This is a genomic window from Azospirillum sp. RU38E (assembly GCF_900188385.1).
Classification (GTDB): Bacteria; Pseudomonadota; Alphaproteobacteria; order Azospirillales; family Azospirillaceae; genus Niveispirillum.
The window spans coordinates 972585-1028990 of sequence record NZ_FZOI01000001.1 but is presented as its reverse complement, the minus strand read 5'-3'; the positions used below and the strand labels follow the sequence as shown (position 1 = coordinate 1028990).

The following is a 56406-nucleotide window of genomic DNA, read 5'->3' as shown; positions in this document are numbered from 1 at the left end:
GGAGACGGAACCAGGCGCGCGGTCCTTATAAGGGGTTTCCACCTCGCCCAGCGGCATGGACATTTCCAGCGCGTGCACCACCAGTTCCGTTTCAATCTCAAACCCACCGGCCAGCACCGGGAAGCTTTTCACGAAACGGCGGGAGAAGACGCGGTAGCCCGACAGCAGGTCGTCGGTACGCTTGCCGAACACCATGGTGACCAGGGTGGTCAGCATGATGTTGCCGAACCGGTGACCAGCCCGGTACGTCTCCCAATCTGTGACGCGGGCGCCGTTCACCATATCCAGCTTTTCATCCAGCAGCTTGGAGACCAGGGCCGGGGCAGAGGGCGCGTGATAGGTATCATCGCCATCCACCATCACATACACATCCGCCTCAATATCGGCGAACATGCGGCGCACGACATTGCCCTTGCCCTGCAACGGCTCCCGCCGGACCACGGCACCGGCCGCCCGCGCAATCTCCGACGTGCGGTCCTTGGAATTATTGTCATAGACGTAGATGGTCGCCGTCGGCAGGGCCGCCTTGAAATCGCGGATCACCGCCGCGATGGAGGCTTCCTCATTATAGCAGGGCACCAGCACGGCAATGCGCGGCGCGGTCTGGACATTTTCAAGGATGGACATGGAAGCAGCAGCCCGAAGCGAGGTTGGAACGCATTGATAACACGGCCAATGGGGAAAAGATGCAGCGGAAACTGGCCCCTTTTATGACGGTTGCGCAGAGGTATCCTGGCGCACCACCCGGCACAGCATCATCGGTTCATCCAGGTTGGAGGTGACCAGCTGGCAATGATCCATATCCGCAGCCAAGCCATAGCGGGGCAGGATATCTTTGGCCGTCCACACTTCCCAATGCGCGACCAGCCAATAGAAATCGCCCTGATGCTGGGTGATGCGTTCCCGCATCACTTGGTTCAGCTTGATATCGCCATGGTCGGGATGGATGAAATAGCTGTGCAGGCGCAGGAAGGGCACCTGCTTGGGAAAGCCGGTGATCAGGAAACTGGTGGGGGCGTAGCCGGTTTGCAGGATGATGGTGTGATCCGGGTTCGGCAGTGTCGGCGCCTTCACCTCCACAAACCGGTCGGCAAACGGCACCCGCGCCCAGGTGCCGGGCTTGCCGGTCACCGAGACCAGCACCAGCAACGCCAGCATGATGCCGCCGCGTACCTTCACCGGCAGCGGCCAGAGCGCCACGGCAGCCAGCATCACGATGGGGGCCAGCATTTCCAGCGGGATCAGATAACGGTAAATGGCGAACAGTTTCAGCCAGACCAGATAGGTGATGGCCGAGCCGACAATCACGTAAAGGGCGGCCCGCCGGTCCACCAGTGCCGCCACCTTGCGCCCGCGCAGGGCCAGCATGATGATGGGCGTGGCCAGCAGCACGATATAGGCCAGCGGCACCCGCAGATCGCGGAAAATGATCTCCCCCACCTTCTTCGGGTCCATCACCCAGGTGAAGGGGAAAAGCAGGCTGGCAACCAGGCCATGGGGGATGAACTTGTCATCCCGATACGCCTCCGGCACGCCCCAGGGGGAGCGGAAAACATCGTTGAAATAGGGGAAGAGCGGGTTCTGGTAATAGGTCCAGAGATGCCACATCCAATGGCCGGAGAACAGCGCCATGCCGGCAATCACCCCGATGCCGAAGAAGAAGGACAGAAACAGCCGCCGCCACAGCCCGCCGGCGATGAACAGGAAGGCAAAGCAGGCCCCCACGGCAAAGGGCAGCGTCGGCTGTTTCAGCCCCACGGCACTGCCCACCAGCAACCCGGCCAGCCCCACCACGCTGTAAGCAGCAACCGGTCGGCCCTGCCACACCGTATCGGCCCTGGCCACCACCAGCCAGGCAGCCCCCAGCACGAACAGGCTGATCACATTGTCATAGAAGGTGGCACCCAGCAGGCCCAACTGCCCAGCCCCGCAGAAGCCGACCACGGCCAGCAGCAGCGCCGCCAGGGCGCGCAGCCGCGCGCCGGCCGCCAGCGGGGCCAGCAGCGCAAAAGCCAGCCCGAACAGCGGCAGGATGTTCAGCCCCTGCACGAAGGACAGCACGAAGGAGACACCGCGCGCCGGCAGCACCTGTGCCAGCAGATATACGGGCAAATCCAGCGTGGGATTATAGAAGCTGGCCACCTGCCCTGGTGCCACATCCATGGTCAGTTCACGGCCATTCAGGAAGGCATAGGCATTATACCAATGGTAATTGCGCAAATCCCAATTTCCGTCCTGCCCCAGGGACAGCGACCATAAACCAACCAGCACCGGAAACAGCGCCAGAACCAGGGTGGAGATCAGACGCCAGCGGCGGGCATCGGCATCAAGGGCGTGGGGCGACATGGGGGCAGATCACCAGGGATGCAGGGCCGAAAGGGCCGGGGTTATTGCCTTCTGATAGGCGGGGTGTGGGGCAAGATCAAGGCGGGCCTGTACAGCCATAACACAATCGGGTACAGCCCGATCCCATGACGACGATCAAAGCCCTGCTCTACCCCTTCGCCACCGGTATGCTTGCCCTGCCGGCCCAGGCCCTGATGCTGCGTGCCCGCGCTGATGCGGCGCTGGAGGCGGGGTGGCAAACCCGGCTGGCCTGCGTTACCGGTTTCAAGCCGGACCATGACGCGCTGGCCAATGCCGGGTTCCGGGTAACGCAAACCGTGCCCGACGGCCCCTATGATGCCGCCCTCTGCCCGCTGACCAAGCACAAGGCCGACAGCCTGGCCGCCATTGCAGAGGCCTGGGCGGCGCTGCCCGTGGGCGGGCTGCTGCTGGCGGCCGGTGATAATGATACGGGTGCGGCCAGCCTGCAGAAAGATGTGGCCAAGGCGCTGGGGCCAGTGGAATCGGCCTCCAAATTCCATGCCCGCATCTTCTGGACCCGCAAGCAGGCAGGGGCGATGCCGGACATGCTGCAATCCTGGCTGGCCGGCGGGCGCACAAGGCTGGTGAATGAGACCGGCTTTCATGCCGGGCCGGGGATGCATGGCTGGAACAAGATCGACCGGGGTTCCAAGCTTCTGGCCGACCATCTGCCGGGGGAGGTGCGCGGCCGCGTCGCCGACCTGGGGGCCGGCTGGGGCTATCTGTCTTCCAAGCTGCTGAAGACCGGTCGCCACCTGAAGGGGCTGGACCTGTTCGAGGCGGATGCCGCGGCATTGGAAGCGGCAAAGCTGAATGTGGAACCGCTGGCCGGCGAAACGCCGCTGCGTTTCCATTGGGCCGACGTGACCCAGGGCCTGCCCCGCCAGCGCTATCACAGCGTCATCATGAATCCGCCCTTCCACAGCGGCAAGGCCACCGACGTGGAACTGGGGGCGGCTTTCATCGAGAAGGCAGCCTACTGCCTGGAAAAGGGCGGATTGCTGCTGATGGTGGCCAATCGCCAGCTTCCCTATGAAGCGGTGATCGACGCCCATTTCAAGGAACGCCGGCTGGTGGCGGAGGCCGATGGCTTCAAGCTGATTGAGGCGCGGGCGTAACGAGAGGCCGCAGGGCCGAATGGTGGCGCGTTGCCATCCGCTTTATGATCGCTTAGATTAATTACGGCCTGATACGTATCAACATAAGTGGGGCCAGCACGACAGCTTGCCCCACTTCATGAGAGGTATCGCCCATGAGCGACCCGACCTTGTACGACCGCGACTTCTACGCCTGGGCCAACGAACAGGCGGCTTTGCTGCGTGCCGGGAAGCTGGACGTGGCGGACATCGCCCACATCGCCGAGGAAATCGAGAGCATGGGCAAGACCGAGAAGCGCGAACTGATCAGCCGCCTTGTCGTTCTACTGCTGCATCTCCTGAAATGGCAGTACCAGCCGGAGCGGCGCGGTGCCAGTTGGGAAGCGACCATCCGCAACCAGCGGCTGGATATTGAAGAGCACCTTGCGGACAATCCCAGCCTGAAAGCCAAGCTTCCGGAAGCCATCCAGGCGGCTTACGAACGGGCCCGCAACAGCGCAACGGCGGAAACCGGCCTTGCCCGTTCGACCTTCCCAACCGCTTGCCCCTGGGGTTTTGACGCGATCATCAATGCTGAATTCTGGCCGGGGAATGGGCAACACTGAACGCGGCCTGACAGCTGCCATCATCAAAAATGAAGTGCCCCCCTCATCCTGATTCGTCCACCCCATCCCCCTGCCCCACGCATTCCCGCCCCTGACGGGACGGCCATTTACCTCTGCCCCCGGATCGCCATATAAAGCCGCATCATGATGATCGACTTTCTCAAGATGCACGGGCTGGGCAATGACTTTGTCATTGTGGATGGCCGCACCCGACCGATCCGCTTTTCGGCAGCGCAGGCGCGCGCCATTGGCGACCGGCGAAAAGGGATCGGTTACGACCAGTTGATCGTCATTGAACCGCCTGTCGATCCGGCCGCCGATATCTTCATGCGCATCCTGAACCCCGATGGCAGCGAGGCTGGGGCCTGTGGCAATGCCACGCGCTGCGTCGCCTCCCTGGTGGCGGGCGATCTGGGGCGGGACCACCTGACCATCCAGACCATTTCCGGCCTGCTGGCCTGCCGCATCCGCGCCGATGGGCTGGTGACGGTGGATATGGGGCCGGCCCGACTGGACTGGCAGGCGATCCCGCTGGCCCATGCCACCGATACCGCCCATGTCGATTTGGCCGAAGGGCCGCTGGCCGATCCGGTCTGCGTCAATATGGGCAACCCCCATGCGGTGTTCTTCGTGGATGATGCGGACGCGGTGGACCTGCCGCGCTTCGGCCCGGTGCTGGAAACCCATCCCATCTTCCCCAACCGCGCCAATATTGAGGTGGCACATGTCACCGGCCCGGCAGCGGTGCGGATGCGGGTATGGGAACGCGGGGCCGGCATCACCCAGGCTTGCGGGTCGGGTGCCTGCGCCGTTGGCGTGGCCGCCATCCGGCGCGGGCTGGTCCAGGGTCGCCGTGTGACGGTGACGTTGGATGGCGGCGCATTGATCATTGAATGGCTGGAAAATGGCCATGTACTGATGACCGGCCCGGTGGCGACATCCTTCCGGGGCACCTTGGGGCCGGAATTGCTGGGCGTGCCGGCATGAGCGTGGAAACCAACCTGCCCGATGCCGCCGACCTGCATGACCATGCGCATGAAGGTGGCGAAGGCGGCCCGGCGGAAGTGACCGGCGGGGCCGGGGAACCCACGCTGGTCACCTTCGGCTGCCGGCTGAACGCCTATGAATCAGAGGTGATGCGCACCCATGCGCGTCAAGCCGGGCTGGCGGATGTGGTGATCGTCAATACCTGTGCTGTCACGGCAGAGGCGGAGCGTCAGGCCCGCCAGACCATCCGCCGGATGCGCCGCGAGCGGCCCGAGGCGAAGATCATTGTCACCGGCTGTGCCGCCCAGGTGAACCCGGAAAAGTTCGCCGCCATGGGCGAGGTGGATCATGTGCTGGGCAATGATGCCAAGCTGACCGCCACCCCCTGGGCCGATTTCGGCACCGGCACGGCGGAACGGGTCGCCGTCAACGATATCATGAGCGTGACGGAGACGGCAGGCCATCTGATCCAGGGGATGGAGGGCCGCGCCCGCGCCTTCGTTCAGGTACAGAATGGCTGCGACCATCGCTGCACCTTCTGCATCATCCCCTTTGGCCGGGGCAATTCCCGCTCTGTGCCGATGGGGGAGATTGTCGCCCAGGTCCGCGCCCTGGTGGCGACGGGCTATAATGAGGTGGTGCTGACCGGGGTGGATATCACCTCTTTCGGGGCCGATCTGCCGGGCAAGCCGACCCTGGGCCAGATGACCCGCCGCCTGCTGGCCGCCGTGCCGGAACTGCCGCGCCTGCGCCTGTCTTCCCTGGATGCGGTGGAGATGGATGAGGATCTGTGGCGGCTGATCGCCGAAGAACCCCGCCTGATGCCGCATCTGCATTTGTCCCTGCAGGCCGGCGACGACATGATCTTGAAGCGGATGAAGCGCCGCCATCTGCGCGATGATGCCATCGCCTTTGCCGAAAAGGCGCGCTCCCTGCGTCCCGACATTGTTTTCGGTGCCGACATCATCGCCGGTTTCCCGACGGAGACGGAAGAGATGTTCCAGAACAGCCTGCGCATTGTTGAAGAATGCGGGCTGACTTGGCTGCACGTCTTTCCCTACAGCCCACGCCCTGGCACGCCCGCCGCCAAGATGCCCCAGGTGCCTGGCCCCATCCGCAAGGAACGCGCGGCCCGGCTGCGCGCTGCGGGGGAGGCACAGGTGGCCCGCTATCTGGCCTCTCAGCTGGGTCGTTCCGTCAGCGTATTGGTTGAAAAGCCTGGCCTGGGCCGGAATGAGGGCTTTGCCGAAGTGCAAGTTCCCGATCATTATGAAGCCGGAACGATCCTGCGCGCCCATATTACCGGCATTGCCGGCCATCAACTTACCGCCACGGTCCTTGACTGATGCTGAACTGGTTCAAGAAGAAAACCCCGCAGCCCGCACCTGAAAATGATCTGCGGCGGCGCGGCCCTGTCACCGAAACGGAAACGGTGGTGGCACCGGTGCCGGCGGCGACGGTGCCCGATGAACCGGTGAAGGAAGCGGCGGCGGAAACGCCGGCCCCCATTCCGGTACCCCCGCCGCTGGTCGAGCAGAAGGCGGTTGAGCCAGCGCCTGTTCCCCCCCCTGTCCCACCGGTGCCGGCACCTGAACCGGCCCCGGTGGAAGTGGCGCAGGAAGAACCGGCGGCGAGCCTGCCTCCGGTCCCTGTCGCCCCGCCCCCGCCGGCTGTATCGCCGGTGGATGAGCCGCTGCCGGAGCTGGAGGACAAGCCGGAACGGAAAAGCTGGTTCTCCCGGCTGAAGGATGGCCTGTCCAAATCCACCGCCCGCCTGACCGACGGCATCACCGGCATCTTCACCAAGAAGAAGCTGGATGATGAGGCGCTGGAGGAGCTGGAGGAACTGCTGATCCGGGCCGATCTGGGGCCGGTCACGGCGGCACGGCTGGCCAATGGCCTTGCCAAGACCCGCTTCGGCAAGGAAGTCTCGGCCGAAGAGGTGAAGGATTATCTGGCCGGAGAGGTGCAGAAGATCGTGGAGCCGGTGGCCAAGCCGCTGGTGATCGATGCCACCAAGAAGCCGCATGTCATCCTGCTGGTTGGCGTCAATGGCACCGGCAAGACGACGACCATCGGCAAGCTGGCCCGCCAGTTCCGGGCGGAGGGCAAGAATGTCTGGCTGGCCGCCGGCGACACGTTCCGCGCCGCCGCCGTCTCCCAGCTGCAAATCTGGGGTGATCGCACCGGCTGCCCGGTCATCTCCAAGCCGACCGGCGCTGATGCGGCCGGTCTGGCCTATGAGGCACTGGAGCGGGCGACCGCTGCCGGGGCCGATGTGCTGCTGATCGACACGGCCGGCCGTTTGCAGAACAAGGCCGGCCTGATGGAAGAGCTGCGCAAGATCGTTCGTGTGATCAAGAAGCTGCAGCCCGACGCGCCCCACACCACCCTGCTGACGCTGGATGCCACCACCGGCCAGAATGCGCACAGCCAGGTGGAGGTGTTCAAAGACATGGTCTCCATCAATGGCCTGATCCTGACCAAGCTGGATGGCTCCGCGCGCGGTGGCGTGCTGGTGGCGCTGGCGGAAAAGTTCAATCTGCCGGTTCATGCCATCGGTGTGGGCGAAGGCGTGTACGATCTGCGCCCGTTCGAGGCCCGTGCCTTTGCCCGCGCCCTGGTCGGGCTGGAAGGCTGAACCCAATCTGAACGCCCCATTCAGGGCCAGTTCAGGGATAAGGGATTATTGCTGATGGTGTGAGGGCGGAACCCCGCCCTCCCCTTTCAGGAATATCCCCATGAATTACGGCAAATTCTCCGCCGTGTTCCTGCTGTTGGGCGCGGTCGCCGTTGGTGGCTATGCCCTGCTTGCGCAGGCCGGCGCCATCCCCCGCCCTGCCGGTGCCGGCGACGCCCCGTCCCCCCAGCATCATGAGTCCGATCATGATGAAAAAGGGGAGGATTGACGCCATGAGCACGCTTGATATCCCCCACAGCGCCGCCCCCATTCCGGTCTGGGACCGGCTGATCCGGGCACTGCACTGGACCCTGGCGGGCGCCTTCCTCATCAGTTGGCTGACAGCGGAAGAGATAATGCTGCCCCATATGGCGGCGGGCTTCACCATCCTGGCCATCATCGCCATCCGGGCTTTCTGGGGGCTGACCGGCCCGGCCCACGCTCGGTTTGCCGGATTCGTTCCCTCACCGGGTACGCTTTTCGCCTATCTGGGCGATCTGCTGCGGGGACGTGCTGCCCGTTATGTCGGCCATAATCCGGCCGGCGGTGCCATGATCGTGGCCCTGTTGGTGGGTCTGCTGTTCACCACCGCCAGCGGTGTGGCCTTGAAATTCGGGGTGCCCGGCCTGCCCCTGACCCATCATCAGGTGGAAGAACTGCATGAGGCGGCGGCGACGGGTACCCTGATCCTGGTTTGCCTGCATGTGGCCGGCGTCCTGCTGTCCAGCCTGCTGCACCGGGAAAATCTGGTGCGCTCCATGGTGACCGGCCTCAAGCGTCCGTGATGATACCGGTAGGGCCGCCTTGGCGGCCCCACCCAAACAGCACCATGCGCCTGTGTCACCCGCGCCACCCGCTTCCGCTTTCGTCAAGTCTTCACAAAATGCCCTCTTCCCAAAGCACCCCGAACGGGCGCATAAAAAAGTGCAAACTCATAGGAGCTTGCACAGTGAACTCACCCAAAAATTTTGTAACTGACCATTCGGTGGAAAGCTTCACCGACGCCGAGGCCGCTTACGCCCGTGTCCGGGCGCTTTATGATGAGGCGGTGGCGTATCTGCGCGGGCGTTTTTCCGCCTTTGCGCATGGGGAAGATCTGGGCGGCCGTGTCCGCGCCTGCTACCCGTTCATTCAGCTGCGTATGGACAGCGAACCCCGCGTCGATAGCCGCCTGTCCTATGGATTCGTGCATGGCATGGGCACATTCCGCACCACCATCACGCGGCCGGACCTGTTCGACCATTATCTGCAACATCAATTTTCCCTGCTGCTGAAGAATCACGGCGTGCCCTTGGAAGTGGGCATCAGCGATACGCCGATCCCCATCCAGTTCGCCTATCCGGAGGGGATGCATGTCGAAGGCGATCTGACGCCGGAGCGGCTTTACCAGCTGCGCGATTATTTCGACCTGCCCGATCTGGTCTATATGGATGACAGTATTGTCAACGGCACCCATGTTACCCCGCCCGGCGCGCCGCGCCCCTTGGCGCTGTTCACCGCGCCGCGCGTGGATTACAGCCTGCATCGGCTGAAACATTACACGGCCACCAAGCCGGACCATTTCCAGAATTACGTGCTGTTCACCAACTACCAGTTCTATATCGATGAATTCGTGCGGCGCGGGCTGGAGATCATGGAGCCGTCGGACGATCCGGCGACCCAGCATTACCGCAGCCAGTATGAAGCGTTTGTGGAACCGGGCGACCATGTGACCTGGAACCAGCACCTGTTCCCCGGCAAGGAATGTGACGGCACCAAGGTGGCCCGCCTGCCGCAGATGCCGGCCTACCATCTGAAGCGCAAGGATGGGAACGGCATCACCATCGTCAATATCGGCGTCGGCCCCTCCAACGCCAAGACGATCAGCGACCATATCGCCGTGCTGCGCCCGCATGTCTGGCTGATGCTGGGCCATTGTGCCGGCCTGCGCGATACCCAGCGCCTGGGTGATTATGCGCTGGCCCATGGTTATGTGCGTGAAGACAAGGTGCTGGATGCCGATCTGCCCACCTGGGTGCCGATTCCGGCCCTGGCAGAAGTGCAGGTGGCCCTGGAAGGGGCGGTGGAGAAGGTGACCGGCCTGAAGGGCTGGGAGCTGAAATCCATCATGCGCACCGGCACCGTCGCCACCATCGACAACCGCAACTGGGAACTGCGCGACCATAGCGAACCGGTACAGCGCTTCAGCCAGTCCCGCGCCATCGCGCTGGACATGGAATCGGCCACCGTGGCCGCCAATGGCTTCCGCTTCCGCGTGCCCTACGGCACGTTGCTCTGCGTGTCGGACAAGCCGCTGCATGGGGAATTGAAGCTGCCCGGCATGGCCAACCATTTCTACCGCGCCCGTGTGGATCAGCATCTGGCCATCGGGATGCTGGCAATGGAAATCATGCGGGATTACGGGCTGGCCCGCCTGCATAGCCGCAAGCTGCGCAGCTTCGCCGAGGCGGCCTTCCAGTAAACGCCAAGGGAGCGGAAGCGCCCGCCCGGCGTCTGAGGGAGATTAATATCGATGAGGAAGGGGCCTGTTCCGGCGGGAGGAACAGGCCCCTCTCTTCCAAATGGCCCCTGGCAGGGGCCGCAGGATGGTGGATGCGGGAACCGGGCCGGATGGCAGTCCAGCGCTGATTTTATCCCGCCCGTGCCACCCTGTTGGATTTCTTGACCTGATACATGGCGGCGTCTGCCCGGCGAATGACCTCTTCTTCCCGGTCATTGGCGCCATAGGCTTCCACCCCGAAACTGGCCCGCAGGGGCAGATCCAGCATCTGCCAGCGACAGGTCAGCGCATTGAAGCGGCGCGACAGGGCTTTGGCCCGCTCGGCCCCCTGGCCCGCCTCCACATCCGTCAACAGTACGGCGAATTCATCGCCGCCGAACCGGGCCACCACATCATGGGCCCGCACATTATCGGCCAGCGCCCGCGCCACCTGGCGCAGATAATGATCGCCGCAGAGATGGCCATGCACATCATTGATGGCCTTGAACCCGTCAAGATCGACAATTGCCAGCACCCCGCCTTTGCCGCTGCGGCGCGCGCTGGCCAGTTCGCGGCGGAACGCATCAACAAAGCCGCGCCGGTTCGGCAGCCCCGTCAGCTCATCCGTCATGGCCAAGGCTTCCAGATGCTCAATCCGTTCCTTCTGCTCGGCAATCCGGGCTTCGGCCGCCCGCAGCCGCAGCATGGCATCCTGAAGCAGCTTGCCATAGGCCGCATCATCCGGGGGCAGGCGCCGGGGGGCCGGGAAAGGCAGCCCGCGTTCAACACCAACCGCCAAGCCAAGGGCGGAGGCCGCAAGCGGAACGGCAAGGTTGGTATCAAGCAGGGTCATCGGTTAGCTCCATTGCACGGAGACGCTGGTTGCCCATACAGCAGCAACCGACATGCCAACCGGGACTTCATGTCAGATCAGCGACTTATGGCCATGGGCGCCGGAGGCACTTCCCGCCCCCCGGCAAATTCTGCCCCTGCTGACGGGCCGATATCGGCAGAAGCTGCCGCCCCGCCCCCTTTGGGCCATCCCCCTGAAAGTCCATTGCAGCGCCTTGCTGCAAAGCGCAAGATGGGGGCCCCTATCCGTTCCAAGGGTTGACCTGCAACGTGTCCGCTCCCGTCGCCGCCCCCCGTTCCGCCCATCGCCGCCCCGTTGCCCTGCTGCTGTCGCTGCTGATGTTGGGCGGGGCGGTTGCCCCTGCCGGGGCCGGCACTGCCAACATCGCCCCGCACAAGGCCACCTATAAGCTGAGCCTGGATCATGCCCGCCTACAAAGCGGCATTTCGGATGTCAGCGGGCAGATGAGCTTCGCCTTCAACGATGCCTGTGATGGCTGGACCATCAACCAGCGTTTCCAGGTGAAATTCGCCTATAGTGAGGGGGAGGAGACCGAACTGGTCACCAACTACGCCACCTGGGAGGCCAAGGACGGTTCGGCCTATCGCTTCAATGTGCGCAAGCTGGTGAATGGGGAGGTGGATGAGGAGCTGTCTGGCGGCGCCAATCTGGACAAGGCCAAGGGCGGCAGCGCGCGCTATGACAAGCCGGAGGCCAAGACGGTGGCGCTGAAGCCCGGCACCATGTTCCCCTCGGCCCACACATTGCGGGTTCTGGCGCAGGTCGGCACCGATGACAACCTGTTCTCCGTCCCCATTTTCGATGGGGCGGAGGCGGAAGGTGCCAGCGAGGTGAACACGGTCCTGGGCAAGCTGCGCCCTCCTGCCCCGGCGCAGATCAAGGTGAAGGACAAGGATTTGCTGGCCGCCAAGGCCTGGCAGGTCTCCCTGGCCTTCTTCCCCACCGCACCGGGGGAGCCGCTGCCGGAATATGAAACCAGCATGGAGCTGCTGGAAAACGGCGTCATGCGTTCCATGCTGGTGGATTACGGCGACTTCCGGGTGCGGATGGAGCTGGAGAATCTGGAGAAGGTCTCAAGCCCCGCCTGCTGATGCATAATGCAATGCCATCAGCAAAGAAATACGCGGCCAAGCACCGTTGCACTATGCAAATAGCGACATGGAAATCAGCTCACGGATGCTGATTTCCATGTTTTTCAGGGCGATACCACCACATCCCAATAATGGCACGAAATTTGCCCTTTACCTGAGACCGGTTTAGAAACCGGATAAGGCCGAAAAGGCCACCAGGAACCGAGGTAGTGCCATGACCCGTTTTTTTGCCAAGAAGGCCATCGCCTTCATCGCCCTCCTGTTGCCTGTTCTCGTCGGCCTTACCGGCACGGCGTCTGCCCACAGCCTGAAGCTGCGTGGCAAGATGGAAACGGTGTGCGAGTTGAAGATCAACGATCTGGCGCGCGGCCTGAACCTTGGTAAAGGGGAATCCTCTGTCACCGTCGGTACGGTGAATGAGCAGTGCAATCAGTTCGGCTTTGTCGTCGGTATCAGCTCGGCCAATCGCGGTGCGCTGGTAGATCAGCGTGGCAACCGCATCCCTTATCAGGTGCAATATGATGGGTCCGGCCTGCTGTCGTTGAGCGGGGAATGGATGTGGCTGCGTTTCTGGCCCAGCGTTGGGGACAATAACAAGGATTTGCAGGTCACGGTGCCCGCCCGCCCGCAGGCCACCGCCGGTGATTACAGCGACACCATCATGATCACCATCGCCGCCCTTTAAGAAGAAAGGCCGCCGGATCGCCCCGGCGGCCTTTGCTTTACCCGTGACACGGAACCCGGATCAGGCCGCCGCCGTCGTCACCTGCTTGTTCTGCTCGCGCGTCTTCAGCAAGCGGATTTCGGGGAAATCCTCCTGCGCGCGGTTCAACTGCCAGCCATTGCGAGCCAGATAGACCAGGGCGCCATCATGGTCTTCCGCCATATCGGCCCGGCGGCTGTCAATGAAGGCTTTCAGCTTCACCGGATCGTCGCATTCCACCCAGCGGGCGGCATCATAACCCGCCGTCTCAAACCGGGCCTTCATGCCATATTCGGCCTCGATGCGTGAGGCCAACACCTCGAACTGCAACTGACCGACGACGCCGACCACCCAGTCGGCACCGACGATGGGCTTGAACACCTGCGAGGCACCCTCCTCGGCGAAATGTTCCAGCGCCTTGCGCAGATGCTTCACCTTCATCGGGTCATCCAGGCGCACGCGCTGCAACAGTTCCGGCGCGAAGCTGGGAACGCCGGTGAAGCGCAAATCCTCGCCTTCCGTCAGCGTGTCACCGATGCGCAGCGTACCATGGTTGGGAATGCCGATAATATCGCCGGGGAAGGCATCTTCCGCCAGTTCCCGGTCACGCGCCAGGAACAGCACGGCATTATTGACCGCCAGCAACTTGCCCGACCGCATATGTTTCAGCTTGGTACCGCGCTTGAAATGGCCGGAACAGAGGCGGAAAAACGCGATACGGTCGCGGTGGTTGGGGTCCATATTGGCCTGGACCTTGAACACAAAGCCCGTGACCTTGCCCTCATCCGGCTCGACTTCACGGCCATCTGCCTTTTGCGGGCGCGGCGGCGGGGCATATTCGGCCAGCCCCAGCAGCAATTCGCGCACGCCGAAATTATTGATGGCGGAACCGAAGAAGACCGGCGTCTGGTGGCCTTCGCGGTAGGTTTCCATGTTGAAGGGCGGGCAGAGTTCCCGCACCATCATCACATCCTCGCGCAGCTTGGCCGCCTGATCGGCGGGGATCAACTGGTCGATCTTGGGATCATCAATGCCGTTGCATTCAATGCCGTCGGTCGCCACATCGCCAGAACGGCGATCCATCAGGATCAGCCGGTCGCGGATCAGATCATAACAGCCCCGGAAATCGGAGCCGGAACCGATGGGCCAGGAGGCCGGCGTGACCTCAAGCTGCAGGTCACGCTCCACCTCATCCATCAGCTCGAACGGGTCGCGCGCCTCGCGGTCCATCTTGTTGACGAAGGTGATGATGGGCACGTCGCGCATCCGGCACACCTCGAACAGCTTGCGCGTCTGTGCCTCGATGCCCTTGGCGGCGTCGATCACCATGACGGCGCTGTCCACGGCGGTCAGCGTGCGATAGGTATCTTCGGAGAAATCCTCGTGGCCCGGCGTGTCCACCAGGTTGAAGGTACGACCGGCATAATCGAAATTCATCACCGATGCGGTGACGGAGATGCCGCGCTCCCGCTCCACCTTCATCCAGTCCGACCGGGCGCGCCGCTGCTCCCCGCGCGCCTTCACGGCACCCGCCATCTGGATGGCGCCACCGAACAGCAGCAGCTTTTCCGTCAACGTCGTCTTACCCGCGTCGGGGTGCGCGATGATGGCAAAGGTGCGGCGCTTGGCGACTTCTTCTTCAAGGATATTGGCGGGCATGGACGATACTCTGCTGCTTGGAATGCGGCGTGCCGGGTGACTTAACGGAACCCTGGCCGGGCAGGCAATGAAAAACCCCTCCCCCGCTGGCAAGCGGGAGAGGGGGAGAATTTACAACAGATCAGCCCTGACGGAACGGGCGGCGCGTGGCAGCACCGGCACCGGCTTCGCGGGCCTCACCACGGCGTTCGCCGCGGAATTCCCGCCGGCCTTCGCCACCAGCATTACCACCCTGGTCGCGGAAATCGGCACGGCCTTCACCACCATGGCCGTGCGGACGGCCCTTGCTGGCATGGGGCTTGTAGGGGTTGGTCTTGTGCGGGTGCGGACCACGGGCCGGACGCTCACCAGCCACCTCACCGCCCACCGGGGCGGCATCGGGGGACCAGCCACGGCGTTCACCGCCATGATGCGGACGGTCGCCATGCTGTTCGTGCTGGCGGGGCTGATGGCCTTCGCCGGCCGGACGCTCGGCACGCTCGCCACCGGCGGCGAAACGGTCCTCACGGCGTTCACGGCGCTCGCCGTTCCAGCCACCCTGACCGCCCTGTTCGCCTTCACGGCGCGGGCCACCACGATAGCCGCCGCCCTGGCCATAGCCACCGCGATTGCCACCGAAGGACTTGCCGCCGCCATAGCCGCCCTTGCCGAACGGCTTGCCGCCGGCACCAGCGGGACGGAACTTGCGCTCCTGCTCCGGCATCGGCTCCAGGCCCGGCAGGGTGGTCTGCACATGCGGCTGACCGGTGTACTGTTCAATCGCACGGACCAGATTGCGGTCCTGGCGGGTGAACAGGCTGTAGGAAATGCCGGTGGCGCCAGCGCGGCCGGTACGGCCGATGCGGTGGACATAATCCTCCGCCACGCGCGGCAGGTCGAAATTGATGACGTGGCTGATGTCGGAAATGTCAATGCCGCGGGCAGCCACATCGGTGGCGACCAGAACATTGATGCGGCCATCGCGCATCCACTGCACCACGCGGTTACGCTCGCGCTGCTGCATGTCGCCATGCAGCGGCATGGCGCGGTGGCCCTTGTCGGAAAGCTGATCGGCCATCACATCGCAATCGGCCTTGGTGGCCATGAACACGATGCCCTTGCCGAAAGCCTCATCCTCCAGCAGGCGGGCCAGCAGCTTGTGCTTATGGTCCAACCCGTCGGCGCGTAGCCAATGCTGGGTGATGGAAATGTTGGTGACGGTCTTGCCGGCCACGTCCACGCGGACGGGATTCTTGGTCAGGCTGCTGGCCAGCTTTTCCGCCGTGCGGTCCAGCGTGGCGGTGAACAGCATGGTCTGGCGGGCTTCCGGGCAGGCGCCGGCAATCTGTTCCACCGCATCGCGGAAGCCCATGTCCAGCATCCGGTCAGCTTCGTCCAGCACCAGCATTTCAACGCAGCTAAGATCGACCTTGCCATTTTCCAGATGGTCGATCAGGCGGCCCGGCGTGGCGACGATCAGGTCGGCGCGGCGGCGCAGCATTTCAATCTGGGCGCGATAGGGCATACCGCCCAGCACCGAACCGGTTTGGATACGGCCGAACTTGGACAGGATGCGCACCTGATCCAGCACCTGGGTGGCCAGTTCGCGGGTCGGCGTCAGCACCAGGACGCGCGGGCCCCAGGAACCGGCATCACGCGGGGTGGCGGCGATACGGGCCAGCGCCGGCAGCACGAAGGCCGCGGTCTTGCCGGTACCGGTATTGGCCGACGCCACAACGTCGCGGCCTTCCAGGGCTGCCGGAATGGCCTGGGCCTGAATGGGGGTAGGATTGACATAACCCAGTTCTTCCACGGCCTGCAGCAGGGTGGACGGAAGGGCGAGTTCGGCAAAGGTAATGGTCACGGTCAAAGCGATATCTTCTCAAGCAGACGACCCAAGGCTTCGCCCACCGCCGCAATCAAGCGGCGGGGCACGGGCAAAGCGCAAAGGCTGCGGGGTGCCGGACTTTGCGGCACCAACGCGATTGCGCATGAGCGGCTTGACTTGTTCGGAGAGCGAAGGGGGCAGCCATCCACCGGGGACAGGCACCTTGATACGACCCGACTCAATCTCGGGGCGTTCAATAGGGCGGCACATAGGTCCGCCGGGGCCCCTCAGCCACTCGGTGATGGCGGATAGATAGGGGCATTGCCGCCGCAACGCCAGACAATTCCACCACAGGGCTGGGCAGCGCCCGGCGCAGGGCGTGGCCCGTCAGATATGCTGATAAATCTCTTCCAGGGAAATTTCTGCGCCCAGGCTGGCCAGCGGCAGGACTGCATCGCCGATGAAGTTACGCTGCAACCAGCCCTCTGGCACCCGGCTGACCAGTTGCACCCGGCGTTCGTCGGACCAGACCAGCAGCACCTCACGCACCGTTTCGATGAACTGGTAATCATGCAGCTTGCGGCCCCGATCATGGTCCATCGTGCTGTCCGACAAAACCTCCACCACCAGACAGGGCGGCGTGCCGTCCCCCACCTTACCGCCACAGATCACCACGATATCAGCCTGATAATAATTGCGTTGGGACCGATGGGGCGGGCGGATGCCGGCTTCCACCGCAACACGGCAGCCCGGCGGCAAAACCTGGCGCAAGGCCGCCGCCAGATTGCCGACAATGACGGAATGCGCCTCCGATGGTGGGGCCATCGCCACGGGGTGACCATCGATCAGTTCATGGCGCGTATCGGTGCCATCCCCCCAGGTCAGGAAGGTTTCGACATCCATCAGCGCCTGCACCGCATCGCCTGCCATGGCGAACCCTTTCCCGACCAGGGGCTTGATCTATTCAGGATGATGGCCCCGTCCGTGCCGCTGATCAAGCCCGTGGCGGATTGAAGGGAAACAGGGTTGCACTATACTCCCCGGCGTTTCGCCTGATGGGCGAAGGAAACGGAGGTTCCATGCACCAGACCGACGCCGAAGCCCAGTGCCTGCTGGGTGCTGTCAACGCCCCCCTGACCCGCCGGATGTTTGCCGTGACCAGCCTTGCCACCGGGTTCGCCCTGTCCACCCTGCCCGTCTCCGCCCAGACCATCACCACGCCCGCCGACGGGCTGCTGGCCGGTGAGGTGAAAATCCCCGTGGGCGACGGCGAACTGCCCGCCTATCGCGCCCAGCCGGCGGGCAAGGGCCCGTTCCCCGTGGTGCTGGTGGTGCAGGAAATTTTCGGGGTGCATGAACATATCAAGGATGTCTGCCGCCGCTTCGCCCGCGAAGGCTATCTGGCCATCGCGCCGGAGCTTTATGCCCGCCAGGGCAATCCCGCCGGGATCAGCGACATTCAGGCCCTGATCAAGGATATCGTCAACAAGGTGCCCGATGCGCAGGTGATGGCCGACCTGGACAGCACCGTCACCTGGGCCAAGGCCAATGGCGGCGATACGGCCCGGCTGGGGGTAACCGGTTTCTGCTGGGGCGGGCGCATCACCTGGCTTTATGCCACCCACAATCCGGCCGTGAAGGCCGGTGTTGCCTGGTATGGCCGGCTGGTCACGCCGGGGACGGCGCTGCAGCCCATGGTGCCGGTGGATCTGGTGCAGAAGCTGAATGCCCCGGTGCTGGGGCTTTATGGCGGCAAGGATAGCGGCATCCCGCTGGAGGATGTGGAACGGATGCGCACCGCCCTGAAGGCGGCGGGCAAGACCAGCAGCGACATCCATGTCTATCCCGAAGCACCGCACGGCTTTTATGCCGATTACCGGCCGAGCTATCGCCCGGAAGAGGCGGCGGACGCCTGGAAGCGCTGCATCGGCTGGTTCAAGGCCAACAAGGTCGGGTAATCATGCCACCCTTTCTGGCGGCCATCGCCCTGGTGCTGTTCTGCCAGTTGCTGGGGGAGGCGCTGGCGCGGGCCAGCACCCTGCCCCTGCCCGGCCCGGTGCTGGGGGCGGTGCTGTTGTTCGCGCTGATCGTCTGGCGCGGCGGGCCGGGGGAGGCGTTGCGCAGCTTCGCCGACGGCCTGCTGCGCCATCTCTCCTTATTATTCGTGCCGGCGGGGGTGGGGCTGATCCAGCATCTGGACCGGTTGGCGGCGGAATGGCTGGCGGTGGGTGTGGCGCTGGTCGGCTCCACCATCCTGACCCTGCTGGTCACCGGGGGGGTCTTCACGTTGGTGGCACGCTGGCAGGAAAGGCGGCGGGGGAAAATAAGCTTATGAATCTCTGGGTCTATCTGGCGACCACGCCGCTTTTCTGGCTGACGGCAACGATTCTGGCCTTTCTGATCGCTGGCTGGGTGCATGAAAAGGCCGGGCGGCCGCCCTGGGCCAACCCGGTGGCGCTGTCTATCCTGTTGCTGATGGGGGTGTTGTTCGCCACCAACACCCCCTACCCCATCTATTTTGCCGGCGCCCAGTTCGTGCATTTCATGCTGGGGCCGGCAACGGTCTGTCTGGCCGTGCCGTTCTGGACACACCGGCATGATGTACGCGCCATGGCCCTGCCGCTGCTGGCCGCCATCCTGTCCGGTGTGGTCACGGCGATCAGCAGTGCGGTGGGGCTTGCTTGGTGGCTGGGGGCGGATCGGCTGACCGTCGCCTCCATCGTGCCGAAATCGGTGACGGCACCGGTGGCCATGGGCATTGCCGAACAGATCGGCGGCCTGCCCTCGCTGACCGCCGCCCTGGTGCTGGGTACCGGCATCCTGGGGGCCATGATCGGCCCCGGCGTGCTGCGGCTGGCGGGCCTGCGCGACCCACGCGCCATGGGCACGGCCATGGGCTGCGCCGCGCACGGCATCGCCACGGCTGCCGCCTTCCAGATCGATCCCAAGGCTGGAACCTATGGCGGCATCGCCATGGCCTTGTCCGGCCTGTTGACCGCCGTGCTGGTATCGCTGGCGGTGTTGGTGATGGGTTAAATCACGCTTGTTGCGCCAGGCAGATCAGCCCCGGCACCGGCTGGCCCCGGTCAATGCGGGTGCTGTGATGGCACAGGGTCAGAATGCTGAAGCCCGCCTGCGCCAGGGCCTGCCGCACATGTGCCTCCGCATGGGCGAAGCGGCGGCCTTCATGCAGCAGGAAGCCATCCGGCTGGTCCACCCGTTCACAGGTAAAGGCAAACAGCCCGCCCGGCCGCAGAACAGTGGCTGCCGCCGCCATCACCGGCCGCAGATCGCCCAGATAAACCAGCACGTCGGCCGCCAGCAGCAGATCGGCGCTGGCGGGGCGCTGCGTCAGGCTTTCCACCAGTTCACCCACCCATAATTCATGATAGATGTCCCGCGCACGGGCCTTCTCCACCATGCGGGGGGAGAGGTCGAACCCCGCCAGACGGCGCGCCATGTCGCGCACGGCCAGCCCCGCCAGCCCGGTGCCGCAGCCGGCATCCAGCACGTCGCGCCCGCCGGCAATACCCTGTTCGTCCAGCACCGCCCGCAACGCCGCCGGCGCGTCATAATGCAGGCGGCCGACCAGTTCGCGGTCAAACCGGTCGGCATAGGTATCGAACAGGGCGCGCACGAAGGTGGCCGGCAGGTCGGCCGGGGCATCGGCCGCCTCCAACTGGTCCAGCAGCCCCTGGGCACCCGCCGAATCGCCGGGGTCCAGTTCCAGCGCCCGGCGCAGGCTGGTGGCCGCCTTGGCCGGTTCGGCCAGCGCCAGCCAGCCGCGCGCCTGGGCCACGGCAGCAAAGGGAAGGGCCGGGTCGGCCGGGTGGGCCTGGGCCAGGGCGACGGCCAGGGCCTCCACCGCTGGCAAGGGCTCACCGGCTGTCGTCAGAATATCGGCAATGTCGCCTAGCGACTCCAGATCATGCGGGGCCAGGAAGATGGCCTCGCGCGCATGGGAAACCGCAGCCTCAATCTTCCCCGCCTCCAGGCACAGGCGGGCCATGTGGCGATGGGCGGTCGGGTCGTCTCCCCGCTGGGCCAGTATTTCCGCGCAAAATCGCTGCGCCTCCTCCCGCCTTGCCGGCAACTGCATCAGGGATGACAGGCGGGCCCGCCGCCACGGCCCATGGCCGGGGTCATCGGCCAGCGCGCGGGTGAACAGGGCGACGGCCTGTTCATGCTCCCCCGCTTCAGCCCTTAATTCGGCCAGCAGGCCGGCGATCTCCCCCCCTGCCCCCTGTTCTGTTGCCTGATACAGGATGGCGATGGCGCCGCCGCGATCTCCCTGGTCCAGCAGTTCGAAGGCGCGCGCGAGGGTGTCTGTCATGATCGTCTTGTGGGCAGGAAGGGCGGATGACGCTGCTATATCACGCCGCTTTTCCGGCGAGAGCCGGCGGCCCACGCTGGGCAGACCCGGCCCTTTTGCTGAAAAAGGAGTCTTTCTGTGCTTTTGCCGCACCAGTTAGAGTTTTTTCTGGTTGACCCAATGCGCGGCATCTGGGATTGATATGCGGCCGGCGCATGGAGCCGGTGTTCGATATAGGGAGCGGTCACCGCATTTCGTAACGGTGGCCTGATTGCGGCGCCCGCGCACAAGCGGGCAGATGGCGGAAAGAACCGGATTGGCCGGACCTGACGCCACCAACGGACTGGAGCCTGGGATGACCGATACGACGATGCGTGAGCACCGCAAGGCCAAGCCCAGCCGATTTGCGTCCGGTCGCCTCATCTCCCGCATCGCCGCTGGCGCCTTTGCCTTTATCGGTCTCGGTCTCGTCGCCGGGCAGGCCCAGGCCGGCTGCACCGATAATATCCTGGCTGCTGAAAAAGAATTCAACATCCCCAAGGGCATGTTGCTGGCCGTCTCCCTGGTGGAGAGCGGTGGCGGCGGTACGCCCAGCCCCTATATCATGAACGTGCGCGGTCGTGCCGTGTTCCCAGGGAATGAGACGGAAGCCGCCCGTTACCTGCGTGACAGCAAGGGCAACCTGCGCGACGGCGTTTTCGCCGGCTGTATGCAGCTCTCCCTGGCCCATCACAAGCAGGCCTTCCGCCCGGTCGAAAAGATCGTCAATCCGGAAGCCAATGTCCGCTACGCTGCCAAATATCTGGTGCAGTTGCGTCAGGAACTGGGGAGCTGGGCTGGCGCTGTCGCCCGTTACAATGGCTCTGCCGGCTTCAAGGCCGCTGCCTACCAGTGCAAGGTTCAGCGCCAGTTGGTGAGCCTTGGTGCAGATCAGAGCGCTTCACTGATTGATGCCCGCAATTGCGGTGCCGCCGACGCCCCGTCCATCGCCCCGCGTACCCGCCGCGCCTTTGAACAGCACAGCGATACGCCGGTTGGCTGATCGGCTGTTCTGTATCTGAGCCATGGAAAAGGCCCGGCAGTGGCATCGCTGCCGGGCCTTGTTGTTTTTGCCCCTCACAGCAGGCGGGGTTGCGTCGCTTTACCGGCACCCGGCAGCAGTTCCGGCACGGCTTCGGCCAGCATGTCGCCGGCGGCCTCATCCAGCAGTGCATCCAGGGCGCTGCCATAGACCTGTTCGCGCCCGATCTCCAGCAACACCGGCACCGCCAGGGGGGAGATGCGATCCAGCCGACGGTGCTGGATGCGGCCCTTGACCCTGCCCAGCATGTCGGACAGGCGGCGCACATCGGTCAACCCGGCCGCCGCATCGGCACGGGTGGCACGCAGCAGCACATGGCCCGGCTCGTGTTTTCGCAGCACATCATAGATCAGATCGGCGCTGAAGATGACCTGCCGCCCCGTCTTCTCCAATCCCGGATGCCGGCGTTCGATCAAGCCGGCAATGATGGCGACGTTGCGGAACAACCGTTTCAGCATGGAGGATTCCTCCATCCAGGCTTCCAGATCGTCGCCCATCATGTCCTGATCAAACAGGAAATCCAGGTCGGTGGCCGGCTTCAGCGCCCAGGTGGCCAGCACATAATCGGTCGCCACGAAGCCCAGCGGGTGCAGCCCCGCCCGCTCCATCCGCCGTGTCAGCAACATGCCCAGCGTCTGGTGGGCATTGCGCCCTTCAAAGCAATAGGCAACCAGGAATTCCTTGCCGGCACGCGGAAAACTCTCCACCAACAGGCCCGAGCGGTCCGGCAGGGTGGAACGATATTGCTGCAGCCGCAGCCATTCCTGCACCGTGTCCGGCAGACGGTCCCAATGGCGCGGGTTTTCCAGCAGCCCGCGCACCCTTTCGGCCAGATGGGTGGAAAGCGGCAGCCGCCCGCCGGCATAGGCGGGCACCTTGGGCGTGCCCTCCCCGCCCTTGGCGACAATCACCTCCGTCTCCCGCACACCAACGAATTTCAGCAATTGGCCGGCAAAGACGAAACTGTCGCCCGGCACCAGTCCATTGACGAAATATTCCTCCACCCGGCCCAGTACCGCCCCGCGGTTCAGCCGGACATTCAGCATGATCTCTTCAACAATGGTGCCAACATTCAGCCGGTATTGCCGGCTCACCTGCGGGTTGGCGGCCCGCCACAACCCATCCTCATCCCGCGTCAGCCGTTTGAAGCGATCATAAGCCCCCAGCGCGTAACCGCCGGATGCGACGAAATCAAACACATCATCAAATTCATCGCGTGACAGGTCGGCATAGGGGGCGGCCCGCACCACTTCGACATAAAGCGCGTCGACGCTGAAGGGGGCGGAACAGGCGGTGCCGGTAATGTGCTGCGCCAGCACATCCAGGGCGCCCGGCCGCGTCGGGTCACCATCCAGGGTGCCGTCGGCAATGGCCTCCACCGCCGCCTCGCATTCCAGCACCTCGAACCGGTTGCCGGGCACCAGCAGCGCCTTGGAGGGTTCATCCAGCCGGTGGTTGGCGCGGCCGATGCGTTGCAGCAGGCGCGACACGCCCTTGGGCGCCCCCACCTGTACCACCAGATCGATCCCCGCCCAGTCGATCCCCAGATCCAGGGAAGAGGTGGCGACAACAGCACGGAGTTTTCCGGCGGCCATGGCTGCTTCCACCTTGCGGCGCTGTTCCACCGCCAAGCTGCCATGGTGCAGGGCGATGGGCAGGTTTTCCGTGTTCAGCCGCCACAGCTCCTGAAATGCCAGTTCCGCCTGGGCACGGGTATTGACGAAGATCAGCGTCGTGCCATGGTCGCGGATACGCTGATACACCTCCGCTAGCGCGTGCAACGCCATATGGCCGGCCCAGGGCAGATATTCCTTGGTCGCCAGAATCTCCACCGTCGGCCGCGCGCCGGCGCGGCCCAGCACGGTGCGCACCGGGGCCAACTCCCCCTCATCATCATGCAGCCGACCGGTGGGGGAGAGATAGGCCACCAGCGCATCCGGATCGGCCACCGTGGCCGACAAGCCCGCCCGCAAGGCACCGGGCGCCAGGCTGGAAAGCCGCGCCAGGCCCAGCGCCAGCAGGTCACCCCGCTTGCTGCCGGCCAGCGCGTGCAGCTCATCAATCACGATCCGGCGCAGCGGCCGGAAAATATCCGCCGCTTCGGGGTAGGAGAGCATCAGGGCCAGGCTCTCCACCGTCGTCATCAGGATATGCGGTGGTTTGCTGCGCTGGCGGGCACGCTTGGCCTCCGGCGTATCACCGGTGCGGGTTTCAGCCCGGATGGGCAGGCGCAGGCTGGCAATCGGCGTTTCCAGATTGCGCTGGATGTCCACCGCCAGCGCCTTCAGCGGCGAGATATAAAGCGTGTGCAGCCCCTCACGCGGGCGTTCCGACAGGTCGATCAGGGTCGGCAGAAAGCCAGCCAGCGTCTTGCCCGCCCCAGTCGGCGCGATCAACAGCGCGTGCTGCCCATCCGCCGCCGCGCGGACCATCGCCACCTGATGATCGCGCGGGGCCCAGCCCTGCGAGCGGAACCAGCCGGCAATGGCGGGGGGGATCAGATTATCGACGGGCTCAAGCGCATCCATCGGCGCATCATGGCGGAACGCAGCACGAACGGAAAGGGGGAGTATCCGACGTTAACGAAAGAGAGCCTTGCCGCAGCAGGCAATCAACACACTCTTATCAGCCCTGTCGCCGCGTGGAACGATCATGCTGAAACGCCTCGCTCTTCTCGCCCTGCCGCTGCTGTTGCTGGCCGGCTGCAACCGCATCCCGGAAAACGCGCCGCCCACTGTGGAGGCGGTGGATATCCAGCGCTATCAAGGCACATGGTACGAGATTGCGGCCTTCCCCAACCGGTTCCAGAAGAATTGCACCGCCACCCGTGCGGAATACCGGCTGCGCGATGATGGTAAGGTCGATGTTACCAACCGCTGCCACCTGGGCAATCCCAAGGGCGAAGAAAATATCGCCAGGGCCACCGCCCGGCTGGACCCGGCCAAACCAGATGGTTCCAGGCTGCTGGTCAGTTTCTTCCCGCTGATTGAGGGGAATTACTGGATTTTGGGCCTGGACCCGGATTATCGCTGGGCCCTGGTGGGGGCGCCGGGACGGGATTATCTCTGGATTCTCGCCCGTACACCCGACATGGACCCCGGCACCTATGATGATATTGTCGCCCGCGCCCAGGCGCTGGGCTTCGATACAGCGAAGCTGAAAAAGACAGTGCAGCCGGGGTGAAAATCGGCCAGGGTCGGGGGGATGGAGAAATCATGACAACGTCCCCCGCCGATCACATCCGCCTTGCGACGAAATCGGATATCCCTAACCTGATGCAAATCCGGCTTTCGGTGCGGGAAAACATCCTGTCCAACCCGGCCAAGGTGCCGGAGAGCGCCTATGACCCGTTCATCGAACAAGGATCGCTTTGGCTATGCGAACAGGTCACAGGCAAATGTCTGGGGTTTGCCGCCGCCGATCTGCGCGATGGCAGCATCTGGGCGCTGTTCATTTCCCCTGAGGCGGAGGGCCGGGGCATCGGGCAAAGCCTGATGGCGCAGATGATCGGCGATCTGCGCCGCGCCGGCTGGCAACAGGCGACCTTATCTACCCAACCAGAAAGCCGCGCCGCCGCCTTTTACCAGCGCAATGGCTGGGTAGCGGGCGGGATGACCGGCGGCGGCGAGCAGATTTTTATCCGCCCACTGTGAGCCAGCTTACCTGACCGCCGGCACAATATCCGCCACCAGCGGGTAATGGTCGGAAATCACCTGTCCATTGATGCTGTCGGTCAGGGTAGCGAAACGCGCCACCCCCAAACCGGCGTCGATAAAAATATGGTCGATGGCCTCTCCGGTCTGGCGGATATCGAAATCATTGAAGGTGCCCTCCGGCCCGAAAATGATCGGGCTGAGCGGGCGGGCATCGCGCAGGCCGCTCCCCGTCGCCAGCAGGCGATAGGCGCCGCCATCCAAGCCGCTGTTGAGGTCACCCAGCACAATGGTATGGGCCCCCGCCGCCACCGGGATGGCCGCCACCTGCCGGGCGCAATCACTGCGGGCGCGGTCGCTGACATTGTCGAAATGCACATTGCGTACATCGTAGAGCGCGCCATCCTGCCGATCCTTCAGCACCAGCCGGGTGATGGTGCGCGGTTCCCCTGCCCCGTCGGCCTTGCTGGGCCGGTCGGGTGTCTTGGAACACCATTGGGTTTCGGCACGCACCTGTTCAAAGCGGGATTGGCTGTAGAAAATGGCCGTGCTTTCGCCCTCTACCCCGTCATTGCGGCCCTTGCCGTAATGGGCATAGCCGGGCAACCCCTGGGCCAGTGCTGACAGCATATGCGGCAGCGCTTCCTGTACGCCCAGAATATCCGGGGCGGTGAAGCGGATTTGCGCCAGCATCGGCCCCTGGCGCTGGCCCCAATTGGGCTGATCGTCGGGATTGTCGTAGCGGATATTATAGCTCATCACCCGCACGGGCGTGGCTGCCTGGACCAGGGAGGCGGAAAGGGCGACAGCCAAGCCGAACAGAAGGCGCTTCATAACAAATCCAATACCATTACCGCATTTGGATGAAACCAATCGGTAAAGGCCGTGGAACGACCTGTCCAGCCCGTCACCAAAACTTCACGCCTGGGTGATCAGGCAGAACGTTGCAGTGCCGCCCAAAGCTGTCCCGCCAGCCGCTCCGCTTCCCCTTCTGCATAATCCGCCGCCTGGCCGCTGCCCCAGACGGGGCCAGGCCAGGCGGGATCGTCGCGGCGGCGGGCGATGACATGAATATGAAGCTGCGAGACAACATTGCCCAGGGCGCCAGTATTGATCTTGTCGGGCTGGAACATCTGTTCCAGCACCTTTGCTGCCGCTGAGGTTTCATGTGTCAACTGCATCTGATCCGCCACCGGCAGGCGATGGATTTCCACCGCCCCCGCCCGGCGCGGCACCAGAATCAGCCAGGGAAACAGCCGGTTGCGCATCAACAGCACGCGCGACAGCGGCCAGTCCCCCAGCAGAATTGTATCGGCTTCCAGCCGCGCATTCAGTTCGAAGCCACGATCCATCGCCGCCCCTTCCCTTACTTGATTGGATTTGGACCGGGAAACGCCGCTCGTAAAGCAGGTAATGCCGCCGGATGATAGATGGAATGGTGGCGTTCGCCCGGAAAATCCTGGAAATCCCAGGTCAGACCGGCCGGCGGTGCGGCCTTCAAGGCGGCCATAAAACGGTCCAACCCGGCGCGCATCCCCCCGCCTTCATTGCCGATGGAAAGATGCAGGCTGCGCGTCGCAGGCTTTTGCGCCTTCAACAGATCCGCCGCCTGATAAGACAGCGCCTCCTTGTTCCACCACATTGACGGGCTGACCGCGATGTAATGGGTGAACAGCTCCGGCTGGCGCAGGAAAGTTTCGACGATGAACAGACCGGCCAGACTTTCGCCAATCACGCCTGTTTCCGCCGTGGTGCGGAAATTCCGGTCGATATAGGGCTTCAGCTCGCTGGCCAGGAAGCGACGGAAATTGTCGGCACCGCCATGGGTCGGCAATTCCTTGATATCCAACGGATCTTGCGAGGGGGAGGTCAGGTCGCGTTTGCGATCCGTCCCCTCAATCCCCACCAGGATCACCTCCTTGGTAACGCCATTCATATCGCCCAGTTGCACCAGACCCGCGATGTGAAACCAATCCTCCTTCACGCCGCCATCGATCAGGTAAAGCACCGGATAGCGCTGATCGCCCGTGCCATAGGAGGCCGGAAGCAAAATATTGATCCTCCGCTTTTCCGACAGAAGCTTCGATTCCAGCACATAGCTGGTGCCGAACTGGATCGGTTCGCCAGCGCCGGGCTTGAGTGTTTCAGCGGCGAACACCGCCGGCGGGGTCAGCAAACAAGCGGTCAGCAGGACCGTTTTCAGCATCTTGTTCATCATCAATCCCAGATCACCCCTACCCTGTTGCACGGGGCCGACAGGCAATGCCCGGTCTATACCAAAGCGGCCCGCCTGCGCTATGCTGTGTTCCAGCGTGAAGGATCATGATTGCGCTTTTCATAAAAATAACAAAAAACGGCTGCAAATAGTTGAACCGCCGCCATTCCTGGCCGGCAATGTTCCCAGGGGCTTGATTGGTAAGATGGGCAAAATCCTGAAGATGCGTGGTTCGGCCTGGCTGGTGCTGGCGCTGCTGGTGCTGGGCAATATTGGTGCCTGGGCCTTGTCGAACCGGCCCACCACGCCGGATCGGCTGTGGGCCGGCACCATTGCCGGCGTGGCATTCAGCCCCTATCAGGAAAATCAGAATCCGCAGGATGGCCGCCATCCCAGCCGCGCCGATATGGAGCGTGATCTGGAGGTGGTGGCCCCCTATGTCCGCTCCATCCGCACCTACACCGCCACCGACGGGCTGGAGGTGATCCCGGAACTGGCCGCCAAGCATGACCTGGATGTGACGGCTGGCGCCTGGATCTCCGGTGATCTGGGCAAGAATGAGCAGGAAATCAACTCCCTGGTCCGCCTCACCCGCGCCAACCCCAACGTCAAGCGGGTGATGGTCGGCAATGAGGTGATGTATCGCGGCGATCTGGAGGTCGGCGCGCTGATCGATTATGTGCAGCGCGTCAAGAAGCAACTGGATGTGCCGGTCTCCACCGCTGAGCCGCCCTATGTCTGGATCAAGCATCCTGAACTGGCGGAGGCGGTGGATTACATCACCATCCACTTGCTGCCCTATTGGGAAAAGGTGCCGATCGAACAGGCAATGGAGCAGGTACGCCGTGGCTATGACGAGGTGCGCGCCAAATATCCCGACAAGCATATCCTGGTGGGTGAAGCCGGCTGGCCGTCCGATGGCCCCTATCGCGGCGGGGCCCAGGCCAGCCTGGTGAACGAGGCCACCTTCATCCGCAACTTCCTGAACCTGGCCGGTGAGAACCGCTGGGACTATTACATCATGGAAGCCTTCGACCAGCCCTGGAAGCGGGAGATCGGCGGCGAGGCGGAGGCCAACTGGGGCATCTGGGATACCCATCGCCAGATGAAATTCCCCATGGAAGGCGGCGTGTTCGAGGTGCCGGGCTGGCCCGTGCTCTGCGCCATCGCCACCGCGCTGGCCTTCCTGCCCATGGTCTGGTTCGTGCTGCAGCGCGACGATCTGAAACCCGCCGGCCAGCTTTTCTATGGCGCCCTGATCCAGGGTATCGCCTCCGGTCTGGTCTGGACGGCAACAGAGGCGATGACCACGGGCATGAACACCATGTCCTTCATCGCCTTCCTGGTGCTGATCTTTGCCCAGATATTGCTGTTGGTGGTGGTGCTGATTGACGGGCTGGAACTGACGGAGGTGGTGTGGACCGACCGTTGGAAGCGGAAATTTGCCCCCGTCAAGGCCAACCCCAATAATTACTATCCCAAGGTTTCCATCCATGTGCCCTGCTATAATGAGCCGGCGCATATGGTGATTGAGACCCTGAACGCATTGGCGAAGATGGATTATCCCAACTTCGAAGTGCTGGTGCTGGATAACAACACCAAGGATGAGGCGGTGTGGAAGCCGCTGGAAGAACATTGCGCCAAGCTGGGGCCGCGCTTCCGCTTCTTCCATCTGGCAAAATGGCCGGGCTACAAGGCCGGTGCCTTGAATTTCGGTCTGGCCGTCACCGCCCCGGATGCCGAAGTGGTGGGTGTGATCGACAGCGATTATCAGGTCACGCCGGACTGGCTGTCCTCCACCACGCCCTATTTCGAAAACCCCAAGGTCGCCTTCGTGCAGAGCCCGCAGGATTACCGGGATTGGCACATCCATCCGTTCCATCGGATGATCAATTGGGAATATCAGGGCTTTTTCCATATCGGCATGGTGCAGCGGAACGAACGCAACGCCATCATCCAGCATGGCACCATGACGCTGATCCGCACCTCCATCCTGAAACAGGTGGGTTGGTGGGCCGAATGGTGCATTTGTGAGGATGCGGAACTGGGCCTGCGCCTGTTTGAGGAGGGGCTGGAATCGGTCTATATGCCCGACAGTTTCGGCAAGGGCCTGGTACCGGACAGCTTCGCCGGCTACAAGACCCAGCGTTTCCGCTGGGCCTATGGGGCCGTGCAGATCATCAAGCGGCATTGGCGGGAATTCCTGCCGTCCGGCAAGAAACTGACCTTCGGCCAGAAATACCATTTCGTCACCGGCTGGCTGCCCTGGTTTGCCGATGCGGCCCATATGGGCTTTGTCATCGGCGGTGTCTTCTGGTCGCTGGGCCTGCTGCTGGCACCGCGCTATTTCGAATTTCCGCCCACCGTCTTCATCATGCCCACGCTGGGGGTGTTCTTCTTCAAGGTGGCGTGCGGCCTGTGGCTTTATGCGGCGCGGGTGAAGTGCGGCTTCCTGGACAAGGTGAATGCAGCCGTGGCCGGCATGGCGCTGACCCACACCGTGGGCCGCGCCGTCTGGACCGGGCTGTTCACCCAGGGCCGCCCCTTCGTGCGCACGCCGAAATGCGAGGATCAGCCGGCGCTGATCCAGGGCTTCCTGCACGCCAAGGAAGAGGTGATGCTGATGGTGGCCCTGTGGATCACCGCCTTTGCCGTCGGCTGGCGCGAAGGTGGCGACAACCGCGACGCCTATATCTGGTCGGCCATGCTGGTGGTGCAGTCCCTGCCCTATATCGCAGCCCTGGCCGTTGCCACCATCAACGGCCTGCCCATGCCCAAGCAGGATGAACCGCAGCCGGCACCGGCGGCAGAGTAATTATTTCTCTGGTTTATCCAGCTTGTGACCTTCCAAAAGCCGGGCCTTGGCTTCATCCTCGGCCCGGCTTTTTTGTTTCTCAGCCTTGGTGCGGCCGAACTTCACCCGGTTCTCCGCCGCCTGTGCTTCCCGTGCGGCCTTTTCCTTGGCCTTGCGGGCCCGATTGAGATTCACGATTTCGCCCATTTCATCCCCTATCCCTCGGCGGCGTTCCCGCGATAGGTTAACGCCGGTCTGCACGGCGATGGCAAGAAGGTTGGTCCGTTGCGCAAATTCCTGGTCCTGGTGGTTCTGTTGCTGCTGGTCGGCGCCGGTCTGGTGCTGGCCCCCGCACTTATTCCCTGGAACCAGTTCCGCGATCAGGTGGCCGCCGTCCTGGCCGACCTGACAGGGCGGCAGGTGGTGATCGATGGCGACCTGTCGTTGACCCTGCTGCCCGCCCCTGCCTTGACCGTGGCCGATGTGCGGCTGCTGGATGGCGGGGAGAATGTCGCCAGCGTGGAAAAGGTGGCGCTGCGCGTGCGCCCCCTGGCCCTGCTGTCGCAATCCATCGAAATCGAATCGCTGCGCCTGCAAGGGGCGGATATGCGGCTGCGCCAGGACCGGGACGGCACTGTGCGCTGGCCCATCGCCCTGCAGTCGCTGGGCAAATCGGTGCAGGTGGAAAGCCTGCATTTCAGCGACAGCCGGCTGAGCTGGGAGCGGCCGGAGCGCCCCACCCTGCGGCTGGAGGCACTGACCGGGGAACTGACCGCCGGTGGCCCGGACGGGCCATTTGAACTGACCGCCAATGCCACCGCCAATGACCAGCCGCTGCGCCTCAGCTTTGCCGCCGCGCGCCGGGCCGCTGGCGGGGCCCTGCCGGTGCGGGCCACCTTGTCCATGCCGGCGGGCAAGACGGAAATGCGCTTTTCCGGCGTGCTGCCGGCCGGCGACAATGACACGCTGACAGGGGATGTCAGCCTGCAGGCGGTCGATTCCAACCCGCTGGCAGCCCTGCTGCGCCCGCTGCTGGGGCTGGCCGCGCAACCGGCCGAGGGGCTGGGCCGCTCGATCCAGTTTGGCGGGCGGCTGACGGCGGATCATGACAGTGTTGGCATCGATGGCATCGACCTGCAATGGGGGGTGGCCCGCGCCACCGGCAGCGCCGAATTCCCCCGTTCTGCCGAGGCATCGGGGTCGCTGGTGCTGGCCTTCAGCCAGCTGGATCTGGATGCGCTGGGCAAGCCCGGCGAATTGCCGGTGGATTTCTGGCCCAGCGCCCTGATGGAAATTGACCTGCTGGCCGATGAGGCGCGCTGGCACGGGGATACGCTGCGTGACCTACGGCTGGTGGGCCGGATGCAGGATCGGGTGCTGGCCCTGGATCAGGGCAATGCCACCCTGCCCGGCGGCACCACGGTCACCCTGTCGGGCAGTGCCGATCTGCGGGAAGCGGCAGCGCGCATGGAGCTTGCCGTCAGCCTGACCAGCCCGTCCCTGCGCGACACGCTGGCCTGGGCCGGCCTTGATCTGGCCAAGGTGCCGGTGGAACGGCTGCGGCAGGCCGATCTGCATGGCAAGCTGGCCGGCAAGCCGGATGATCTGTCGCTGACCGACCTGACGGGCGGCATCGACACCACGAAACTGAGCGGGGCTGTCAGCCTGACAAGGCGCGAACGCACCGGGCTGGGGGCCCGGCTGGTGCTGGACCGGCTGGACCTGGATGCCTATCGCACCGCCGACGCACCCGCCTGGGCCGACCTGCTGGCCCCGCTGGTCAAGGAAACCAACCTGACGCTGGACCTGAAGGCAGATCAGTTGGCCCTGGCCGGTTTGCAGGCCGAAGGGGTGGTCCTGGATGGCAGCCTGGAAAATGGTGCTGTCACCCTGCGCCAACTGGCGGTGAAATCCCTGTCCGGCATCGCCCTGCAGGCCAATGGCCGCTATGCCGGGGGTGGGCAGACCGGCGGTTCCCACCTGACCCTGACCGCCAGCGCGCCGACCCTGGCCCCGCTGTTCCGCGCGCTGGCCATTGATGCCATCCCGCTGGCCGACCGGCTGGGGGCCGTGTCGCTGGAGGCGCGGATGGTGGGGAACGACTCCAAGGCCGCCCTTGATATCCGCGCCGGCCTGCTGGGCGGGAACGTCCAGATCGGCGGGGAGGTGCTGGAACCGGCGACGGCCCCCAATCTCGCCCTGAAAATCCGCAGCACCCTGCCGGAAACCGCCGACGCGCTGCGCCTGCTGCTGCCCGATTCCGGGTTGGCGGGGTTGGGCAATCTGGACCTTTATGGGGAATTGGGCGGCCGAAGGGGGGAGGTGCTGACGCTTTCCGCCCTGCAAGGCAATTTCGCCGGCCAGCCCCTGGAAGGCACCCTGCGCTGGACGCAAGGCAAGCCGGCCCCGGCAGAGGGGGGGGAAGCCACGCCGCCCAACCTGGACGGGGAATTGAGCCTGGGTGCCCTGGACCTGGACCGGTTCATCCCCAACCTGACCAAACCGGAGGGGGATATCGGCCTGGGCTGGACCCGCCGCTATAACGGTGCCCTGACCCTGCGCAGCGCCGCCCTGACCCTGGCCGGGGAGAAGGCGGAAAACGCCCTGTTGCGGCTGGAGGCGCGGCCCGGCCTGCTGCGCCTGAATGAAGGTACCGGCACCTGGCAGGGCGGCAGCCTGACCGCCAGCGGGGCTTGGGCACAGATGGAAACCGGGCCGGAGGGCGGCCCCCCACCCTTGACCGGCAACCTGGCCCTGGCGGTCAAGGGGGCAACTCTGCCCGAGCGGTTCGCCACCGGCCCCAACGGTCTGGGGATCAGCGCCGGTCAGGTGGAGTTGAGCTTCACCGGCACCGGGGAAGGCAAGAACCCGCGTACCCTTTGGTCCGGGCTGAATGGCCAGGGCAAGGCGGCTTTCCGCAACGGCACGCTGAGCGGGCTGGATTTGGGGGCGGTTGCCAAGCGCATCGACCAGGGCGGGGCCAATCTGGCCGCCGATCTGCGCCGCCTGCTGCCGCGCGGCGGACAGACCGGATTCGATCAGCTGACACTCGACTGGTCGCTGGCCGATCATATCGTCGCACTCAGCGGCACCAGCCTGGAGACGGCCGCCGGCAGCGTGACCGGTGGCGGCGCCTGGGCGCTGGAACCGGACAGCGTGACGCTGGATTTCACCCTGCTGCCGGCCGCCGATGGCAGCCCGCCTGCCATCGGTCTGGCCGTGAAGGGGCCGAGAAACAGCGCCACGCGCACCGCCGATCTCACCGCCCTGCAAAGCTGGAGCCAGAAGCGGGAGGCCGCCAAGGCCCCCAAACCCGCCCCGGCAGCGGCCGCCCCTGCCCCGGTCCCCGCCGCCGCACCCAAGCCAGCGGCCAAGCCCACCCCCACCCCGCGTGACCCGGTGGGCGGGATTCTGGACCGGCTGCGCAAGGGGGATGGCTGATGCCCGCATCGCCGCACCCCCTATCGCACTGCCGAAAAGCGTGGTTGGATGGCGGCGCGATCCGGGTTATTCCATCAACCTGAATAACCATTCACTTTCGGGAGCCTGCACAGCATGTTGAAGGGTAAGACCGCCATCGTCACCGGTTCCACCAGCGGCATCGGGCTGGGCATCGCCCGCAAGCTGGCCGCCGCCGGGGCCGACATCATGCTGAACGGTTTCGGCGATGCCGCCGAGATCGAGGCGGAGCGTCAGGCGATTGAGGCGGATTTCGGCGTCAAGGCGCTCTATTCCGCCGCAGACATGAGCAAGCCTGACCAGATCGCCGCCATGGTGGCCAGTGCAGAACAAGCCTTTGGCACTGTTGACATTCTGGTCAACAATGCCGGCATCCAGCACACGGCCCTGGTGGAGAATTTCCCGGCGGAACGGTGGGAGACCATCATCGCCATCAACCTGTCCGCCGTCTTCTATGGCACCCAGGCCGTGCTGCCGGGCATGAAGGCGCGCAACTGGGGCCGCATCATCAATATCGCCTCTGCCCATGGTCTGGTCGCCAGCGCGCAGAAGGCTGCCTATGTCGCCGCCAAGCATGGCGTCGTCGGGCTGACCAAGGTGGTGGCCCTGGAAACGGCGGAAAGCGGCATCACCTGCAACGCCATCTGCCCCGGCTGGGTGCTGACGCCCCTGGTGCAGAAGCAGATCGACGCGCTGGCCGCGCGGGAAAACATCACCGTTGCCGAGGCACAGGTAAAGCTGCTGTCAGAAAAGCAGCCGTCGCGCCAGTTCACCACCCCTGACCAATTGGGCGATCTGGCCGTCTTCCTGTGCAGCGAAGCCGCTGGCAATATCAAAGGCGCTTCCCTGCCCGTCGATGGCGGCTGGACAGCGCAGTAATCCCTATAAAGACAACTGACACATGACCAAGCCCCCCTCCCCGCGCACGCCGGGCCGCCGTTCCGCGCCCGTCGCTGCGCAGCCATCTGCTGTGCCCACCCGTCATCGCATCAATCTGGCCCTGCAGGGGGGCGGCTCCCATGGCGCCTTCACCTGGGGTGTGCTGGACCGGCTGCTGGAGGATGGGCGGCTGGAGGTGGAGGGGATCAGCGGCACCTCTGCCGGTGCCATGAATGGCGCCCTGCTGGCCCAGGGCCTGCTGACCGGCGGACCGCAGGCAGCGCGGGAGCTGTTGGAGCGGCTATGGCGGCGGGTGGCCAAGTCACACGCGCTGGGGCCGCTGTCACAGCCTTGGCCGTTTCCCTTTGGCAGCGGCCCCAACCTGGACAGCAACCCCATCTATGCCGGGCTGGACATGATGGTGCGCATGATGTCGCCCTATCAGTTCAACCCGATGGGGGTGAACCCGCTGCATGATGTGCTGGAAGGGCTGGTGGATTTCAGCCTGCTGCGGCAGGCCACCGATGTGCGGCTGTTCGTCAGCGCCACCAATGTCAACCGGGGTCAGTTGCGCGTCTTTGCCGGGCAGGAACTGTCGGTAGAATGCCTGCTGGCGTCCGCCTGCCTGCCCATGCTGTTCCAGGCCGTGAAGATCGACGGCGAACATTATTGGGATGGCGGCTATATGGGCAACCCGGTGATTGACCCGCTGGTGAAACATTGCCAGTCGGCCGATGTGATGATCGTGCAGGTCACGCCCATCCATCGGCCGGAACTGCCCCGCGCGCCCAGCGCCATCATCGACCGCATCAATGAAATCAGCTTCAATTCCACCTTCTACCGCGAACTGCGCTCCATCGAACTGGTGAACCGGCTGCTGGCCGACGGGCGCATCGGCCCGGAAAGCGGGCTGCGCGCCGTCCATCTGCATATGGTGGAAAGCGAGGCCGGGATGGCGGATCTGGGGGTTTCCAGCAAGCTGAACGGCGATTGGGGCTTCCTGTGCGACCTGCGGGACATGGGCCGCAGCGCCGCCGATTCCTGGCTGGCCGCGCATATCGATCGGCTGGGCCAGGGCAGCAGCTTTGAAACAGGGCCGTTTTTTGTCTGATCCGTGACGGGCGTGTGAAAATATTTTCGCCCGCCCACCCCGGCCCACCATGGTGATGCCGGTTGATTATTTCAACCCAGGCCGCCATTGCGGCGGCATTGTTTCAACCCAATGCCGGAATGGGTGGAAATTTTACCCAACAGCCCCCTGAACAACGCTCAGCCTGCATCCGCGAGGGGCCATGCCGGCCCCGCAAAGCCGGTATTCCAGACCCGCCAAACATGATATAGCCCGCGCCTTCGGACATATATCACCCGCAAGGCGACGATGGCTTTGATCTCTAACGACCCGGAGCGCGGCTTCTTCGGCCACCCGCGTGGTCTGGCCCCCCTGTTTTTTGCCGAGATGTGGGAGCGCTTTTCCTTTTACGGGATGCGCGCCCTGCTGACCCTCTATCTGGTCAAGCATTTCCTTTACAGTGACGAGATGGCGGGCTTCATCTATGCCAGCTATGCCTCGCTGAATTATGCGATGCCGGTGATCGGCGGCGTCATCGCCGACCGTTATCTGGGCAACCGCAAGGCGGTGATGCTGGGTGCCATCCTGCTGGTCTGCGGCCATATCGGCATGGCGTTCGAGGGCAGCCCGGCCCAGATCATCGATGGCGTCATCGTCCGCCAGTCGCCTTATGATCAAATCATGTTCCTGTCGCTGGCCTTCATCATTGTCGGCGTCGGCTTCCTGAAATCCAACATCTCCACCATGGTGGGCAAGCTCTATCCCAGCAAGGATGATCCGCGCCGCGACCCCGGCTATACGATCTTCTACATGGGTGTGAATCTGGGCTCCTTCTTCTCCACCATCGCCTGCGGCTATCTGGGCGAAACCTATGGCTGGGCCTATGGCTTCGGTCTGGCCGGCATCGGCATGGTGGCGGGCCTGGTGGTGTTTGCCCGTGGTACCCAATGGTACCGCAATGCCGAACCGCCCAATCCGGCACAGTTGAAGGCGCGCACCGCCATCGGCCTGTCGCGCGAAGCCATGATCTATGTCGGCGCCGTGGCCGCCGTGCTGATCAACTGGCAACTGGTGCAGTGGCACGCGGTCGTCGGCAGCCTGCTGCTGGTGATTGTGGCCGTGGTGCTGGCCGGTATCCTGTGGTTCAGCCTGACCCAGTGCAGCAAGATCGAACGCGACCGCATGGTCGTGGTGCTGGTGCTGACCTGTCTGTCGGTGGTGTTCTGGACCCTGTTCGAACAGGCCGGCACCTCGCTGACCCTGTTCGCCGACCGCAATTCCGACCGCTCCTTCTTCGGTCTGTTCATCGTGCCGGCCTCGGTGGTGCAGGTCTTCAACCCGATGTTCATCGTGCTGCTGGCCCCCGTCTTCTCCTGGGGCTGGGTGAAGCTGGCGCAGAAAGGGTGGGAGCCGTCCACCCCGATGAAATTCGCCCTGGCCATCCTGCAGGTGGGCCTGGGCTTCGGCGCGTTGGTCTTCGGTGCCTCGCTCGCGGGGGAGGATGCACAGACCGGTCTGTTCTGGCTGGCACTGGGCTATCTGCTGCACACGACGGGTGAGCTGTGCCTGTCGCCGGTCGGCCTGTCGATGATCTCCCGCCTGTCGGTGGCGCGCATCACCGCCATGGTGATGGGCGTCTGGTTCCTGGCCTCTGCCGGGGCGCATTTCCTGGCCGGCTGGGTTGCGGCCCTGGCCAGCACCAGCACGGAGCCGGGCAAGGTGATGACCGCCCAGGAAAGCCTGCCGGTCTATAGCGGCGTGTTCTGGGATCTGTTCATCGGGGCCACGGTGATTGCCGTGCTGGTCGCCCTGGTCAGCCCCTTCCTGCGCAAGCTGATGCATATGGACGCCGCCGATATGCACACCTCCAAGAACGGCAAGAAATAATAAAGCAAGCCGTCCTCAAGGCAATCCAGAATGGCCCGCCGGATCACCCTCCGGCGGGCCGTTTATTTTTAAATTCCCCCCGCCGCGCGCAGTTCCTCCAGCATGGCCTCATCGGTAAAATCAAAGCCCAGCGGGCAGACGCTGATTTCCCCCCGGCGCAGGGCGGCAATGTCGCTGTCATCGGGCGTGGGGGCCCCCTGGCGGCGGCGCAGGGCCAGCCAGTGATAATCATAGCCCCGCGTATCGCTGCGCCGTTCCACCTCCACCGACATGGAACCCGGCTGGCCCTGGCGGGTGATGGACAGGCCGGTCAGTTCGTCGGGCTCCAGATCGGGGAAATTCACGTTCAACACCGTGCGCGGGGCCGGGCCGAAGCGGCGCACCACAGCGGGCAGCGCCTGGATGGCCGTGTGCCAGCGCACATTCTCCCGGTCGCGCCAGGCCTGGCTGACGGCATAGGCCGGCACGCCCAGCAGCCGCGCCATCATCGCCCCGCTGACCGTGCCGGAATAGCCCACCTCGTCGGCCAGATTGGCGCCGCGATTGATGCCGGAAAACACGATATCCGGCGGGTTGTCCGCCATCACCACCCGCAGCGCCATGGCCACACAATCGCTGGGCGTGCCGCTGACGGCAAACCGCCGCTCCCCCCGCGGATAAAGCCGCAGCGGGGTGTAAAGCGACAGCGCCCGCGACACCCCGCTCTGATCATGTTCAGGCGCCACCACCCAGATTTCCCGCGCCAGCGGGGCCACGGCTGCGGCCAGGGCGGCCAGACCGGGCGCATCGATCCCGTCATCATTGGTCAGAAGGGCGCGATTGAACATCACTGGCTCTTGCATCATCGGGTCCGCATGGTGTTGTTGATCTCTCGTCGGCCCCATTTGAAGCCAACGGGCGTTTGAAGTCGATCCCCATCCTGCCGGAAAGCCAATCCCATGGAAGACCGCCTGCCCACCCACCTGATCGTGCAGGCCGGCCTGCGCCGCTGCAACAGCACCGGTATCGGTGCCTATGTGCTGCGCAAGGGGGATCGGGAGGGGGGGCTGATCCTGCTGAAAGTCGCTGTGTTGGGCCAGGGCAACCGGCTGTTCACCCAGGGCCGCGACCTGTCCGGCAAGCTGGGCTGGGTGCCGGGCGCCAATGGTGCCCTGATGGATGAGATGGAGGCCACTGCCTTCATCGACCGCCACACCAAGCGCGACCCCGACCTCTGGGTGATCGAGGTGGAAAGCCGCGATGGGGAAAATCCGTTCCAGACGGTGGATTGAAAAGGTCAAACCGACGACAACCGCTTTCCCTGGTGGGCAGAACCCGCTATGCTGTTGCCGACCCGACATTGCGAGCGGCTCAGTACCCTGGGAAACCCCGGCACCCGCTCGCAAGGCATCAAGCCATTGAAACGGCTTGTTTCTTGGACATGGTGAATACGGGAACAAGCCTTCGCCCGGTATTTTTTCGTCTCCTTTCCGGACCCGCTCGCAATGACAGGCAATTTGCCTTATCATGCAGTGGCTTCCGACAGGGGGCCTTTCCCCGGCTGAAAAGCCGGGGCCTCATTGAAGCCCATAAACCAGCCTTATCGCGAGCATGGATTTGCGCGCCTTTCCCCGGCTGAAAAGCCGGGGCCTCATTGAAGCGTCAGCAGGCCCAGCTTTGTGACCGTCCAGTCAGCGTAGGTGCTTTCCCCGGCTGAAAAGCCGGGGCCTCATTGAAGCCGTGCTTCAGGATTATTTTCGTCTTCCTTCAGCAAGCTTTCCCCGGCTGAAAAGCTGGGGCCTCCTTAATGCAAAGCGACCGCCCGTCCTGACAGGGCGACACGGGGCATGTCGTCCCAGCCCCCTACTCCACCCCGAACAGGCCCAGTTGCCAGCGCATCTGTTCCTCTGTCATCGGGTAGTCCACACCGTTACGGGCGTTCAGCAATTTCGTGGGCGGCAGGCCGGATTTCAGTTGCAGCAGACGGGCGCAACGCATGGAAAGCCCGGCCCGCCAGGCCAGCGCCGTGATGGCGCGCGCGCTCTGCGTATCAATGATGCGCTGCACCAGATCGGGCGCCAGATCGGCGCGCAGCGCCAGCGCCGCGCGCACGAAACCCTTGTCGCCCCAGGACAGCGCATCCCACACCACCTCTTCCGACAAACGGCCTTCCGCCTTCAGGCGCAGGGCCTTGGCCTCGGCCGGTTCCCGTTTCACATAATCGCGCGCCCATTCCAGCCGGCGCTGGGTGACGGCGACGATTTCCTGTCGGTCCTCCCGGTCAAAACCATGCGCCACCAGTTCGCCGCGCACACTGTCATCAATGATGCGGGACAGCCGGCCCAGCAGGCCGGGCGGCAGCAGCGGCTTTACGATGGTGGCCGGATTTTGGGTTGCCGCCAGCCGGCCTTCCACCAGCCCATCCATCCCCTGGTCCGACAGGCTGGCCCCCGGATTGGCCAGCAGCGTGGCCGTGGCCACCCGGTCGCCCTGGGCCGCCACCGCATCGGCCACCGGGGGGGACAGTTTCTCACGCCGGGCAATCGCTTCCAGCACCCAGGGGATCGGCTGGGCGGCAACAATGGCGATCAGTTCCTGATCCGGCAGGTTGATGCAGGATCGCAGGATGGGTTCCGCCACCTCCCGCGCCACATCGCGCGCCAGGGTGGCGATCAGGGCCGGCGGGGCGACGGCGACATCGCGCAGGGCACCGGCCACGGCGGCGCGCACCCGCACCACCTGATCGGCCGCCAGCATGGTCAGCGCGTGCAGGGCAACATCGCGCAGGGCCGCACTTTCCGCCGCCGACAGGTGTGGCAGGGCGCGGGCCAGCCGGCGGGCCAGCATGACGCGCACATCCACATCCCGGTCGCGCGCCAGCCGGGGGGCCGCCTGCAAAGGCGTGGATTCATGCATGGCCACGGCCCGGCGCACCGCCGGATCATCATCATCGGCCATATAGAACAGCAGTTCCGGTGCCAGATCAGGCCGCGCCGCCAGATCGGCGCGCACCCGCGGGTCAGGGCTGACAGCCAGCGCCTTGGCCTCCTCATAAGCCACCATGGCGCCGGGGCGGGCGGGCCTGTCCGGTTTGTCGGTCATATGATGTGGGGGCGGTGGAAGACGTGCCTGAGGGGCGGGACCATGACGCCACGATTACCCAGCCGGAACCAAGTTGCAATCGGAATAACAGGCCGGCTTCACACGGGCTTGTCGCAAAACCAGCCGCAAAATCGAAATAAAATCCTGGCACGATCAATGGTGGAATTGGCTGGGGGGCAAACCATGAAAAACCTTCTGATCGGCTTGGTCATGATCGCAGCCGGCACAGTCCCGGCTGCCGCCGATAGCACTATTCGTCTGCGCGCCGATAATTGGTGCCCCTATAATTGCACACCGGGGGATGAGAAGCCAGGCTATATGGTGGAAATTGCCCAGACGGTCTTCGGCAAGGAGAAGCTGGATTACCAGCTGATGCCGTGGAGCCGGGCGGTGGAAGCCGCCCGCGAAGGCCAGTTGGAAGCGGTGGCCGGTGCCAGCGAGGCGGAAGCCAAGGGCTTCATTTTCGGCAAAGAACCGATGGGCATGTCCGTCAATGTCATCATCACCCGGCGCGGCAGCAATTTCCGCTATCAGGGACAGGAAAGCCTGGCCGCCCTGAAATTGGCCGCCGTGCAGGATTATTCCTATGGCGAGGAGGTGGATGCCTATATCGCCGCCAACCGCGACAAGGTGGAGCTGCTCTCCGGTGATGACGTCACCGTGCAGAACCTGCGCAAATTGCTGGCCAAGCGCGTGGATGCGGTGATTGAAGATATGAATGTGGCGGAATATTCGCTGGCCGCCCAGGGCATGGATGGCTTGGTGGAAATCCAGCCGATCGACCATGCCACCCCGCTCTATATCGCCTTTGCCCCTGGCAACCCGGCGGCAACGGAACAGGCGCGCAAGCTGGATGAGGGGGTGCGCAGCCTGCGCCGCAGTGGGGCGTTAAGCAAACTGCTGGCCCGGTACGGGCTGGGCGACTGGGCCCCGCTGATGGCGGCCGCCCCCCAGCCCTGACGCCCGCCGGAGACCCTGCCTCCCCCGCCGGGGCAAGGCAGGGTCCAGGCCCAGGGGGCTTGCGGGCAAGGGGGGCGACCCGTTAGGTATCGCCAGCCCGTTACGCCGCAGAGCAGCAGAAGCCGATGACCGAAGGCCCCCTTTCCGTCTACCGCGCCCGCCGGGGCACCGGCACCCTGAAGGCCGATCCCGCCCAGGAATTGGCGGCGGAGAAGCTGCAAAGCCTGTGGCACGCGCTGAAGGATTACCGGCCCGCCAGCGGCCAGACCGGCTGGCGCGCCCGTTTCGGCCTGACCCGCCGGCCCGATCCCGCCCCGCAGGGCCTGTTCATCTATGGCGATGTCGGGCGCGGCAAATCCATGCTGATGGATCTGTTCTATGAAACCGTGCCGGTGGAACAGAAGGTGCGGGTGCATTTCCATGCCTTCATGCTGGAAGTGCATGAACGGCTGCACGCCATCCGCCGGGAAGGCTCTGTCGCCCGCAAGGGTGGGGATGAGGTGGTGGAACTGTCCAAACAGATCGCCGCCAAGGGCTGGCTGCTCTGCTTTGATGAATTCCACGTCACCGATGTGACCAATGCCATGATCCTGGGCCGGCTGTTCACCGCCCTGTTCGATCAGGGCATCGTGATGGTGGCCACCAGCAACTGGGCCCCCGAAGACCTGTACAAGGACGGGCTGAACCGTCAGCTTTTCCTGCCCTTCATCGCCCTGTTGAAGGAAAAGCTGGATGTGCTGCATCTGGCGTCGGAGCGGGATTACCGGCTGGCCCGGCTGATGGGCGCCAAGGTCTATCATTACCCGCTGGGCCCCGCCACCAGTGCCGCCATGCAGCGCACCTTCGATGATCTGACCGACGGGCAGGCCCCGGAACCGGTGGAACTGACGGTGCAGGGCCGCAAGGTGGCGGTGCCGCGCGCTGCGCGTGGGGTGGCCTGGTTCAGCTTTGATGATCTCTGCGCCAAGCCGCTGGGGGCGGGCGATTATCTGGCCATCGCCACGCATTTCCATACGGTGCTGATCGATTATGTGCCGAAATTGTCGGACGCCCAGCGCAATGAGGCCAAGCGCTTCATGACCCTGATCGATGCGCTGTATGAGCATAAGGTGAATGCCGTCATCGCCGCCGAGGTGGCGCCGGAACGCATCTATGCCGAGGGCACCCATGCGTTCGAATTCCAGCGCACCGTCAGCCGCATGATGGAAATGCAGGCGCGGGATTATCTGGAACGCACGCATTTGACCTGACACCAGGGGGCGGCAATGACCGAGGTGAAAAAACGTTCCCTGATGATCGCCGGCCACCCCACCAGCGTGACGCTGGAAGAACCCTTCTGGGATGTGCTGAAGGAACTGGCGGCGGCGGAGAATATCGCCGTCAATGCGCTGGTGGAGCGCATTGACGCATCGCGCACCGGCAACCTGTCCAGCGCCATCCGCGTCTATGTGCTGGAAGCCTGCCGCCGCCCGTCTATTTCTTAAAGAAGGCCTGGGCGGCGGCGACAGAGGCCTGTTTACTCTGGATCATGTCGCGGGCACGGGTGATTTCCGACTCCAGCGCTGCAATGTAATCCTGCAGGTCGCTGATCGACAGGCCGTTCAAATCCACCGGCTTCTTCGGGATTTTGGTGGGCAACAGCTCATCCAGATCAAAACCCATGGCCCTTTCCCCTTCTCCGCCCGTTTGCTGCGACATGACGCACAGCACGCGTGCTTATTCTGCGCTATGCCACAGCAACAGCGCAACCGCCCGGTAGGAGAGAAAAGATGCCGACAGCCCAGACCATGCGCGTGGTGGAAATCCAGCAGCCCGGCGGCCCCGAGGTTCTGGTCATATCCCAACGTCCGGTGCCGACCCCGGCGGCGGGGGAGGTGCTGATCCATGTCCAGGCGGCGGGGGTGAACCGGCCGGATGTGATCCAGCGCCAGGGCCATTATCCGCCCCCGCCCGGTGCCAGCGATATTCCAGGCTTGGAAGTGGCCGGCACCATCGCCGCCCTGGGTGAAGGGGTGGAGAACTGGCAGGTCGGCGACAAGGTTTGCGCCCTGCTGGCCGGCGGTGGCTATGCCGACTATGCCACCGCCCCCGCCGTGCAATGCCTGCCCATCCCCGATGGGTTGAACCTGGAGGAAGCGGCCGCCCTGCCGGAAACCATTTTCACCGTCTGGTCGAACGTGTTTGAGCGCGGCGGGCTGCAGGCGGGGGAAAGCCTGCTGGTGCATGGCGGCACGTCCGGCATTGGCAGCATCGCCATCCAACTGGCCAAGGCGCTGGGCAGCACCGTCTATGCCACCGCCGGCGGCCCGGAGAAGGCGCGGGCCTGCGAAACCCTGGGCGCTGATCGCGGCATCGATTACCGGGGAGAGGATTTCGTCGCCGTCATCAAGGAACTGACGGGCAAGCGCGGCGTGGATGTGGTGCTGGATATGGTGGGTGGTGATTACCTGCCCCGCAATATTGATTGCCTGGCGCCGGACGGTCGCCATGTCACCATCGCCTTCCTGCGCGGACCGAAGGCGGAAATCAACCTGACCCCGGTGATGCTGAAGCGCCTGACCCTGACCGGTTCCACCCTGCGTGCCCGGCCGGTGGCGCAGAAAGCCGCCCTGGCGGCGGCGGTGCAGCGCCATGTCTGGCCGCTGGTAGCGGCGGGCCGGGTGCGCCCGGTCATCCATGCCCGCTTCCCGCTGGAACAGGCCGCCAGTGCCCATCGGCTGATGGAAGCATCCAGCCATATCGGGAAAATAGTGCTGATCCCCTGACCGGGGGCTAAAAATCCCGTGGCTTGTCGGGCGGCGTGACGCTATAGGTGATTTGCACGCTGTCTTGTCCGTCCGGTTGGCTGCGCGGGGCCCCTCCCGCGCACGACGGGCGGCTTTTGCGTTTGCGCAGGTTTTTAAGAGTGCCGGGGCACCCCCGGCGTCGCGTTTTAGGAGGAAGCATGGCACTGCCCCTGATGCCGAAGGCCACCGCCATCTGGTTGGTCGAGAACACCGGTCTCAGCTTCGAGCAGATCGCGGAATTCTGCGGGATGCATGAGCTGGAGGTGCAGGCCATCGCCGATGGCGAGGTGGCGGTTGGCATGGTCGGCCGCGACCCGGTGGCCGGCGGTGAGTTGACGGCGGAAGAAATCGCCCGCGCGGAAAAGAACCAGGATCTGAAGCTGCGGATGCGCCATCAGGATCTGCCGCAGCCGGTGGCCCGTTCCAAGGGTCCGCGCTATACGCCGGTGACCAAGCGCGGTGACAAGCCGGATGCGGTGGCCCATCTGCTGAAGGCCCATCCGGAACTGTCGGATGCCCAGCTCTGCAAGCTGATCGGCACCACCAAGCCGACCATTGCCGCCGTGCGTGACAAGACGCACTGGAACGCCGCCAACATCAAGGCACGCAACCCGGTGCTGCTGGGTCTGTGCACCCAGCGCGAACTGGATGCAGCCCTGGAACGGGCCCGCCGTGGCCGTCCGGAGCTGAGCCAGGCCGACGTGCATGTGCCGGATTATGAAAGCGGCGATGAGGATGACGCCGGCCCGATCCGGGATTGATCGCGGCAGCACTGTCTGAAAGCGTGAAAACGGCGTTCGGGGGCAACCCGGACGCCGTTTTCTTTTACCTACCTCTTCCGCCTGACAGGCGGATCAAGCCTTTGGTGGGGGCGACAAAACCCCCTGCCCTTCCCATCTATGCCTGGCATTGGCAGTTCCGCCGCGATCATGGGCGGGAACGGGAAGGATCACAAAGATGAGCCTGGAAAAATTGTTGGGTTCGCTGCTGCAATCGGGACTGTCCCGCCATGTGCTGGGCGGGAAGAAGAAAAAATACAAACATGGCTATGGCGGCAGCGGGTTGGGCGGTATTGCCGGCAAGGCGCTTGGCTCCAAGGGAGGGCTGGCATTGCTGGCCAGCATCGGCATGGCCGCCTATGAACAATATCGCCAACGACAGAGCCAGAACCAGAGCGGCTACAAGGGCTATGCCCCGCCACCACCGCACCCCTCCTATGGCAGCGGTAATCAGCCCCCCTTTCAACGGCCCTGGCAGGGCCACACGCCCACGACGCCCGATGCCGATCTGTTGCTGACCGCCATGGTGGCAGCCGCCAAGGCCGACGGTGTGCTGGATGCCGAAGAACGGGCGCGGTTAGAAAACTATCTCATCGAATCGGGGGCCGACCGTCAGGATTGGGCCCATCTGGACCGGCTGATGCGTCAACCGGTGGATCTGGATGCGTTGATCGCCCGCGTGCGCGACCCGGTGACAGCGGCAGAGGTCTATGGTGCCGCCTTCCTGGCCATTGATGTCGATACCCCGGCCGAACGCGCCTTTCTGGCCATGCTGGCGGCCCGGTTGGGTCTGGATGAATGGACGGCGCGGGATATCGAATCGCGGCTGATGGAATAGGGGGCGTCTGCGCCCCCCCGTTCACCCATGCGTCAGCAGCCGTTCCGCCAGTTCCAGATCGGCCGCCTTGTCCACATCCACGGCGGCCATGCCGAAGGGCATCTCCACAATGGCCGCCCTGGCCCCCGCCAGCTTCCCCAGCCGGGCCAGGGCTGCCGTGATGGTCAGGCGGCCCAGCAGGAAGCGCAGGATGGACCAGGGGCCCAGCAGGCGGATCATGCGCAGCGGGTTCTTCCGCTGCGCCTCCACCTGCCGCCACAGCCGGGCGATGCCAGCGGCCTGGGGCGTGCGGAAGGCAAACATGTTGCAGCCGGAAAAGGCCCCATCGGCAAAGCGCAGATATGTCCGCTGCGTATCCGGCACCGCCGCCATCACCGCCTGATCGCGGGCCAGGGCGGCACAGACATCGCTGCCGGCCGGCAGATGTGTCAGGAAATGCTCCACCCATTCCGGGCGCAGCAGCGCATGGTCTGCCGTGGTGACGAACAGCGGCGTGCCCAGCGCATCCAGGGCGGCGGCAACGCTGCGGCTGGGGCTGCCCTCTGCCGGCAACAGGCGCAGGCGGCCGCTGGCCAGCAGCGGCGCCAGTTCCGCATCGGCCTGCACCAGATCGGGCCGTTCGATGGCGACATGGATGGTGCCGATGCTGGGGCTGGCCAGCAGCGCCCGCACCACCCGCAGCAGCATGGGCACGCCGGCCACCGGCACGAACGCCTTGTGGCTGACCCCGCCCAGCTTGGCCACCGGGTCTTCCGGCCCGCGGGAGCCGGCCAGCACCAGGGTCGTCACACCGGAAAAATCACCCATCACAAATCCTTGCCGAACAGCCGGTAGGTTTTGTAACGGCTGGTGCCCAGCGCCTCGATGATGCGGCGCATCGGCATGTTATCTTCCAGAATCCAGGACAGCTCGATCTGGCGATAGCCCAGCTTCAACGCCTCCCGCCGCATCCCGTCAATGATCAGGAAGGGCAGCACCGGCGCCAGCCCGGTGGCAAGGCCACGCTTCACCCCCATCAGGGGCACGCGCGCCGTCTTCACACCCTTTACTTTCAGGCGCCAGAGCAGTTTGGCCCAGCCGAACGGCAACAGCTTGCCACCCAAATCGACAATCGCCTCATTCAGGTTGGGCAGGCAGACGCCGAAGGCCACCGGCTCCCCGTTCAGCTCGGCAATCCAGACCAGACGCGGGTTGATGATCGGCTTCAGCGATTTCGCCATATGGGCGATTTCCGCCTCGTTCAGCGGCACAAAGCCCCAATTGCCGGCCCAGGCACCGTTGAACACACTGGTAATGGCGCGCAGGTCGGCATCATAGCGCTTCATGTCCAACATGCGCACGCTCAACCCGGCCGGCAGTGGCCGGTCGATCAGCGCGCGCACCGAACGCGGCATGTCATGCTGGATATCATAGAGATAGGCGAAGACATCCTTCGCCTTGCCATAGCCCGCCTGCTCCACCAGCCCCGGCAGATAGTCCCGGTCATGGCCCATCATCAACATGGGCGGCGTGTCATGCCCGGCAACCAGCATCCCGGTTTCTTCATTGACGGACAGGTTGAAGGGGCCGACGACACGGGTGATCCCGTGGCCCTTCAACCATTCCTCCGCCGCATTCAGCAGGGCGCGCACCAGGGCCGGATCATTCTCCGCCGCCAGCAGGCCGAAATTACCGGTGCCGTTGCGATGCAGTTCCAGGGCCGAACGATCCACCTGGGCGGAGATGCGGCCCACCGGCCGATCGCCCTGCCATGCCAGGAAGAAGCGCACATCGGCGTGGTCGAAGAAGGGGTTCAGCTTGGGCGACAGCGACTCCTTCCGCTCCAGCAGCAGCGGGGGAATCCAGTTGGGATCACCCTGATGCAACCGATAGGGCAGCCGGATGAACTGATCCATGCCGGCGGCGTCGGTCACCGGCTGGATGCGGAAGGCGGGGGCGTTCAAGATGCGGCCTTTGCGGTGTTGCTGTCACTGCCGGCCGGCGGACGCGGCGGCCGGTCACGCGGGGGGGCGCCGGTTGCTTCCATCACCCACGGGTACCGCGCCGCCTCTTCCAGATCATAGCCCAGGTTGAACACCGTGGGGCTGCGCGGCTTTTCCTTGGCATGGGCATAAAAGCTGCGGAACAGCATGTCCGGGCCATAGGCGATGATGCCGTAATTGCCATCCTCGTTATGGAAATGGTGATAGAGGTGCAATTGCTTGATCCGCACCACCCAGGCCCAGCGGGGCTTGTAGTTGAGGTGCTGGATGCAGTGGAAGAATTCGTAAATGCAGGTGGTGACCAGCCCGGTCGCCAGGGCCGCCGCCGCACCCGCCTTGCCATCAATGGCCCAGCCGAACGGCACCGTCACCAGGGCGATGGTCGGCAGGGTATTGACCAGGCTGCCGAACAGCACTTCCAGCTTATGCGGATCCTGGTGATGGTCGAAATGGATACGCTTCCACAGCGGGGCGGACCATTTCATCCGGTACAGCCAGCGCCCATGCAGGATGTAGCGATGGATGCCGTACCAGGCCATCGGATAGATCAGGGAGGCGACGAAGACCGTCGCCGCCAGCCGCCAGCCACTTTCAAACCAGATCAGCGCCAGCACAGCACTGATCAGCGCCAGCGCCGCATAGACCTGGATGGCTGGGTATGTCGAATAGGCGATCGCCAGATCGCGCAGATTCATTTTTCCAAGGTCGTAGCTGCGGCCACGCCAGGCATCGCCCCACATGCCTCGCATCCTTTCCAAAAAAGCACGGGCTGGCTGCCGATGGCCCCAACCCCTTGTCAATGTTGCGTTAAACTATGCGCCACCTTTGCCGGCTTTCAAGTCCGGCAAGATGCCGCGTCTACCCTTCCACATGCACCATGATGGCCCCGCCAATGGCCGTGAACAGCAGCACCGGCGACCAGACGGCAATCCAGGGCGGCATGGCCCCGGCCTGCCCCATAGAATTGAGAATGCCCGACGACAGCAGGAAGGCCAGACCGATCACCACCCCCAACGCCAGACTGCCCATCGCCCCGCCGCGCCGGCGCAGGCCATGGGCCACCGGTGCCGCCAACAGCAGCATCACCAGGGAACCCAGCGGCCCGGCATATGTCGCGTGCAGGCGGGTGGCGTAATAGGCCTGGCTCTGGCTGCCGGCCCAGGCGCCATGCAGGATGCGCAGCAGCCGGTTGACGGAGATGCTCTGCGTCGGGGCCTTCAGCTCGATCAGATTGGCGGGCGTCAGCGGCGGCGTCCATTCCAGGGCCGGCAGCTGGTCCACCACCAGCGGCGTACCGACACGGGTGCGGGAGACGCCGGAAAGCTGCCATTTGCCATCCTGCCAGACACCGTTTTTGGCCTGCAGAATCAGTATGGCTTTGCCGCGACTGTCACGCTCCACATATTCCAGCCCTTTCAGGCTTTGCCCGTCATCGCCAATATCCTTCAGCCCCACCACGGCATTGCCCAGCCGGAACCAGATCGGTTCCGGCTTTGCCGCCTCATCCCCCTCCGGGTCTTGGGTGGAGGCCCACCAAGTGACGAAAGCGCGTTCCGAGCGCGGCGCAATCTGGTCGGTCAGCAGGAAATGCAGGCCCGCCACCACCAGGGCTGCCGGCATCAGCGCCCCCATGATCTGATAGGGCGTCATGCCCACCGACCGCATGGCGACGAATTCATTGGTGGCGGCAAAGCTCCACAGCGTGGAGAGCGACCCGATCAGCACCGCCAACGGCACCACCCGTTCCACGATCATCGGCATCCGCAGCACCGTATAGCGGATCAGATCACCCGCGCCGCCGCCCCGTTGCAAAACGCTGCTGGCGGCATCCAGCAGATCCAGCAATTGCAGCAGGGCCGACAATGCGAACAGCACCGACAGCACGCGGACCAGGAAGGTACGGGTCAGATAGCGTGTGATCGTATTGGTCATTTGCCCGCCCCCTTGCCGGCATTCCGGCGTGGCAACAACCGCCGCAGCCAGCCCAGCACGGTATCGATGCCATCGAACAGGGCGGCAAACGGGTTGACGCCGGGATGAATCTGCGCTTGCCGGAACAGCCAGGCGCATAAGGCGGCGAACAGCGCAAAGGGCAACCATATGGCCGGCACCGCCGGCACATGGCCGACATCGGCCAGGCTTTCGCCTAACTGGATGGAATGGTGATAGAGAATCAGGATGAAGGTGGCCAGCGCGATCCCCTGCCCGCGCCGGGCCCGCTTGGCCGCCATGCCCATCGGCACCGCCAGCAGCGGCAACAGCGGCAGCGACAGGGCGCGGGCAATGCGGGCATGGAACTCCGCCTCGATCTTGCTGCGCGGCAGGATGGAGTGCGGATCATGCATTTCCGTCCACAGCTCCGGCAAGGTCAGTTCCCGCTCGCTGTCGCCACGGGCGCGGAACGGCGCCGTAATCAGTTGGAACGGCCGGTCCAGCGTCAGCACGCCGAAATCCAGCACCTGCTGCCGGCCATCGGGCAGGGTGCGCACCTGCACCCCATCCTTCAGGGTCAGCAACACCCGTTCCCGATCCTCCGTCGCCGCCAGGGCGCCAGAGGCGGCCGTCGTCACCCAGGTCTCGCCATTCTCACGGTTTTGGTGGACGAAAACCTGTTTTAACTGGCGGCCGGTCTTGTCGACGATATCGGCGCTGATCGTCACCCCATCGCCGGCATCCACAAAGGTGGCTTCCGGCACGGTGGCATCCCAAGCGGCATTGACCACCATGTGATAAAGCGTGCTGTAGCCATAGCGGCCATAGGGCTGCAGGAAGCCGAACAGCAGGATGGAGAACACCATCAGCGCCGCCCCCAGCCAAAGGAAGGCGCGCGCGATGCGCGGCACCGACAGACCGGTGGATTGCAGGGCATCCAGCTCATTATCCTCCCCCATGCGGGCGACGATGATGAAGATGGAGATGAAAAAGGCCGCCGGCAGCGCCAGCCCCAGATAATGCGGGATCAGGTTGGCCGCCATGCGGATGACCAGATCGAACGGCCCGCCATGGGTGGCCAGCAGATCGAACAGCCGCAACAGCCGTTCCATCAGCAGGGCGATCAGCACCACCACCAGCGACGCCGCCAGCGGCTTCAGCGTCTGGCTGAGGATATAGCGGTCGATCAGCCTGGTGCTGACAATGGCCGTCCGTTCGCCGCGCGTCACGCTTCTGTCCACCTCACACCACCCCAACCCAGCGCGTGGCAACAGCAGCCCGCAGCCGTTCCAATGCCTGGAACGGGTAATTGCATTTCACCAAACGGACATGGAAGGCGTGCATGATGCTCATCGTCGCGCGGCCGGGCCTTACTTTTCCAAAGCGCGCACCATAGAACCAAATGCGGGGGGAGGCAAACCGGCAGCCGCCTCCGGTCACGCCCAGGGCAGCAATAATGTATATCCGGCGACCGGGCGCATGGCGCCGGCGCCGTCATAGCCCCTTGTCTCCACCTGCACCCGCCAGCCGCCGCCGTCTGTGTCCACCGTCACAAGGTTCCATTGCGCGGCGGGATAACGGCCATGCCGGATGGCCGAGGCAGACGGCACGGTGAGACTGGGGATCAGGCCGTTCGGCCCTTTCAGCATGGCCAGGCTGGCGCGGTGGGCATGGCCATGCAGCAGCATTTCCGCCCCCGTGCGGGCCAGCAGGTGGCGCAAGGCCGCCGCATCGCGCAACCCCTTGCGCCGGCGCACCACGCCGGCGGCCACCGGGTGATGCACCATCACCACCCGGAACAGCCGCTCCCGCCCCAGATCGGCCAGCATGTCGCCCAATGCCTCCCGTTGCGCCGGCCCCAGCCGGCCCGTGGCCAGCAAGGGGGCCGTCGGCACCCCGGAATTCAGCCCGATGAAGGCCAGCAGCCCGCGCCGGCGCAGGGCGGGGAACAGCCCGTCCGGCAGGGGCGCATCCGGGGCGGGTGGCCGGTCGCCCTGCATATAATCGCGCCACAGGCCCAGCCCCTGGGCAAAGGGCACGGACACCATCGCATCATGATTGCCGGGAATATAGCTGACCTGCTGCGGCGGGCCGACGCGGGCCAGCCAGTCCCGCCCGCGCTGGAATTCCCCCGGCCAGGAGATATTGGCGATGTCGCCGGTGCAGGCGATATGGTCGGGGGCCGCCGCCTGGATGTCCGCCAGCAGACAATCCAGCACCGCCGGCTGATGCACATGGCGTTTCTTGCGCTGCCAGGAGAGATAGCTCAGCAGTTGCTTGGTGAAAAAGCCCCGCCCGCTGAGCCGGTCAGGCGCCAGCGGCAGGTGTGGATCGGAAAAATGGGCGAAGCGGAAGGCCGACATGGGCGGCACCCTACGACGTTCCGTCCCCTGCGGCAAAGCCCCCATAGGCAAATGCGCCGCCAGCCTGTATGAAGACGGCCAAAATCCGCATCGCATCACATGGTATTCCCTCCCGTGACCGCTGACCGCACGCACACACCCGGCAAGTGCCGGGCGCCGATCCTTTCCCAGATCCAGCGGAACGGCGATGGCCGTTTCCCGCTTTCTGCCTGACCGGAAAGGGCTTGTGCGCTCGTCATGTCTCGTCTGGGTCTGATCCGTAATCCGAAAAGCCAGCGCAACAAGCAGGGCGGCGGCGACACCCGCGCCCAGGCCGCAGCCTTGCTGGGTTTCTATTTTGCCGAACCGGCCACCCCGGCAGAGCTGCACGACACGCTGGTCGATTTCGCCCAGGACGGGGTGGACACGATCTGCGTTGATGGCGGGGACGGCACCGTGCGCGACGTGCTGACCGCCCTGCCCGCCGCCTTTGGTGACCGGCCGCCCCGGCTGGCCATCATGGCATCAGGCAAAACCAACCTGATTGCCGCTGATGTCGGCACACCGGGCCATGGCTTGAAGGCACTGGAACGGCTGGTCGGTGCCGCCCAGGCCAACCGGCTGGGCGACAAGGTCACCCGCCGACCCATCCTGTCCATCAACTGGCCGGATGGCGAGCATGAACCGGTGCGCGGCATGTTCATGGGCGGGGGTGCCTTTACCCGTGGCACGGAACTGGCCAATTCGCACATTCACCGCGCCGGCTTCACCCAGGGGCCGGCGGTGGCGATCGCCATGGCCGGGGTGCTGGGCCGGGCGCTGATCGGCAATGATCAACATGGCTGGCTGGCCGGGGAAGCGATGGGCATCACCATCGATGGCCATCGCGCGCAGGATGGCAACCGCTTCCTGTTCCTGGCCACCACCCTGGAACGGCTGATCCTGGGGCTTTGGCCCTTCTGGGACCATGGGGCGGCACCGCTGCGCTATCTGGATATCGCGGCCAACCCGCCCCGCCTGCTGCGCGCCCTGCCGGCCCTGGTCAAGGGCAAGCCCCGCCCCTGGATGCTGGACAGCGGTGCCTATCGCAGCGGTGGTGCGCAGGTGCTTGACCTTGCCCTGCCCCGCCCCTTCATCATGGATGGGGAGACCTATCCGGCCGGCCGTATCCGGCTGTCGGCGGAAGAGGTGGTGGATTTCGTGATCCCGTCATGACGGACAGGCTGCTGAACCTGATCGGACAGGAAAGTGAAGGCCCGCCGCCCGCCCCGGCGCAGGCCGTGGTGGCGGCCCTGATGGCCCATGGCGGCGGCACTGTCGCCGCCATCCTGTTCTATGGTTCCAACCTGCGCAGCGGCGATGTCGACGGGGTGCTGGATTTCTATGTGCTGGTGGACAGCCTGACCGGCTGGCACCGTTCCCGTCCGCTGGCCCTGGCCACCCGCCTGCTGCCGCCGACGGTGGAATTCTGGGAGGTGCCGTGGCAGGGCCATGTGCTGCGGGCCAAGGTGGCCGTGCTGCGCGCCGACCAGTTCGCCAGCGCTACCCGGCCCGCCAGCCTGGACACCACCATCTGGGCCCGTTTTGCCCAACCGGTGATTCTGGCCCATGCGCGTGATGCCGCCGCCCGTCAGGCCACCCTGTCGGCCCTGGCCGGTGCCGTGGCCACCGCCGCAAGCTGGGCCGTGCGGCTGGGGCCGGAAAGCGGCACCCCGCGCCAGTTCTGGGAAGCCCTGTTCCGCGCCACCTATGCCGCTGAATTGCGGGTGGAAAAGGGCGAACGCGGCGTCAGCCTGGTGGAACATGCCGAAGCCCGCTATGCTGCCCTGCTGTCCCCGGCATTGACCCTCGGCGGCATCGGGTTTCAGCTGGTGGGCGAGGCGATCACCCCCGCCTTTAGCGCAAAGGAGCGCCAGAAGGGCCGCACCGCCTGGAACCGGCGGCGCTTTGCCGGCAAGCTGCTGAACATCGCCCGGCTGGTGAAGGCAGCCTTCACCTTCAAGGGCGGGGTCGATTACATTATCTGGAAAATCCATCGCCATTCCGGCGTGCGGCTGGAGCTGACGCCATGGCAGCGGCGCCACCCGATTCTGTCCGCCCCACTGATCCTCTATCGGTTGCGGCGCCTGGGGGCCATCCGCTGATGCCGGGCAACCCGACGCTGGCCCATTATGAAGACCATGCGGCGCGGTACGATGCCAGCTTCGCCGATCATGATACCAGCGACGCCATCAGCCGGCTGCTGGCGGCCCTTTCCATGCCGGCACCGGCAGTGCTGGAACTGGGCTGCGGCAATGGCCGCGACCTGTTGGCCCTGCAACAGGCCGGTGCTGTGGCGGAAGGGGTGGAGGGGGCAGCCGCCCTGGCCGCCATCGCCGCCCGCCGCAGCGGCCGGCCCATCCATCATTTCGATCTGCTGTCCCCCCGCAACCCGCCCTGGCAGGGGCGGCAGTTCCAGGCGCTTTATGCCCATCATGTGCTGTTCCACATCCCCAGCCCCGCCCTGCCCTTTCTGTTGTGGCGGGCACGGGATTGGCTGGGACCGGACGGGTTGTTCTATTTCTGCGATGCCACCGGCGACGGGCTGGAAGGCACCATGCCCGACGGCCGCCATATCGCCCTGCGCCGCCCGCAGACCCTGCACCGGCTGATGCGGGAGGCCGGATTCGTGCTGGTGGAAGAATGGCGTCGGCCATTGGGCGCGCCGCGTCGGCAGCAAGGCTGGCTGGCCGGTATCTGGCGAAAGACAGACGAATAAAAAAGGGCGGCACCATCGGCACCGCCCCTTTCACATTACAAACCCGAAAGCCTGTCTTTACTCAGCCGCCTGCACCAGACCGGGCAGCACGCCGAGACGGCGGCCGACCTGGGCAAACAGCTCAATCGCCGTATCAATCTGCTGCGGCGTATGGGCGGCGCTGACGCTGGTGCGCAGCAGGGCCAGACTGTTCGGTGTTGCCGGCGGCAGCGCCAGATTGAGATACAGCCCCGCTTCCAGCAGACCATTCCAGAAGGCGATGGCCAATTCCTTGGTCGGCAGGGCCACGGCGACGATGGGGTTAGCCACCGGGCCAACCTGGAAGCCCAGATTGCGCAGCCCCTCATACAGCCGGCGGGAATTGGAATTCAGCCGCAGGCGCAGGCCCGGCTCCTCCCGCAGGCGCTTCAGGGCCTGCAACGAGGTGGCGATGACCGAGGGCGGCAGCGAGGCGGTGAACATATAGGGGCGGCAGGCCACCCGCAGAATGTCAAAGTCCGGCAGGTCGGAAACGCAGAAGCCGCCGACCGCGCCCAGGCTCTTGGAGAAGGTGCCGACGATGAAATCAACGTCCGCCTCAACACCCACTTCCTCCGCCAGACCGCGCCCGGTTTCGCCCAGCACGCCCATGGAATGGGCCTCGTCCACCAGCAGGAAAGCGCCGCTTTCCCGCTTCACCTGGGCGAATTCCTTCAATGGCGCGGTGTCGCCCAGCATGGAATAGATGCCTTCCACCACCACCAGCTTGTTGCCAGGATGGTCGGACAGGCGGCGCAGGCGCTTATAGAGGTCATCCGGATCGTTGTGGCGGAAGCGCACAACCTGACCCGTCGTCATCTTGGCGGCATCATAGATGCTGGCATGGCTGTCGCCATCAATCACCAGGATATCATCCTTGCCCACCAGGGTGGAGATGATGCCCAGATTGGCCTGATAGCCGGTGGTGAACACCATGCAATGCTGGCGGCCATAGAAATCAGCCAGGGCCTTTTCCAGATCGCCATGGCCGGTATAGGAACCGTTGGCGATGCGGGAACCCGTGGTGCCTGTGCCCTGTTCCACCAGCGCTTCGACACCCTTGTCGATACAGCTCTGGTCGAAGGTCAGGCCCAGGTAATTATTGGTGCCCAGCAGAATGGTGCGACGACCGTTCAGCATCCCCTCCGTCGGGGACAGGATACCATCAAACTGAACCGAGAAGGGATCCCGGCCGATGGCGGCCATTTTGTGATACGATTCACGCAGTTGGG

The 56406-nt window shown here is 64.6% G+C and carries 53 protein-coding genes and 1 CRISPR repeat array (2 of these 54 running past the window's edge); of the genes, 31 read left to right on the top strand and 22 right to left on the bottom strand.

The window, feature by feature from the left end; translation table 11 throughout:
• Positions 1–627: the 5' portion of a glycosyltransferase family 2 protein gene (locus CHB97_RS04410; RefSeq protein ID WP_089286672.1), read on the bottom strand. The gene continues 339 nt to the left of window position 1, outside the view; 627 of the gene's 966 nt are visible here — the first part of the coding sequence; it begins with the start codon at positions 625–627; its stop codon lies off the left edge, out of view.
• Between the two features lie 81 nt (positions 628–708).
• The gene (locus tag CHB97_RS04405) at positions 709–2346 is read right to left on the bottom strand and encodes a TMEM199/VMA12 family vacuolar ATPase assembly factor (RefSeq protein WP_244559380.1); all 1638 of its coding nucleotides are present in this window, start codon (positions 2344–2346) and stop codon (positions 709–711) included.
• Between the two features lie 125 nt (positions 2347–2471).
• On the opposite strand from CHB97_RS04405, the gene CHB97_RS04400 reads away from it, so the two are divergent.
• The 8 genes from CHB97_RS04400 (at position 2472) to CHB97_RS04370 (ending at position 10197) form a co-directional block, all read left to right on the top strand.
• A complete protein-coding gene (locus tag CHB97_RS04400; RefSeq protein WP_089286671.1) occupies positions 2472–3485 on the top strand; it encodes a class I SAM-dependent methyltransferase in 1014 nt (337 codons plus the stop codon).
• Between the two features lie 134 nt (positions 3486–3619).
• On the top strand, positions 3620–4069 hold the full coding sequence (locus tag CHB97_RS04395; RefSeq protein WP_089286670.1) for a DUF29 domain-containing protein: 450 nt from the start codon (positions 3620–3622) through the stop codon (positions 4067–4069).
• 144 nt (positions 4070–4213) lie between these two features.
• Positions 4214–5056, top strand: a complete 843-nt coding sequence (gene dapF, locus CHB97_RS04390; RefSeq protein ID WP_089286669.1) for a diaminopimelate epimerase — start codon at positions 4214–4216, stop codon at positions 5054–5056.
• Positions 5053–6402, top strand: coding sequence for a tRNA (N(6)-L-threonylcarbamoyladenosine(37)-C(2))-methylthiotransferase MtaB (gene mtaB, locus CHB97_RS04385; RefSeq protein WP_089286668.1), 1350 nt, complete (start codon positions 5053–5055; stop codon positions 6400–6402). Before dapF ends, mtaB begins: the two co-directional genes overlap by 4 nt.
• Positions 6402–7697 (top strand): signal recognition particle-docking protein FtsY, encoded by a 1296-nt coding sequence (gene ftsY, locus CHB97_RS04380; protein ID WP_089286667.1) that lies wholly within the window; start codon positions 6402–6404, stop codon positions 7695–7697. Before mtaB ends, ftsY begins: the two co-directional genes overlap by 1 nt.
• 100 nt (positions 7698–7797) lie before the next feature.
• Entirely contained in the window at positions 7798–7965 is a 168-nt protein-coding gene (locus CHB97_RS26295; protein ID WP_160105551.1) for a hypothetical protein, read from the top strand.
• 4 nt (positions 7966–7969) lie between these two features.
• Positions 7970–8521, top strand: a complete 552-nt coding sequence (locus tag CHB97_RS04375) for a cytochrome b/b6 domain-containing protein (RefSeq protein ID WP_089286666.1) — start codon at positions 7970–7972, stop codon at positions 8519–8521.
• Between the two features lie 164 nt (positions 8522–8685).
• Positions 8686–10197, top strand: coding sequence for an AMP nucleosidase (locus CHB97_RS04370; protein ID WP_244559379.1), 1512 nt, complete (start codon positions 8686–8688; stop codon positions 10195–10197).
• A gap of 169 nt (positions 10198–10366) precedes the next feature.
• Here the strand turns inward: CHB97_RS04370 and CHB97_RS04365 are convergent, their stop codons facing one another.
• Complete coding sequence (locus CHB97_RS04365; protein WP_089286664.1) at positions 10367–11068, bottom strand: GGDEF domain-containing protein; 702 nt, start codon at positions 11066–11068, stop codon at positions 10367–10369.
• A gap of 269 nt (positions 11069–11337) precedes the next feature.
• Between CHB97_RS04365 and CHB97_RS04360 the strand changes: the two genes are divergently transcribed.
• Together CHB97_RS04360 and CHB97_RS04355 are read left to right on the top strand one after the other, a co-directional pair.
• Positions 11338–12180: a cell envelope integrity EipB family protein gene (locus tag CHB97_RS04360; RefSeq protein WP_143270703.1), complete on the top strand. Its 843-nt coding sequence runs from the start codon at positions 11338–11340 to the stop codon at positions 12178–12180.
• Between the two features lie 214 nt (positions 12181–12394).
• Positions 12395–12865, top strand: a complete 471-nt coding sequence (locus CHB97_RS04355; RefSeq protein WP_089286662.1) for a hypothetical protein — start codon at positions 12395–12397, stop codon at positions 12863–12865.
• A 60-nt stretch (positions 12866–12925) separates the two neighbouring features.
• Here the strand turns inward: CHB97_RS04355 and CHB97_RS04350 are convergent, their stop codons facing one another.
• From CHB97_RS04350 to CHB97_RS04340, 3 genes are all read right to left on the bottom strand, one after another.
• Entirely contained in the window at positions 12926–14542 is a 1617-nt protein-coding gene (locus CHB97_RS04350; RefSeq protein ID WP_089286661.1) for a peptide chain release factor 3, read from the bottom strand.
• A gap of 121 nt (positions 14543–14663) precedes the next feature.
• Positions 14664–16385, bottom strand: coding sequence for a DEAD/DEAH box helicase (locus tag CHB97_RS04345; RefSeq protein ID WP_244559408.1), 1722 nt, complete (start codon positions 16383–16385; stop codon positions 14664–14666).
• Between the two features lie 351 nt (positions 16386–16736).
• Positions 16737–17279: a Uma2 family endonuclease gene (locus CHB97_RS04340; protein WP_089286659.1), complete on the bottom strand. Its 543-nt coding sequence runs from the start codon at positions 17277–17279 to the stop codon at positions 16737–16739.
• A 149-nt stretch (positions 17280–17428) separates the two neighbouring features.
• Between CHB97_RS04340 and CHB97_RS04335 the strand changes: the two genes are divergently transcribed.
• From CHB97_RS04335 to CHB97_RS04325, 3 genes are read left to right on the top strand one after another with little or no spacing between them, the layout of a single operon-like run.
• A complete protein-coding gene (locus CHB97_RS04335; RefSeq protein WP_089286658.1) occupies positions 17429–18307 on the top strand; it encodes a dienelactone hydrolase family protein in 879 nt (292 codons plus the stop codon).
• 2 nt (positions 18308–18309) lie between these two features.
• Positions 18310–18684, top strand: a complete 375-nt coding sequence (locus CHB97_RS04330) for a CidA/LrgA family protein (protein WP_089286657.1) — start codon at positions 18310–18312, stop codon at positions 18682–18684.
• Complete coding sequence (locus CHB97_RS04325) at positions 18681–19385, top strand: LrgB family protein (protein ID WP_089286656.1); 705 nt, start codon at positions 18681–18683, stop codon at positions 19383–19385. The genes CHB97_RS04330 and CHB97_RS04325 overlap by 4 nt, the downstream gene beginning before the upstream one ends.
• A gap of 1 nt (position 19386) precedes the next feature.
• Here the strand turns inward: CHB97_RS04325 and CHB97_RS04320 are convergent, their stop codons facing one another.
• Positions 19387–20682: a tetratricopeptide repeat protein gene (locus CHB97_RS04320; protein WP_089286655.1), complete on the bottom strand. Its 1296-nt coding sequence runs from the start codon at positions 20680–20682 to the stop codon at positions 19387–19389.
• 334 nt (positions 20683–21016) lie between these two features.
• Between CHB97_RS04320 and CHB97_RS04315 the strand changes: the two genes are divergently transcribed.
• Positions 21017–21703 (top strand): transglycosylase SLT domain-containing protein, encoded by a 687-nt coding sequence (locus CHB97_RS04315; RefSeq protein ID WP_089286654.1) that lies wholly within the window; start codon positions 21017–21019, stop codon positions 21701–21703.
• A 74-nt stretch (positions 21704–21777) separates the two neighbouring features.
• Here CHB97_RS04315 and CHB97_RS04310 read toward each other — a convergent pair whose 3' ends face one another.
• Positions 21778–24270, bottom strand: a complete 2493-nt coding sequence (locus tag CHB97_RS04310) for a ligase-associated DNA damage response DEXH box helicase (RefSeq protein WP_089286653.1) — start codon at positions 24268–24270, stop codon at positions 21778–21780.
• Between the two features lie 124 nt (positions 24271–24394).
• On the opposite strand from CHB97_RS04310, the gene CHB97_RS04305 reads away from it, so the two are divergent.
• Positions 24395–24925 carry a lipocalin family protein gene (locus tag CHB97_RS04305; protein ID WP_089286652.1) on the top strand — a complete coding sequence of 177 codons (531 nt, stop codon included), beginning with the start codon at positions 24395–24397 and terminating at the stop codon, positions 24923–24925.
• 32 nt (positions 24926–24957) lie between these two features.
• A complete protein-coding gene (locus CHB97_RS04300) occupies positions 24958–25395 on the top strand; it encodes a GNAT family N-acetyltransferase (RefSeq protein WP_200819794.1) in 438 nt (145 codons plus the stop codon).
• A gap of 6 nt (positions 25396–25401) precedes the next feature.
• Here CHB97_RS04300 and CHB97_RS04295 read toward each other — a convergent pair whose 3' ends face one another.
• The 3 genes from CHB97_RS04295 to CHB97_RS04285 all read right to left on the bottom strand — a co-directional run bounded on the left by CHB97_RS04295 (position 25402) and on the right by CHB97_RS04285 (position 27601).
• Positions 25402–26229, bottom strand: a complete 828-nt coding sequence (locus CHB97_RS04295) for an endonuclease/exonuclease/phosphatase family protein (RefSeq protein WP_089286651.1) — start codon at positions 26227–26229, stop codon at positions 25402–25404.
• 98 nt (positions 26230–26327) lie between these two features.
• Complete coding sequence (locus CHB97_RS04290; protein ID WP_089286650.1) at positions 26328–26747, bottom strand: HIT domain-containing protein; 420 nt, start codon at positions 26745–26747, stop codon at positions 26328–26330.
• Positions 26748–26761: 14 nt separating this feature from the next.
• Complete coding sequence (locus CHB97_RS04285) at positions 26762–27601, bottom strand: alpha/beta hydrolase (RefSeq protein WP_160105549.1); 840 nt, start codon at positions 27599–27601, stop codon at positions 26762–26764.
• Positions 27602–27815: 214 nt separating this feature from the next.
• On the opposite strand from CHB97_RS04285, the gene CHB97_RS04280 reads away from it, so the two are divergent.
• Positions 27816–30425 (top strand): glycosyltransferase, encoded by a 2610-nt coding sequence (locus CHB97_RS04280; protein ID WP_200819793.1) that lies wholly within the window; start codon positions 27816–27818, stop codon positions 30423–30425.
• Here the strand turns inward: CHB97_RS04280 and CHB97_RS04275 are convergent, their stop codons facing one another.
• Complete coding sequence (locus CHB97_RS04275) at positions 30426–30611, bottom strand: DUF4169 family protein (RefSeq protein ID WP_089286648.1); 186 nt, start codon at positions 30609–30611, stop codon at positions 30426–30428.
• A 78-nt stretch (positions 30612–30689) separates the two neighbouring features.
• Here CHB97_RS04275 and CHB97_RS04270 point away from each other — a divergent pair, with 78 nt between their 5' ends.
• The 4 genes from CHB97_RS04270 to CHB97_RS04255 all read left to right on the top strand — a co-directional run bounded on the left by CHB97_RS04270 (position 30690) and on the right by CHB97_RS04255 (position 37698).
• Complete coding sequence (locus CHB97_RS04270; protein ID WP_089286647.1) at positions 30690–33845, top strand: AsmA family protein; 3156 nt, start codon at positions 30690–30692, stop codon at positions 33843–33845.
• Positions 33846–33959: 114 nt separating this feature from the next.
• Positions 33960–34742 carry a 3-hydroxybutyrate dehydrogenase gene (locus CHB97_RS04265; RefSeq protein WP_089286646.1) on the top strand — a complete coding sequence of 261 codons (783 nt, stop codon included), beginning with the start codon at positions 33960–33962 and terminating at the stop codon, positions 34740–34742.
• A gap of 22 nt (positions 34743–34764) precedes the next feature.
• Positions 34765–35853 carry a patatin-like phospholipase family protein gene (locus CHB97_RS04260; protein ID WP_089286645.1) on the top strand — a complete coding sequence of 363 codons (1089 nt, stop codon included), beginning with the start codon at positions 34765–34767 and terminating at the stop codon, positions 35851–35853.
• Positions 35854–36120: 267 nt separating this feature from the next.
• The gene (locus tag CHB97_RS04255; protein ID WP_089286644.1) at positions 36121–37698 is read left to right on the top strand and encodes a peptide MFS transporter; all 1578 of its coding nucleotides are present in this window, start codon (positions 36121–36123) and stop codon (positions 37696–37698) included.
• A gap of 68 nt (positions 37699–37766) precedes the next feature.
• Here CHB97_RS04255 and surE read toward each other — a convergent pair whose 3' ends face one another.
• Positions 37767–38525: a 5'/3'-nucleotidase SurE gene (gene surE, locus CHB97_RS04250; protein WP_244559378.1), complete on the bottom strand. Its 759-nt coding sequence runs from the start codon at positions 38523–38525 to the stop codon at positions 37767–37769.
• 111 nt (positions 38526–38636) lie between these two features.
• Here surE and CHB97_RS04245 point away from each other — a divergent pair, with 111 nt between their 5' ends.
• Positions 38637–38969, top strand: coding sequence for a DUF1491 family protein (locus tag CHB97_RS04245; RefSeq protein ID WP_089286643.1), 333 nt, complete (start codon positions 38637–38639; stop codon positions 38967–38969).
• Positions 38970–39228: 259 nt separating this feature from the next.
• Positions 39229–39488: a CRISPR direct-repeat array (repeat unit 36 nt; unit sequence CTTTCCCCGGCTGAAAAGCCGGGGCCTCATTGAAGC).
• 52 nt (positions 39489–39540) lie between these two features.
• Here the strand turns inward: CHB97_RS04245 and CHB97_RS04240 are convergent.
• Entirely contained in the window at positions 39541–40779 is a 1239-nt protein-coding gene (locus tag CHB97_RS04240) for a DUF2336 domain-containing protein (protein WP_089286642.1), read from the bottom strand.
• Between the two features lie 183 nt (positions 40780–40962).
• Between CHB97_RS04240 and CHB97_RS04235 the strand changes: the two genes are divergently transcribed.
• From CHB97_RS04235 to CHB97_RS04225, 3 genes are all read left to right on the top strand, one after another.
• On the top strand, positions 40963–41739 hold the full coding sequence (locus CHB97_RS04235; RefSeq protein WP_160105547.1) for an ABC transporter substrate-binding protein: 777 nt from the start codon (positions 40963–40965) through the stop codon (positions 41737–41739).
• 125 nt (positions 41740–41864) lie between these two features.
• Complete coding sequence (zapE, locus tag CHB97_RS04230; RefSeq protein WP_089286641.1) at positions 41865–42989, top strand: cell division protein ZapE; 1125 nt, start codon at positions 41865–41867, stop codon at positions 42987–42989.
• 15 nt (positions 42990–43004) lie between these two features.
• A complete protein-coding gene (locus tag CHB97_RS04225; protein WP_089286640.1) occupies positions 43005–43223 on the top strand; it encodes a ribbon-helix-helix domain-containing protein in 219 nt (72 codons plus the stop codon).
• Here the strand turns inward: CHB97_RS04225 and CHB97_RS04220 are convergent.
• On the bottom strand, positions 43213–43401 hold the full coding sequence (locus CHB97_RS04220; RefSeq protein ID WP_089286639.1) for a DUF1192 domain-containing protein: 189 nt from the start codon (positions 43399–43401) through the stop codon (positions 43213–43215). The genes CHB97_RS04225 and CHB97_RS04220 overlap by 11 nt on opposite strands.
• 107 nt (positions 43402–43508) lie before the next feature.
• On the opposite strand from CHB97_RS04220, the gene CHB97_RS04215 reads away from it, so the two are divergent.
• The 3 genes from CHB97_RS04215 (at position 43509) to CHB97_RS04205 (ending at position 46142) form a co-directional block, all read left to right on the top strand.
• Positions 43509–44504 carry an NAD(P)H-quinone oxidoreductase gene (locus CHB97_RS04215; protein WP_089286638.1) on the top strand — a complete coding sequence of 332 codons (996 nt, stop codon included), beginning with the start codon at positions 43509–43511 and terminating at the stop codon, positions 44502–44504.
• Between the two features lie 179 nt (positions 44505–44683).
• Entirely contained in the window at positions 44684–45286 is a 603-nt protein-coding gene (locus CHB97_RS04210) for a DUF1013 domain-containing protein (RefSeq protein WP_089286637.1), read from the top strand.
• Between the two features lie 196 nt (positions 45287–45482).
• Positions 45483–46142, top strand: coding sequence for a tellurite resistance TerB family protein (locus CHB97_RS04205; RefSeq protein WP_089286636.1), 660 nt, complete (start codon positions 45483–45485; stop codon positions 46140–46142).
• Positions 46143–46163: 21 nt separating this feature from the next.
• Here the strand turns inward: CHB97_RS04205 and CHB97_RS04200 are convergent, their stop codons facing one another.
• From CHB97_RS04200 to CHB97_RS04175, 6 genes are all read right to left on the bottom strand, one after another.
• On the bottom strand, positions 46164–46949 hold the full coding sequence (locus CHB97_RS04200; protein ID WP_089286635.1) for an NTP transferase domain-containing protein: 786 nt from the start codon (positions 46947–46949) through the stop codon (positions 46164–46166).
• A complete protein-coding gene (locus tag CHB97_RS04195; RefSeq protein WP_244559377.1) occupies positions 46949–48085 on the bottom strand; it encodes a dATP pyrophosphohydrolase in 1137 nt (378 codons plus the stop codon). Before CHB97_RS04195 ends, CHB97_RS04200 begins: the two co-directional genes overlap by 1 nt.
• Complete coding sequence (locus tag CHB97_RS04190) at positions 48082–48864, bottom strand: sterol desaturase family protein (protein ID WP_244559376.1); 783 nt, start codon at positions 48862–48864, stop codon at positions 48082–48084. Before CHB97_RS04190 ends, CHB97_RS04195 begins: the two co-directional genes overlap by 4 nt.
• Positions 48865–48982: 118 nt before the next feature.
• Positions 48983–50056: an LPS export ABC transporter permease LptG gene (lptG, locus tag CHB97_RS04185; protein ID WP_160105545.1), complete on the bottom strand. Its 1074-nt coding sequence runs from the start codon at positions 50054–50056 to the stop codon at positions 48983–48985.
• Positions 50053–51297, bottom strand: coding sequence for an LptF/LptG family permease (locus CHB97_RS04180; RefSeq protein ID WP_160105543.1), 1245 nt, complete (start codon positions 51295–51297; stop codon positions 50053–50055). Before CHB97_RS04180 ends, lptG begins: the two co-directional genes overlap by 4 nt.
• Positions 51298–51492: 195 nt before the next feature.
• Positions 51493–52419, bottom strand: coding sequence for a metallophosphoesterase (locus CHB97_RS04175; protein ID WP_160105541.1), 927 nt, complete (start codon positions 52417–52419; stop codon positions 51493–51495).
• Between the two features lie 237 nt (positions 52420–52656).
• Here CHB97_RS04175 and CHB97_RS04170 point away from each other — a divergent pair, with 237 nt between their 5' ends.
• Genes CHB97_RS04170 through CHB97_RS04160 form a run of 3 tightly spaced genes read left to right on the top strand, consistent with a single transcriptional unit; the run spans position 52657 to position 55156 of the window.
• The gene (locus tag CHB97_RS04170) at positions 52657–53613 is read left to right on the top strand and encodes a diacylglycerol kinase family protein (protein ID WP_089286631.1); all 957 of its coding nucleotides are present in this window, start codon (positions 52657–52659) and stop codon (positions 53611–53613) included.
• A complete protein-coding gene (locus tag CHB97_RS04165; protein ID WP_200819791.1) occupies positions 53610–54542 on the top strand; it encodes a hypothetical protein in 933 nt (310 codons plus the stop codon). Before CHB97_RS04170 ends, CHB97_RS04165 begins: the two co-directional genes overlap by 4 nt.
• Positions 54542–55156: a class I SAM-dependent methyltransferase gene (locus tag CHB97_RS04160; protein ID WP_160105539.1), complete on the top strand. Its 615-nt coding sequence runs from the start codon at positions 54542–54544 to the stop codon at positions 55154–55156. The genes CHB97_RS04165 and CHB97_RS04160 overlap by 1 nt, the downstream gene beginning before the upstream one ends.
• A gap of 57 nt (positions 55157–55213) precedes the next feature.
• Here the strand turns inward: CHB97_RS04160 and CHB97_RS04155 are convergent, their stop codons facing one another.
• Positions 55214–56406, bottom strand: the 3' portion of a protein-coding gene (locus CHB97_RS04155; protein WP_089286629.1) for a pyridoxal phosphate-dependent aminotransferase family protein. The gene runs 22 nt beyond the window's last position; the window shows 1193 of its 1215 coding nt (coding positions 23–1215); its start codon lies beyond the right edge, outside the window; the stop codon is at positions 55214–55216.

Bases quoted from the DNA above. Each gene is read 5' to 3' on its own strand.
- CHB97_RS04290 (WP_089286650.1), bottom strand. From the start codon at position 26,747: ATGGATCGTGGCTTCGAACTGAATGCGCGGCTGGAAGCCGATACAATT.
- CHB97_RS04175 (WP_160105541.1), bottom strand. From the start codon at position 52,419: ATGTCGGCCTTCCGCTTCGCCCATTTTTCCGATCCACACCTGCCGCTG.
- CHB97_RS04215 (WP_089286638.1), top strand. From the start codon at position 43,509: ATGCCGACAGCCCAGACCATGCGCGTGGTGGAAATCCAGCAGCCCGGC.
- CHB97_RS04305 (WP_089286652.1), top strand. From the start codon at position 24,395: ATGCTGAAACGCCTCGCTCTTCTCGCCCTGCCGCTGCTGTTGCTGGCC.
- CHB97_RS04365 (WP_089286664.1), bottom strand. From the start codon at position 11,068: ATGACCCTGCTTGATACCAACCTTGCCGTTCCGCTTGCGGCCTCCGCC.
- CHB97_RS04325 (WP_089286656.1), top strand. From the start codon at position 18,681: ATGAATCTCTGGGTCTATCTGGCGACCACGCCGCTTTTCTGGCTGACG.
- zapE (WP_089286641.1), top strand. From the start codon at position 41,865: ATGACCGAAGGCCCCCTTTCCGTCTACCGCGCCCGCCGGGGCACCGGC.
- CHB97_RS04320 (WP_089286655.1), bottom strand. From the start codon at position 20,682: ATGACAGACACCCTCGCGCGCGCCTTCGAACTGCTGGACCAGGGAGAT.
- CHB97_RS04165 (WP_200819791.1), top strand. From the start codon at position 53,610: ATGACGGACAGGCTGCTGAACCTGATCGGACAGGAAAGTGAAGGCCCG.
- CHB97_RS04240 (WP_089286642.1), bottom strand. From the start codon at position 40,779: ATGACCGACAAACCGGACAGGCCCGCCCGCCCCGGCGCCATGGTGGCT.
- mtaB (WP_089286668.1), top strand. From the start codon at position 5,053: ATGAGCGTGGAAACCAACCTGCCCGATGCCGCCGACCTGCATGACCAT.
- CHB97_RS04190 (WP_244559376.1), bottom strand. From the start codon at position 48,864: ATGTGGGGCGATGCCTGGCGTGGCCGCAGCTACGACCTTGGAAAAATG.
- CHB97_RS04340 (WP_089286659.1), bottom strand. From the start codon at position 17,279: ATGGCAGGCGATGCGGTGCAGGCGCTGATGGATGTCGAAACCTTCCTG.
- CHB97_RS04280 (WP_200819793.1), top strand. From the start codon at position 27,816: ATGGGCAAAATCCTGAAGATGCGTGGTTCGGCCTGGCTGGTGCTGGCG.
- surE (WP_244559378.1), bottom strand. From the start codon at position 38,525: ATGTTCAATCGCGCCCTTCTGACCAATGATGACGGGATCGATGCGCCC.
- CHB97_RS04400 (WP_089286671.1), top strand. From the start codon at position 2,472: ATGACGACGATCAAAGCCCTGCTCTACCCCTTCGCCACCGGTATGCTT.
- CHB97_RS04170 (WP_089286631.1), top strand. From the start codon at position 52,657: ATGTCTCGTCTGGGTCTGATCCGTAATCCGAAAAGCCAGCGCAACAAG.
- CHB97_RS26295 (WP_160105551.1), top strand. From the start codon at position 7,798: ATGAATTACGGCAAATTCTCCGCCGTGTTCCTGCTGTTGGGCGCGGTC.
- dapF (WP_089286669.1), top strand. From the start codon at position 4,214: ATGATGATCGACTTTCTCAAGATGCACGGGCTGGGCAATGACTTTGTC.
- CHB97_RS04245 (WP_089286643.1), top strand. From the start codon at position 38,637: ATGGAAGACCGCCTGCCCACCCACCTGATCGTGCAGGCCGGCCTGCGC.
- CHB97_RS04210 (WP_089286637.1), top strand. From the start codon at position 44,684: ATGGCACTGCCCCTGATGCCGAAGGCCACCGCCATCTGGTTGGTCGAG.
- ftsY (WP_089286667.1), top strand. From the start codon at position 6,402: ATGCTGAACTGGTTCAAGAAGAAAACCCCGCAGCCCGCACCTGAAAAT.
- CHB97_RS04225 (WP_089286640.1), top strand. From the start codon at position 43,005: ATGACCGAGGTGAAAAAACGTTCCCTGATGATCGCCGGCCACCCCACC.
- CHB97_RS04375 (WP_089286666.1), top strand. From the start codon at position 7,970: ATGAGCACGCTTGATATCCCCCACAGCGCCGCCCCCATTCCGGTCTGG.
- CHB97_RS04160 (WP_160105539.1), top strand. From the start codon at position 54,542: ATGCCGGGCAACCCGACGCTGGCCCATTATGAAGACCATGCGGCGCGG.
- CHB97_RS04275 (WP_089286648.1), bottom strand. From the start codon at position 30,611: ATGGGCGAAATCGTGAATCTCAATCGGGCCCGCAAGGCCAAGGAAAAG.
- CHB97_RS04295 (WP_089286651.1), bottom strand. From the start codon at position 26,229: ATGAAGCGCCTTCTGTTCGGCTTGGCTGTCGCCCTTTCCGCCTCCCTG.
- lptG (WP_160105545.1), bottom strand. From the start codon at position 50,056: ATGACCAATACGATCACACGCTATCTGACCCGTACCTTCCTGGTCCGC.
- CHB97_RS04355 (WP_089286662.1), top strand. From the start codon at position 12,395: ATGACCCGTTTTTTTGCCAAGAAGGCCATCGCCTTCATCGCCCTCCTG.
- CHB97_RS04300 (WP_200819794.1), top strand. From the start codon at position 24,958: ATGACAACGTCCCCCGCCGATCACATCCGCCTTGCGACGAAATCGGAT.
- CHB97_RS04200 (WP_089286635.1), bottom strand. From the start codon at position 46,949: ATGGGTGATTTTTCCGGTGTGACGACCCTGGTGCTGGCCGGCTCCCGC.
- CHB97_RS04235 (WP_160105547.1), top strand. From the start codon at position 40,963: ATGAAAAACCTTCTGATCGGCTTGGTCATGATCGCAGCCGGCACAGTC.
- CHB97_RS04260 (WP_089286645.1), top strand. From the start codon at position 34,765: ATGACCAAGCCCCCCTCCCCGCGCACGCCGGGCCGCCGTTCCGCGCCC.
- CHB97_RS04350 (WP_089286661.1), bottom strand. From the start codon at position 14,542: ATGCCCGCCAATATCCTTGAAGAAGAAGTCGCCAAGCGCCGCACCTTT.
- CHB97_RS04220 (WP_089286639.1), bottom strand. From the start codon at position 43,401: ATGGGTTTTGATCTGGATGAGCTGTTGCCCACCAAAATCCCGAAGAAG.
- CHB97_RS04330 (WP_089286657.1), top strand. From the start codon at position 18,310: ATGCCACCCTTTCTGGCGGCCATCGCCCTGGTGCTGTTCTGCCAGTTG.
- CHB97_RS04395 (WP_089286670.1), top strand. From the start codon at position 3,620: ATGAGCGACCCGACCTTGTACGACCGCGACTTCTACGCCTGGGCCAAC.
- CHB97_RS04315 (WP_089286654.1), top strand. From the start codon at position 21,017: ATGACCGATACGACGATGCGTGAGCACCGCAAGGCCAAGCCCAGCCGA.
- CHB97_RS04205 (WP_089286636.1), top strand. From the start codon at position 45,483: ATGAGCCTGGAAAAATTGTTGGGTTCGCTGCTGCAATCGGGACTGTCC.
- CHB97_RS04265 (WP_089286646.1), top strand. From the start codon at position 33,960: ATGTTGAAGGGTAAGACCGCCATCGTCACCGGTTCCACCAGCGGCATC.
- CHB97_RS04335 (WP_089286658.1), top strand. From the start codon at position 17,429: ATGCACCAGACCGACGCCGAAGCCCAGTGCCTGCTGGGTGCTGTCAAC.
- CHB97_RS04310 (WP_089286653.1), bottom strand. From the start codon at position 24,270: ATGGATGCGCTTGAGCCCGTCGATAATCTGATCCCCCCCGCCATTGCC.
- CHB97_RS04405 (WP_244559380.1), bottom strand. From the start codon at position 2,346: ATGTCGCCCCACGCCCTTGATGCCGATGCCCGCCGCTGGCGTCTGATC.
- CHB97_RS04255 (WP_089286644.1), top strand. From the start codon at position 36,121: ATGGCTTTGATCTCTAACGACCCGGAGCGCGGCTTCTTCGGCCACCCG.
- CHB97_RS04285 (WP_160105549.1), bottom strand. From the start codon at position 27,601: ATGCTGAAAACGGTCCTGCTGACCGCTTGTTTGCTGACCCCGCCGGCG.